Below are 56273 nucleotides of genomic sequence, written 5' to 3'. Positions count from 1 at the left end.
GCGCCCGCCCCTGCCTCCGTCACCCCCAAGGAATCCCGCACGGGCGCCGGACCAAAACACACAGACCGGGCACTCCGGGGGGCAGCGCCTGCGCCGGCGTCAGTCGGCTCGCGGGTGGGTGGCCGTGACGGCCAGGCAGGCCAGGATCCAGGTGCCGCGGTCGTCGCGGCGCAGGTCGACCCTGCTGGAGAGGGCGTGGACGAGGGTGAGGCCGCGGCCGTGCTCGTCCGGATCGTCCGTCGCGGAGGGCTCGCGGGGCGGGGCGGGGTCACCGTGATCACCCACCGCGATACGCAGCGTGCCCGGACCGAGGGTCAGACACAGCGACATCTCGCTCCGCCCGTGCAGCGCCGCGTTCGCGGCGAGCTCGCCGACGATCAGGACGGCCGCGTCCCGCTCATCGTCCGACAGGTGCCAGCGACCGAGCAGATCGGCGGCGATCCGGCGCAGGCAGCCGACCAGGGCCTCCTGCGCCGGGAGCGTGAACTGGGCCTTCGGGGAACGACGCGGGGTCCAGGCCCTCGGACCCGGGAGCATGACGTCGATCCACGGCACGAGGGGCGAAGGCCCGGGGAGGATCGAGGGGGCGATGTCGGGGGACATGACGGAAGCTTTCAGGCTTGCGGGCGGAGCCGGTGCCACGTCACGTGGCGGGTGACCGAGCCGCAGAGAGCGGGGAGGCCGCGGGTTTGCCTTGAGACCTGTCTACGCCCACCTGCACCCATTTACAATAGATTTTCCCAGAAAATCTCAGAAAATGCGATAAGCGATCAATCTGCATCGCATGTAACGAGGTAATGGCGCCGGCCGCCCGGGGCGCTCACTCCCCCGCCCCGGGCGCATCCAGGCGGGCCCAGAGCGGCCCGAGAGCATGTAGCGCCTCCTGGTACACCTGGTACGCCTCCTCCAGCACCGCGACCCGGTCGGCGCCCGGTTCATGGCGCCTGAGGACGGACGTACCGGCGCGCGGATCCTGTACGCCGTCGAGCAGCCCGACGGCGGAAGCCGCGAGCAGGGCCGCTCCCCGGGCGGCGCTCTCCTCGACATCCGTCACCACGACCGGCCGCTGGAGCGCATCGGCGAACATCTGGCTCCAGACGTCGCTGCGCGCCGCACCGCCGGTCAGCCGGGCCGGCCCGGTGAGGCGCAGCCTCGAACGGAGCGCGTCGACATGCCATCGGTGGTTGAGGACGACGCCTTCCATCAGGGCCCGCAGCAGATCACCCCGTTCATGCCAGCCGCGCATACCGAGGAACGTCCCGGAGGCGGGCTGCCGATGCGGGGACCCGTAGACGAACGGGTGGAACAACACCTCCGACCGGCCCGCCAGATGCGCCGCGGCTTCCTGGCCGATCAGGTCGTAGACGTCGTCACGGTGCCCGGCCGGTGCGCCCATGACCCGCAGGAACCATTCCAGGTTCGCCACGGATGCGGGCGAGGTGGACATGATCATCCACCATCCCTGGCGGACGAATCTGCGGACCTGCCACCGGAGATCGACGACGGGGCGGTCACTGATCACCTGATTGATGCTGAACGACCCGGCGACCAGGCAGAGTTCACCCGGGCCCGTGCCGCCGATGCCGAGCGCGGCCGCGTCGACGTCGTGTGCGCCGGTGACCACGGGCGTGCCGGCAGTGAGCCCGGTGGCCGCCGCGGCCGCGGGGGTGACCGTTCCGCACACCGCGTCGCAGGCCAGTACGGGCGGCAGCTTGGCAGCGAGCCCGCCGAGCCCGTAGAGGTCGAGCAGCTCCTGCGAGTAGCCGCCCTGACGCAGGTCGGTGAACGAAGCACTGGAGTCCGTGGGGTCGGTGGCCACCACACCCGTCAGATTCAGCCGCAGCCAGTCCTTGCAGGACAGCAGCCAGCGGGCACGCTCCAGCACGCCCGGCTCGTGACGCGCCAGCCAGGCCAGCAGGGCGGCCGGGGAACCCGCGAAGGGAACGGTGCCCGAGAGCGCGAGGGCACGCGCCCAGACCGGTGTTTCCCGCCATGCGGCCAGCATCGGATCGGCCCGGGTGTCCATCGCGACGATCGCGGCCCGCACCGGTCGTCCCCGCTCATCGACGGCGTAGAGGCCATCACCGTGCCCGGTCAGCCCCACCGAGGTGACGGCCCGCCGCCCCTCCGCGCCCGCCGCGGCGAGGCAGTTCCTGATGGCCCCGTGCGCGGTCCGCCACACGTCGTCCATGTCCCGCTCGACCCAGCGGGGCCGCGGGGTGCTCAGCGGCACCGTACCGATCCCGCGCGCCACCTGCCGGCCGGCCGCATCGAACAGCACCGCCTTCGTCGCGGTGTGTCCCGCATCGACGCCGAGCACCAGATCACGCGGCACCGCTCACACCCACCCCAGCTCACGGGCGTTGACCGCCGCCGCGCAACGGCCGGTCGCGGCCAGTTCGGCGACGGCCTCGGCGACGAGTCGCGCCGAGCGCACCGTCGTGGTCGTCGTGTCACCGGCGTAGTGGGTGGTGAGCGTGACGTTGTCCAGCCCGCGCCAGGGGCTGTCCGCCGGGAGGGGCTCCCGGTCGTGCACATCGAGCCCGGCGCCGGCGATGCGGTGGCTCACCAGGGCGTCGTACAGGGCGCCGGTGTCGACCAGCCGGCTGCGCGCGGTGTTGACGAAGTAGGCGGCCGGCTTCATCAGGGCGAACTGCCGCGCACCGATGAACCGCTCGGTCTCGGCCGTCAGCCGGGCGAAGACCTGCACGACATCGGACTCACGGAAGACCGTATCCAGACTGTCGGCGCGCACGACCGAGTGCCGCGCCAGCACATCGTCGGGCACATAGGGGTCGTAGGCGAGCAGACGCGAACCGACACCCCCCAGCCACGCGGCGAACGCCCGCCCCACATGCCCGAACCCGACCATCCCGACGGTGCTTTCACCGGTCTCGCGGCCGGGACCACTGACGTCCTTCCGCCACCCACCGGCCTTCACCGAGGCGTCCGCACGGACGATGTCCCGCGCCTCCGCGAGCATCAGACCGACGGCGAGCTCGGCCACGGCCGAGGCATTGCGGCCGAAGACCGGTACGACGGCCACGCCGCGGGCGGAGGCAGCGGCGACATCGACATTCTCCAGCCCCGTACGTGCCACGCACACGGCCCGCAGCTCCGGGGCGGCCCGGAGCACCACAGCGGGAACCGGGGCGAAGTGCACGGCCAGCACCTCGGCCCCACCCACCGCCGCCACGATCTCCTCGGGCACCGCCACGGCCTCGGGCCCCTCCCGCTCCATGACCTGCTGAGCCGCATGCTGCTCCGCCTTGGTCCCCGCCCAATCGACACTGCGGACAGGCCCGAAGCGCGCACCACAGCCCGCTGCCAGGGCATCGACGTAGTACTCGGCAGGGATGAAACGGTCACCGACAATCAGCACGCGCAATGAGCTCTCCGCTCGTCCTGGCGACCTCGCACCGGCCCCCGCGCCCCCACCCACCCGCGCCCGCCGCGATCGTGCCCCTCCCGCGATCGTCCCACCTTCCCGGACGGCACGCCCGGCGTCGGGCGACGGCCTGCTGCGCTGAACTGGGGCGAGATCCGGCGGCCGGGCACGGCGAGGAAAGCTCAGCTGCGCGGAGGAATTCTGGCGGGGCGGCCACGGCCCTGATCAGGGTGTTTTCCCTGATCAGCGACGGTGGGTGGCGGACGAGTCGGCCTGTACGCCGGGTTCTGTCGCCCCCGGTCCTTGCGGGCCGGGGGGAGACGGCCATCCATCTAGGGCTGTCGTTGCCGGCAGCCTCGTGCGGTCTACCCGCGGACTCGGGCGGGCAGCCCTCGGTCGTCCGCGCAGGGGCATCAGCCGATGCCCCCTCTTGACCTTGCTCCGGGTGGGGTTTACCTAGCCCTCCGAGTCACCTCGGAGGCTGGTGGTCTCTTACACCACCGTTTCACCCTTACCGGAGGCCGAAGCCTCCGGCGGTTTGCTTTCTGTGGCACTGTCCCGCGGGTCACCCCGGGTGGGCGTTACCCACCACCCTGCCCTGTGGAGCCCGGACGTTCCTCGGGAGGATCGTGAGATCCCCACGCGGCCGTCCGGCCGGCTCGTCCGCCGTGCCGACCATGCTACCCGTAGGGGGCACCCGTCCCTGCCAGGCCCGCTACCGGGGCCGTGGGCAGGGCCGTTGACGGGGAAGTTCGTGCTTGACCTTGTCGCAGCGGCAACGTTTCTACTGAGCGCATGAGAATCGGTGAGCTTGCAGGTCTGATCGGGATCAGCACCCGTGCCGTGCGCCACTACCACCATCTCGGGCTGCTGCCCGAGCCGGAGCGCCGGGCCAACGGGTACCGGGACTACGGGCTGCGGGACGCGGTCGCGCTGGCGCGGGTGCGCCGGCTGACGGAGCTGGGGCTCGGGCTGGACGAGGTGCGGGACGTCCTCGCCGACGACGCCGGGCGCGAGCTGCACGAGGTGCTGGACGAGCTCGACGCGGACCTGGCCCGCCAGGAGGAGGAGCTGCGGCTGCGGCGGGCCCGGCTGGCGGCCGTGCGCCGGCAGGCCGCGGAGCACGGGGGGCTGCCCGCCGAGGGGCCGGTGTCGGACGAACTGGCGGCGCTCTTCGCGGAGATGGCACGTACCTCGGCAGCGCGGCCGGGCCCGGAGCCCGCCATGGCGTCGAAGGAGCGGGAGGTGCTGGCGCTGCTCGAATCGATGGCGGGCGAGGAGGGGAACAAGCGGATGGTGGAGCTGCTCGGGGAGGCGACCGCGGCGCCGGGGGCGATGGAGCGGGCGTATGAGGTGTACGGGCTGCTCGATGCGCTGGTGGACGCCGGGACGGACGATCCGCGGGTGGAGGAGGCCGCGCGGGCGCTCGCCGGCTGCATTCCGGACTCGATGATCGCGGAGGTCAGCGGGGAGGACTGGGCACGGGCGGCCGGGCCGGGCGCGGAGGCGGACGACGGCTTCCTGGCGGCGTACTACGCGCACTTCGCGCCGGCGCAGGCCGGTGCCGTACGCCGGGCGCTCCAGCTGGTGGCGGAGCGTGCGCGATGAGCCGGGGCACCGCGCTGCGCCGACTGGCCGCCCATGAGGGGCGGTGGCTGACGAGCCTGGTGTGGTGGGTGGCCCGGCGGCGGATCGGGGTGGCGCCGGGTGAGCGGGCCCTGGGGTATGCCGGGGCGCAGGCGGCGATCGTCTACGGGCTGACGTTCGTCTGTGTGGTGGAGACGGTCGGGCTCGGGGTGCTGCTCGCCGGCAAGGCGGTGGTGCACGAGGTGATGCTGTTCGTCGATGTGTACACGGTGCTGACGGTGCTGGGGTTTCAGGCGGCGGCGGTCACCCGGCCGCATGTGCTGGGGGCGGCGGAGCTGCGGCTGCGGGACGGCGCGCGCCGGGAGATCCGGATACCGCTGGAGCGGATCGCCTCGGTGCGCTATGACCTCCGGTTCGTGAGGGAGCAGGAGAAGGACGGCGGCGGCGAGGTGGCCGAGCTGGCGGTGGCGGGGCAGACCTCGGTCACCGTCGAACTGTCCGAACCGGTGGTGGCCGTCCGGCTGTTGGGGCGGCGGGAGACGGTCCGTACGGTGCGGTTCCACGCCGATGAGGCACGGGCGGCGGTGACGGCGGTGCGGGAGGGGATGGCGGTACGGGGAGAGGTGGCGGCGCGGGAAGAGGCGACGGCGCGGGCCGGGGTGCTGGAGGCGGGCGGAGCGCCGGGGACGAGTGAGGCGTCGGGGGCGAGTGGGGCGTCGAAGGCGAGCGGGACACCTGAAGCCGGCGGGGCGCCCGAAGCCGCCGGGGCCCCCGTCAGGCGGGTGTGAAGCGGACCGGGTGGTGGCCCGGTTCGGCCTCGGTGAGGCGGACCGGGATGCGGTGGCCGAGGGGGAGGGCGGGGCCTTCGGGGGCGGTTTCGACGGTGCCGATGACGGCCGGGTCGTAGAGGTGGACGGTGCCGTGGGTGGGGTCCTGCTCCTGGATCTCGACGACCAGGGCCTCGAAGATCTCGCCGACCCGGTCGCGCAGCAGCGCCGCCTCGACGAGGTCGACACAGGCCCGCTCCACCTGGTTGGCGCGCTGGGTGCCCAGCTCCATCTCCCGCGGCAGCGCGGGCAGCGCCGTACGGACCCAGTCGGGCGGTGCGGCGCCCGCCGAGGCCGCCAGGCACAGCTCGGAGGTGTAGCGGTCGACCAGGCGCCGCAGCGGCGCGGTGGCGTGCGCGTACGGGGCGGCGACGGCGGCGTGCAGGGCGGCGGAGGCAGCGGGCGCGGTGCCGTCGAAGACGGTGTAGCCGGCGCCGCGCAGCAGGGCGGTGCACTCCTGGAGGAAGGCGGCGTGGGCGGCGCGGCGCGGGTCGAGGGTGCGGATCAGCGCCGCGTAGGAGGTGTGGTGGGGCCAGTCGACGCCGAGCGCACGGGCGGTCAGCCGGAGCCGGGCGACCGAGCCGTCAGGGGCGGTGGGCAGCGTACGGAGGATGCCGGTGCCGGAGGCCAGCATCAGTTCGGCCGCGGCCATGCCGGTGAGCAGGGAGATCTGCGCGTTCCAGGCGTAGGCCGGGAGGGGGGCGCGGTATTCGAGGGTGTAGCGGCCGTCGTGCTCGACGATCTCCTGCTCGGGGACGTTCAGGGATATCGCGCCCCGGGCGACCTCCCGCTCCTCCCGCAGCTGTCCGATCTCGCGCAGCAGGGCGAGGGGTTCCTCGGCCGTGTGGTCGTCGAGGATCCGCTGGACGCCCGCGTAGTCCAGTCTGGCCCGCGAGCGGATCAGCGCGCGGCGGACGGAGGCGCTGGTCAGGGCGCCGTCCGCGTCCAGGTCGAGCTGCCACAGGACAGCCGGGCGGTCCCGGTCGGGCAGCAGGCTGGCGGCGCCCTCGCTCAGCACGTACGGGTGCAGCGGGACCCGCTCATCAGGGAAGTAGAGGGTGGTCACACGGTGGTGTGCCTCGGCGTCCAGGGCCCCGCCCGGGGTCACGAAGGAGGCGGCGTCGGCGATGGCGTAGTGGACGCGGTAGCCGCCCCTGGCCTTCGATCCGCGCGGCGCGGGGCGGCGGGACAGGAACATCGCCTGGTCGAGGTCGAGGGTGCCGGGCGGGTCGAGGGTGAAGAGGGGGAGGTCGGTGGCGTCCTCCAGGGTGTGCTCGGTCGCCACGGCGCCGTCGGCGGCCGGGATCCGCGGGGCGCGGGCCGCGCTCTCCGCCTCGGCCTGTGCCGTGGGCGGGAAGTGGTCCGGGATCTCCAGCCTGCCGCGCAGCTCATGCAGCGCGACCCGCAGCGGGGCCTCGGCTGCGTCGGTCACATGCATATGGAGACGGGGCATGACACCGAGCGTATGGCGGGCGGCCGCTCCCGGCGCGCCGTGCGCGGGCCGCCCCGGGTGTGCGCCCCACGCGCCGGGCGCCCGGCGCGGTCCTCGCCCGCCCGCCGCAGGCCCTACGCTTTCCCGGGGCCGCACCCCCGCCCGTACCGCCGTGAAGGAGAACCACCGTGCTCGTGCTGTTGCCGCCGTCCGAAGGGAAGGCCCCCTCGGAGGCCGGGGCGCCGCTGGACACCGGGGCGCTGTCGCTGCCGGGGCTGACCGCGGCGCGCGAGACGGTGCTGGCGGAGCTCGTCGAGCTGTGCGCGGCGGACGAGACCAAGGCCCAGGAGGTGCTCGGGCTCAGCGACGGCCTCAAGGGCGAGATCGCCAAGAACGCGGGGCTGCGGACGGCGGGGACCCGGCCGGCCGGGGAGATCTACACCGGGGTGCTCTACGACGCGCTCGGTCTGGCGTCGCTGGACGCGGCGGCGCGGAAGCGGGCCGAGCGGTCGCTGCTGGTGTTCTCGGGGCTGTGGGGCGCGGTACGGATCGGGGACCGGATTCCGTCGTACCGCTGCTCGATGGGCGTGAAGCTGCCGGGCCTCGGTGCGCTGGGCGCGTACTGGCGGGCGCCGATGGCCGAGGTGCTGCCGGCGGCCGCCGGGGAGGGGCTGGTGCTCGACCTGCGGTCCGCGGCGTATGCCACGGCGTGGAAGCCCAAGGGCGAGGTGGCCGGGCGGACCGCGACGGTGCGGGTGCTCCAGTCGAAGCTCGTGGCCGGTGTGGAGAAGCGGACGGTGGTCAGCCACTTCAACAAGGCGACGAAGGGGCGGCTGGTACGGGATCTGCTGTCCGCGGGGCTCGATCCGGCGGACCCGGCGGAGCTGGTGGCGGCGCTGCGGGAGCTGGGTTACGCGGTGGAGGCGCAGGCCCCCGCGAAGGGCGGCAAGGCGTGGGCCGTGGATGTGATCGTCACGGAGCTGTAGAGGGGCGGGGAGCCCGCGCTCGTTGCAGCATGCGCAACGCTCGTTGCGGAGCGTGGACACCCGGGCGCACTATGAGCGACGTGACCAGCGCCGCCTCCTCCCCCGCGCCCGCCGCCCCCTCCGTTCTCGGGCTCGCCCCCGTCATCCCGGTCGTCGTGCTGCATGACGCCGCCGACGCCGTGCCGCTCGCCCGCGCCCTCGTCGCCGGCGGGCTGCCCGCGATCGAGGTGACGCTGCGGACACCCGCGGCGCTCGACGGGATCCGGGCCGTCGCCGAGGAGGTCCCCGAAGCGGTGATCGGCGCGGGCACCCTTCTCGCCCCGGGGCAGGTGGCGGCCGCCCTTGCGGCCGGCGCCCGGTTCCTGGTGAGCCCCGGCTGGTCGCCGCGGCTGCTGGGCGCGATGAAGGACTCCGGGGTGCCGTTCCTGCCGGGTGTCTCGACGGCCTCGGAGGTGGTGACGCTGCTGGACGAGGGCGTCACCGAGATGAAGTTCTTCCCGGCGGAGGCGGCGGGCGGCACGCCGTATCTGCACGCACTGGCCTCGCCCCTCCCCCAGGCCCGCTTCTGTCCGACCGGCGGGATCGGCCCGGAGTCGGCGCCGTCCTATCTGGCGCTGCCCAACGTCGGCTGCGTCGGCGGCACCTGGATGCTGCCGGCCGACGCGCTGGCCGCGAAGGACTGGGGCCGGGTGCGCCAACTCGCCCGGGAGGCGGCGGCGTTGGCGGCCTGACGGCGGTGCATACGGGCGCGGGCCCGGCGCCCCGGTCGTCCGGGGTGCCGGGCCCGTGCGCGTACGGCGGGTACCTGGCGGTCTGCGGGGACGCCCCGCTAGCGCAGATGGGAGGTGTCGTTCAGCAGCCGCACCGAGGCGTTGCCGTCGGAGAAGTACGCGACCGCGGAGAGCGATGCCGCGGAGAGTTCCATCCGGAACAGCGACTCCGGCGGGGCGCCCAGCGCCAGCCGGACCAGCGTCTTGACCGGTGTCACATGCGTGACCAGCAGCACCGTCTTGCCCGCGTACCGGGCCAGGAGCTTGTCCCGGGCGACGGCGACCCGGCGGGCGACCGACGCGAAGGACTCGCCGCCCCCGGTGGGCGCCACCCGCGCGGAGCCGAGCCAGGCGTCGAGGTCCTCGGGGAAGCGCTCGCGCACCTCGGCGAAGGTCAGCCCCTCCCAGGCCCCGAAGTCGGTCTCCCGCAGCCCCTCCTCGATACGGACCTCCAGGCCGAGCCGGGCCGCGACCGCCTCGGCGGTCTCCCGGCAGCGCCGCAGCGGGGAGCTGACAACGGCCTGGATCGAGCCCCGGGCGGCGAGCGCGGCGGCGGTCGCCTCGGCCTGCCGGCGTCCGGCGGCCGAGAGCTCGGGGTCGGTGCCGCCGCTGCCGGAGAACCGCTTCTCGGGCGTCAGCGCCGTCTCGCCGTGCCGCAGCAGGACGAAGGTCGCGGGCGGACCGAGGTCGGGGGCGCCCCAGCCGGCCGCCGGGGCACTCGGGGCCGCGTCCGCCGCCTCCGCCGATTCGGCGGCCTCGTCGGCGGCGCGGGCGGCGGCGCTGCGGGCGGGCGCGGCGGCGGTGGCCGTGGCGAGCGCCGCCTTGGAGTTGCCCGGCTCCCACTGCTTGCCTATCTTGCCGGCGTCCATCGCCTCGTTGGCGAGCCGGTCGGCGTGCTTGTTCTGGGCGCGGGGGATCCACTCGTACGTCACCCGGCCGGCCGGGAAGACCGACCTGGCCTCGGCGGCCAGCGGCTTCATGTCCGGGTGCTTGATCTGCCAGCGCCCGGACATCTGCTCGACGACGAGCTTGGAATCCATCCGCACCTGGACGCACGCCTGCGGATCGAGGGCGTGCGCCGCCCGCAGGCCGGCCACCAGCCCCTTGTACTCGGCGACGTTGTTGGTCGCGGTGCCGATGAACTCGGCGGCCTCGGCCAGCGCCTCGCCGGTCTCCGGGTCGAGGACGACCGCGCCGTAACCCGCCGGCCCCGGGTTGCCCCGGGAGCCGCCGTCCGCCTCGACGATCAGCGTGCGTGCCACGGCCTACAGACCCGAGTCAGGCGTGCGGACCAGGATGCGGGTGCAGTTCTCGCAGCGCACGACGGTGTCGGCGGCGGCCGCGCGCACGTCGTTGACCTCGGTGATGTTCAGCTCCAGCCGGCAGCCCTCGCAGCGGCGCTGGTAGAGGCGGGCCGCGCCGACGCCGCCCTCCTTGGCGCGGATCTTGTCGTAGAGCTTGAGCAGATCGGCCGGGATGTCGGCGACGGTCAGCTCGCGCTCCTTGGAGACCGTCGCGCGCTCGGTGTCGATCTCGGAGTGCGCCGCGTCCCGGCGCGTGGTGGCGTCGTCGACCTTGGCCTGGATGGCCCCGGCCCGGGCGGTGAGCTCGGTGACCCGCTCCTGGGCGGCCTCCCGGCGCTCCATGACCTCCAGGACGACGTCCTCCAGATCGGCCTGGCGCTTGGCCAGCGAGGTCAGTTCGCGCTGGAGGTTCTCCAGGTCCTTGGGGGAGGTGACGGCACCGGAGTCCAGGCGCTTCTGGTCGCGGGCGGCGCGCTGGCGCACCTGGTCCACGTCCTGCTCGGCCTTGGTCTGCTCGCGGCTGGTGTCGCTCTCCTCGGTCTGCGCGGCGACGAGCAGGTCGCGCTGCTGGATGAGGTCGGCCTCCAGGGTCTGAAGCTCGGCCAGCTCGGGGAGGTTGTTGCGCCGGTGGGCGAGCTGGGTGAGCCTCACGTCCAGGGCCTGGACGTCGAGGAGGCGGATCTGGTCGGCGGGCGCGGCGTTCAGCGTGGGGCTCCTGTGGTGTGCGTCGGGGTGACGAGTCGGGTGGACGCCGCGTGGGCGGTCCAGGGATCGGTGACCGTACGGGAGACATGCGTGCGCAGGCCCCAGTCGTGCCGGTCGGAGACCGCGTCGAGCTGGGCCGCGGCCTGCTCGCACCACGGCCATTCGGTGGCCCAGTGGGCGGCGTCGAGCAGCGCCAGCGGGCTCTTCTGGGTGGCCTCGGAGGCCGGGTGGTGACGCAGGTCGGCAGTGAGGAACGCATCCACACCGGCCGCCCGTACGTCATCGAAGAGGCTGTCGCCGGAGCCACCGGAGACGGCGAGGGTCCGGATCTCACGGTCCGGGTCGCCGGCCGCCCGGATGCCCTGCGCGGTGGCGGGCAGCCGCTCTGCGGCGTGGGCGGCGAGCTCGGCCAGCGTCATCGGATGCGGCAGCTCGCAGATCCGGCCCAGGCCCCGGCGGCCCGCCGGATCGCTCGGGTCCGCGACGAGGGGGCCGACGATGCGCAGGTCCAGGGCGCCGGCCAGGGCGTCGGAGACACCGGGGTCGGCGGTGTCGGCGTTGGTGTGCGCGACATGCAGGGCGATGTCGTGCTTGATGAGGGTGTGCACGACCTTGCCCTTGAAGGTGTCGGCCGCGACCGTCGTCGTACCGCGCAGATAGAGCGGGTGGTGGGTGACGAGGAGGTCGGCGCCGAGCGTCACCGCCTCGTCGACGATCTCCTGGACCGGGTCGAGGGCGAACAGCACACGGCGGACCTCCGCACCGGGATCTCCGCAGACCGTGCCGACGGCGTCCCACCCTTCGGCCCGCTCGGGGGGCCAGAGGGCGTCGAGCGCGGTGAGGACTTCAGACAGTACGGGCACGGATGGAAGGTTACCTCCCGGCTGTGACTTGGCGTCGGGTCCTCCACCCCTGTCCCTCCACCACCTTCCCCCTAGGGGAACTCGGGAACGCGCGACCCCGTGCCCGCCCGCACCGGCCCCGGGGCGGGAACCCGGAGCACAACCACGGCGCCCGGTACCGGCGAACCGGACAACTGCCACCCTTATGCGTGAAGTACCACAACTTGCGGCGTTCGGCCGGGAGTACGAAAACTAGCTTCGGTTGCCGACTGGAGGTGACCACTCGATGACGATCTGTGCCACTGAGGACACCATGGCGCCGGCCGGCCCGCTCGCCGGGCGCCTGACGATCGCCGCCGACGGCTCGTACGCCGCCCGGCTCGCCCGGCACGACGACGCCGCCGGAAGCTGGTTCCCGGAGCGCTGGACGCTGAGCGGCCCCGAGCCGTACGCCGTGCCGCTACAGGGCACCCAGCCCGAGGAGCCGGACAGCGCCCTGCTGCCGCTCACGGACGGCCGGGTGCTGATCCTGCGCCGGGTCGCCGACCGCTTCGCCGTCTCGCTGCTCTACCCGACGGGCCCCGGAACCGGCGAACTCCTGCTGGGCGCCGTGGCAGCCCCCCGGCTGACCCTGCTGCCGCCCGCCCCCGGCGGGACCCTCGCGCACGCCCTCGCGCCCGGGGCGGAGCACACCACGCTGTGGCTGGTGCACGGCGGGGCGAACGGGCCCGAGCCGGTCACCCGGATCCCGGGGCGCTGCACGGGCGGCGTATGGCTGGACCGCGGCGGTCGACTGCTGGCGCTGGACCGGGAGTTGGACGGCCGGACCAAGACCGTGGTGGTCGACCTGGAACGGGGCGGCGAAACCGGTCTGCTGCTACAGATCACCGAGGAGAGCAACGACCGGCTGTTGCTGGCCGATCCGGACAGCGGGCTGCTGCTCGTCCGCTCGGACGCCCCGGGGCACGACCGGCTGGGCTGGGGCGTACTGGGCAGCAGCCGGCCGGTGCGCTTCCCGGAGTGCCTGCGGCCCGCCAACGGGACGGCCACACCGTTCGCGGTCCAACCGGGGCAGATGCTGGCGCCGGAGACGTGCGCGGTGGCCTTCCGGATGGCCGGGCCGAACGGCACCTGGCTGGGCGTCTGGCGGCCCTCGGGACGGCAGTTGCGGCAGTACCCGGCACCCGAAGGCTGGCTGGCGGGGACCGGCCTGTGGACGGCGGACGGTGAACTGCGGCTGCCGTACGCGACGGAGGCGGAGCCGTGCGGGGTGGCGCGGATGGCTTTGGGGGTGGAGCCGGTGGAACGGGTGGCCGTGGGGTCGGTGGAGCGGGTCGGGCCGGTGGGGCCAGTGGGGTCGGAGCCGGTGCGGTCTGGGGGGACGGGGCGGCCCATGGGGCCCATGGGGCCGGTGCGGCAGGTGGCGCCGACGTGGATGGCGGGGCCGACGGGGGTGGCGCGGCCGGTGGCACCTGTGAGACCGGTGGCACCTGTGAGACCGGTGGCACCCGTGGCACCCGTGGCGCCCATGGCACCGCCGGTGGAACCGTCGCGCCCGGTGGGGCCCGTTGAACCGGAGGGGGCAGTGAGGCCGGAGGGAGCCATCGAACCGGACGAGGTGTCACCCTCCGTGAGCGGCACCCGGGACGGCGCCCCGAACAGCGCGGAGATTGTCCCGGATGCGGCGGATGCCGACAACCACTCCACAGCATCTGCACAACCTCAGGACATGGACGCGGAACCGGCACGCCTCCCCGGACATCCCCAAACATGCAGGCCAGTTCCCTTGCAAGAGGCACCTCTGGCGGCCCGGCAGACCCGGTGGAACGCGATTTCCGGCCCCGTTAGAATTTCGGGCGGGGGCTACGCAGCCGGTTGACCGGCCACCGGCAGTGCCGCTCGGGAGCAGCCGTGGCGGTCGTCGGGCGAGGTCCCGACGCGTACAGCTGTAAGCGAACTGACGGAGTGACTCTTTTCATGTCCGAAGCCCGAACCGACACGACCCAGGCGCGCCCGCAGGAGGCATCCGCCCAGGCCGCCGAGGCGGCAAGCTCCGGCAGGCACCGTGGCCCGGCCGCCGCGGAGGAGTCCGGCTCCACCCCTCATGGCCGGCACCGCCGGGACAAGCAGACGCAGGACGCGTAGCGCCGGTCCGGGGCGCCCGGACCGGCGGACCGCACCACGGCCGTGACCGCCGCACCGCTCGACAGCGGGCGGTGGCCACGGCCGTGGTGCGTACTCCGTCTTGTTCAGCCTTGCTCAGCCTGTTCAGCCGCGTTTGAGGCCCAGCACCTCGGCGGCCGCGAAGGTCTCGTCCGGCGGGCGCTGTGCGTAATACGGCGTCAGCAGATCATCGAGCTCCGCATAGCTGAAGACGTCCTTCGCGGTGTCGAACTTCGCGGCGATCCGCGGGCGTTCGGCGATGGCGACCATGCCGCCGTGGACGACCAGAAGCTGACCGTTGACCCGGGCCGCGGCCGGTGAGGCGAGATAGCCGACGAGCGGGGCGACATGTTCGGGCGCGAGCGGATCCAGGGCACCGTCCTCCGGCTCCTGGAAGCCGGCGAAGACATCCTCGGTCATACGGGTGCGGGCGCGCGGGCAGATCGCGTTGGCGGTCACACCGTATTTGCCGAGCGCCAGCGCCGTGGAGGTCGTCAGGCCGACGATGCCGCCCTTGGCCGCGGCGTAGTTGGGCTGGCCCGCCGAGCCCGCGAGGAACGCCTCGGAGGAGGTGTTGACGATCCGGCCGTGGACCGGGCCGCCGGCCGCCTTGGCGCGCTCGCGCCAGTGGGCCGCGGCGAAGTGGGTGGTGTTGAAGTGGCCCTTGAGGTGCACGCGGATCACCGCGTCCCACTCGTCCTCGGTCATCGAGAACACCATCCGGTCGCGCAGAATGCCCGCATTGTTGACCAGGATGTCGAGCTGCCCGTAGGTCTCGACCGCCAGCCGCACCAGTGCGCGGGCCTGGGCGTGGTCGGCGACATCGCCGAGGTGGGCGACGGCGGTGCCGCCCGCCGCGCGGATCTCGGCGACGACGTCCTCGGCGGGCGCCGAGGATGCCTCGCCGGAACCGTCGCGGCCGGGCTGCCCGTAGTCGTTGACCACGACCCGGGCGCCGAGACGGGCGAGTTCGAGGGCCTCGGCGCGGCCCAGACCGCGCCCGGCGCCGGTGACGATCGCGGTCAGGCCCTCCAGTGGCTGTGCCATTCCTGTCCTCTCCAGTGGTCGCGGCACGCGGTGCGGTGCGGTGCGCTGCGAGGGGTGAACGGTGGGCGTCAGAGCGCTATACAGGTGCGCAGCGCGGTGCCGGAACGCATCTGGTCGAGTGCGTCATTGATCTCGGCGAGCTGGACGCGATGGGTGATCAGGCCCTCCAGGTCGATCCGGCCGGCCCGCCACAGGGCGATGGCCCGCTCGTAGGAGCGCAGCACATCCGCGCCGCCGTACAGGGACGGCAGGATCCGCTTCTCGTCGAAGAACAGCTCGAACATATTGACCTGGAAGCTGTCGTCCATGGCGCCCGCGCCTACTACGCACAGGGTGCCGCCGCGCCGGGTCATCTCGTAGGCGGTGCGGGCGGTGGCGGACTTGCCGACCACCTCGAAGACGTAGTCGAAGCCCTCCCCCGCGGTGATCCGGGCCTTGGCGTCGGCGAACTCCTCCGGGGCGACGGCCTCGGTCGCGCCGAAGCGGAGCGCAGCCTCCCGGCGGGCCGGCACCGGGTCGACAGCGATGATCTGGGCCGCGCCGCTGGCCTTCGCCCCCTGGATGACGGAGATGCCGACGCCGCCGCAGCCGATCACCGCGACCGAGGAAGCGGCCTCCACCTTGGCCGTGTTGAGGGCGGCGCCGAGCCCGGTGGTGACACCGCAGCCGATCAGCGCGGCGATCTCGTACGGGACATCGTCCGGGATCGGGACCGCGCAGTTGGCGGCGACCACGACCTCCTCGGCAAAGGTGCCGGTGCCGGCGAAGCCGAAGACGTCCCCCCCGGGGCGCCGGAAGTTGGGCGTGCCGGCGTTCATGAATCCGGCCAGGCACAGATGGGTCTGGCCGCGCCGGCAAGACGGACAGCTGCCACAGGCGGGCAGCCAGCACATCAGGACGCGGTCCCCCCGGTCGAGTCCGGTGACGCCGTCGCCCACGTCGAGGATCTCGCCGGCGCCCTCGTGACCGGGGACGAAGGGCGCGGGCTGCGGCAGTACCCCGTTCATCGCCGAGAGGTCGGAGTGGCACAGCCCGGTCGCCCGGATGCGGATCTTGACCTTGCCGGGGCCAAAGCCCACCGCCTCGATGTCGTCGAGGACTTCGAGCTTGTCCTGCCCTGTCTCGTGCTGTACGGCTGCGCGCATGTCACGGCTCCTCTCGTACGGACGGCCGGTCCGGGCCCGGTCCGGACCGGCGGGGGCGTGCCTGACGGATCAGCTGTGCTCCACCACGGTGTCGGCCAGCACCGGGGCGTCGTCCCGGTCGGCCGCGGTGACCGACACCAGGACCCGGCCGGGCTCCCGCCACTGCTGGATGCGCAGTGTCTCCCCGGGGAAGACCACACCGGCGAAGCGGGTCGTGTAGGACCGCACCCGTGCGACCTCGCCGCCGAGCACCGTGTCGACGACGGCCTTGAGCGTGACCCCATAGGTGCACAGCCCGTGCAGAATCGGCCGGTCGAAGCCGGCGAGCTTGGCGAACTCGGGGTCGGCGTGCAGCGGATTCCAGTCGCCGGAGAGGCGGTAGAGCAGCGCCTGGTCCGGGCGGAGCGCGCGATCGGTGCTCAGATCGGGGGCGCGGTCGGGGAGTTCGAGGCGGGCGGAGGGGCCGCGCTCGCCGCCGAAGCCGCCCTCCCCGCGGACGAAGATCTGGGTGTCGCAGGTCCACAGGGGGCCCTCGTCGTCGGCCACTTCGGAGCGCAGCACGATGACGGCGGCCTTGCCCTTGTCGTACACGGCGGGGACGGTCGAGGTCTGCGTGGCCCGGCCGCTCACCGGGAGGGCGCGGTGCACGGTGACGGTCTGGCCGCCGTGCAAGACCGCGGCGAGGTCGACCTCGATGCCGGGTGCGGAGAGCCCGCCGGCGAGCGCCATCCCGCCGCCCGCGACGGTGGCGAAGCTGGGCAGGACGTGCAGCGCGCTCTCCAGGGTGTAGCGCAGTTCGTCCGGGTCGGTGGCGGGGTGCGGTTTCTCCGGAGTGGGCGCACCGGCGCCGATGCCGAGGTGGTAGAGCTGGACGTCCTTGTGGTCCCAGGCGAGTTCGGTGGTCCGCGGCTCGGCGGAGGTGGCCTTGGCGGCGTCGATGGGCATGGGGCTGATTGCTCCTTCACCACGAGGGGAAGACCCCGGCCCGGCCGTCCGCACCGTCGACCGTGCCGGGGTCGCATCTGGTCGGCACGGCCGCGCTCCGACAGCACACAGGGCACACTTCTAGAACGCGTTCTAGCCGATGGTTCTCATGTATAGCCGATCCGCCCGGCACCTGGAAGCCCTCTGACGGTTTGTCAGAAACGGGTCCCGCGGACGGCGGAGAGCCCGCCCCGGCCCCGGGCTTCCGCTCGCGGAGAGCCTCCCGGCATCGGGTTCCCGCCTGGCGCCGCGCGCCCCCCTCACGTCGGCCCACGCCGCCCGGACCGGGACGTACGACGTACCGACCCTCGCCTTCGACGCGCCGGCCCCCCATCTTCGACGCGCCGGTCCCCCACCTCCGATGCGCGAATCCCCACCTTCGATGCACGCAACCGTGACATTTGTCAGGGGAGTTCATCCACATTCGCCTCTAACGCGAGCCGGTCACGCTGCGTAACGTCGAAGACAAGCAGACGAGAGGCGGGGTGAGCATGGCAGGGACGACAAGGCCCGGCAGCACGGCGGAAAGGGCGCGCGGCGCCGCGGCGGTGGGATTCTCCGAGGTGACCCGGAGTTATGGCGCGGTGCGGGCCGTGGACGGGCTGAACCTGGAGATCGCGGCGGGCGGGACGGTGGCACTGCTGGGGCGCAACGGCGCGGGGAAGTCCACCACCCTCAACATGCTGCTGGGGCTGCTGCCGCCGAGCACGGGGACGGTCCGGCTGTTCGGCGGCACACCGGAGTCGGCGGTGCGCGCGGGCCAGGTGGGCGCCATGCTTCAGGACGGCAAGGCCATCCCGCGGGTCACCGTCCGCGAACTGATCACCTTCGTCGCCGCCACCTACCCCCACCCCATGGACGTCACCGAGGCCCTGGAGCTGGCGGGCCTCGACGGGTTCGGCGGGCGGCGGGTGGACCGGCTGTCCGGCGGGCAGGCCCAGCGGGTCCGCTTCGCGGTGGCGCTGGCCGGCAACCCCGAGCTGCTGGTGCTCGACGAGCCGACCGCGGCACTGGACGTGGAGGCGCGCCGCGCCTTCTGGCGCTCGATGCGGGCCTATGCCCGCCGCGGCCACACCGTCCTGTTCTCCACCCACTATCTGGAGGAGGCCGACGAGCACGCCGACCGGATCGTGGTGATCGACCGCGGCCGAGTGGTCGCCGACGGCAGCGGCGACGCGATAAAGCGGCGGGCCGGCGGCTCGCAGGTCTCCTTCGACCTCGCGGGTGCCGCCACCGGGCCGCTGTCCGGGCTGCCCGGCGTAAGCGCCGTGGAGGTGCGCGGCGACCGCGCGCGGCTGCGGACGGCGGACTCCGACGCCACGGTCCTGGCGCTGGCCGGGCTCGGGCTCGTCCGCGGACTACAGGTCACCCCCGCCAGCCTGGAGGACGCGTTCCTCGCGCTCACCTCCGCCGTAGCCACCCCCGACGCCCTGGCAGACACCGCCGGCGTCCGGCCCGTGAAGGAGAGCGCGTGATGCTCGACTACCTCCGTCTCGAAGTCCGCCGCACCCTCCGTGACCGGGGCTTCGTCATCTTCGGTATCGGGATGCCGGTGCTGATGTATGTGCTGATGACCAACATCGGCGTGGGTCCGGGCGGCGCCGACCCGGAGTGGAAGATCGCTTCGATGGTCGGCATGGCCGCGTACGGCGCGCTGGGTTCGGCGGTCGGCACGGGCACCGGTGTCGCCGAGGACAAGCAGCTGGGCTGGCTGCGCCAGTTGCGCATCACCCCGCTGAGCCCCCTCCGGGTGGTGGTGGGCCGCGGGCTGACCGGCTCGGTGACGGTGCTGCCGGCCCTCGCCGCCGTACTGCTGGTGGGCGCCCTGGTCAACGGCGTCCGGCTGCCGGCCTGGCAGTGGGCCGCGCTGGCCGGGCTGCTGTGGATCGGCACACTGCCCTTCACGCTGCTGGGTCTCGGCAACGGCTACCGCCTGTCCGCGCAGTCCACCGGCGTGGTCAACACGGGCTGTGTGCTGCTGCTGTCGATCATCGGCGGTCTGTGGTTCCCGACCGAGCTGTTCCCCGACTGGCTCCGCTCGCTGTCCGGGTGGACGCCCGGCAACCGCTTCGCGGAGCTCGGCCGGAGCGTCACCCACGGCAGCGCACCGGACCTGGCCTCAGTAGCGGTGCTGGCCTTCTGGCTGGCACTCTTCGGCGGATACGCGGTGTACGCGTACCGTCGGGCCGCACGCACGGTGTGACCGGCGATGGCGCAGACCTGGGAAGCGACAGTGCAGCACACGGAACAACGGACCGCGGGCGGGAAGAGCCCCGGCGGCGCGGACGGCACCAAGTCGTGCCGTCCCGGGCTGCGGGGCAGGAAGCCGGGCCAGGGGCCGGGCAAGTACGCCTTCCTGCCCTGGCTGCTGATGGGTCTGGGCGCCTTCTCCAACGTCATCCAGGGAAAGTCGGGCAACCCCTGGCTCGCCGGTCTCGGGCTGCTCGTCTTCAACTCCCTCTACATCAGCCTGATCTGGACCTCCTTCAACCCGCGGTTGCGGGACTCCCGCCGCCCCCTGTACGCCCTGGGGGCACTGACCGCCGTCACCTTCGCCGTCGCGATCGGGTTCGGCGGCAACTGGTTCCTGTTCTTCCCGCTGCTGTCGCTGGCCTCCGGCACGGTCCGTGCGCTGCGCGGCAAGAAGCTCGCGGCCTGGCTGATCGCGCTCAGCGGGGCGGCCGGCTATCTGACCGGCTGGCACGACGACGACCCGTGGGGCGCGTTCGGCATCGGCTACGGCACCTTCCTGTCCGGCATGGTGACGGCCACGGTCCTCAGCCTGTTCGACACCATCCAGGAGCTGAACACCACCCGTCAGGAACTGGCCCGCAGCGCCGTCGAGAAGGAGCGGCTGCGCTTCTCCCGCGATCTGCACGACCTGCTGGGGCACACCCTGTCCGTAGTGGTCGTCAAGGCCGAGGCGGTCCGCCGGCTCGCACCCCGCGATCTGGACGCGGCGCTCGCGCAGGCCACCGATATCGAGGCGGTCGGCCGGCAGGCGCTGACCGAGATCCGCGAGGCCGTCAGCGGCTACCGCGAGGGCAGTCTGACCACCGAGCTGGACCGGGCCCGCTCCGCGCTGGAGGCGGCCGGCATCGAGCCCGTCGTACGGCAGGCCGGGCCACCGCTGCCCCCACAGGCCGGCGCCCTGCTGGGCTGGGTGGTCCGCGAGGGCGTCACCAACACCATCCGGCACAGCGGCGCCACCCGCTGCGAGATCGCGGTCCACGCCGACGCGGAACGGGTCCGGCTGACGATCACGGACGACGGCCGCGGTCCCCTGAACCCCGGCGCTGCTGCGGCCCCCGGCCTGGCCTGGCTCCGCGACCGTGGCCCCGGCCGCGGCGGCGACGGGGAGAAGGGCGGCGGGGAGATGTATGGCGGCCGGGGTGCGGAAGGCGGCGCGGAGATGTATGGCGGCCAGGAGACGGACGGCGGCCGTACGACGGGCAACGGCTGGGAGGCGGGCAACGGCCGGGAGGCGGACAACGGCCGGGAGGCGTACGGGATATCCGGTACGGACGGCAGCGGTGGCGCGGCCCCGGCGGGCGGCATCGGTGACGACGGCGGTCCGGGGCTGCCCGGCCGGTCGGGGCCGGTGGGCGGCACCGGGCTGAAGGGGCTGACCGAGCGCCTGGCCGCGGCGGGCGGGACACTGCACAGTGGCGCGGACGGCCGGCACGGCTTCCGGGTCATGGCCGAGCTCCCGGTCGGCACGGGCGACGGGGCGGATACGGAGGAGTGGACCAGGTGATCAAGGTCCTGCTGGCGGAGGATCAGGGAATGATGCGGGGCGCGCTGGCGCTGCTGCTCGACCTGGAAGCGGATATGCAGGTCGTGGCGCAGGTCGCGGCGGGCGACCGGATCGTCGCCGCCGCCCTCGAAGCCCGCCCCGATATCGCCCTCCTGGACATCGAACTGCCCGGCCGCAGCGGTCTGGACGCCGCGGCAGAGCTGCGCGAACAGCTGCCGGCCTGCAAGGTGCTGATCGTGACGACCTTCGGCCGCCCCGGCTATCTGCGCCGCGCCATGGAGGCCGGAGCGTCCGGCTTCCTGGTGAAGGACGGCCCGGTCGAGGAACTCGCGGCGGCGATCCGCCGGGTGCTGGCCGGCGAGCGGGTCATCGACCCCGGCCTCGCCGCGGCGGCCCTGAGCGCCGGCCCCAATCCGCTGACCCAGCGGGAGCGCGATGTCCTCACCACCGCCGTGGACGGCGCCACGGTCGCCGACATCGCCGGCCGGCTCCACCTCTCCCAGGCCACCGTCCGCAACTACCTCTCCGCGGCCATCGGCAAGACCGGCACCCGCAACCGCATGGAAGCGGTGCGGGCGGCACGGCAGAACGGATGGTTGTAGGACACGTCCGACTCCGGCCCGTCCCGCCTGCGCCGAGCCCCGCCGCCAGGTCTCAGCCGTGAGCGGTGTCAGCCGTGCGCGGCGTCCGCCCGTCGCTGCGGCAGCGCGACGACCATCAGCAGAATGCTGCCGAGCAGGACCGCCGAGCCGACCTGGAAAGCCAGCCCGTAGCCGTCCGCCAGGGCCTTGGGTCCGTCGCCCGCCTCGATCCGGGCCGCGGCGAGCGTGGACAGCACCGACAGGCCCAGCGCGCCGCCCATTTGCCGGGAGGTGTTGATCAGGCCGGAGACCAGGCCCTGGTCGGCGGGGTCGGCCCCGGAGGTCGCGATGGAGGCGATCGGCGTCGCGGTCAGGCCCGCGCCCAGCGCCATCAGGATGCCGGGCCCGAGGATCGTGCCGAGGTAGGTGCCGTCGACATCCATCGTGCCCTGCCAGACCATGCCGGAAGCGGAGATCACCGCACCGGCGATGGCCAGCGGCTTGGCGCCCAGCCGGTTCATCAGCCGTGGCGCGATCGTGGAGCCCAGGACGATGGACAGCGAGTGCGGGATGAAGGAGAGCCCGGCCTCCAACGGCCGGTAGCCCAGCACGTTCTGCACATAGAGGGACAGGAAGTACCACATGGAGAACATCGCGGCGCCGGACAGCACCATCGCCCCGTTCGCCGACGAGACCGAGCGCAGCCGGAAGAGCCCCAGCGGCATCAACGGAGCCTTGGCGCGCGCCTCGACGACGAGGAACACCGCGACCACGACCAGCCCGGCGGCCAGCGGCAGCAGCGCGGACAGCGACCCCCAACCGTCCGTCTCGGTCTGCACGATCCCGTAGGCCACCAGCCCGAGCCCGCCCGTCACCAGCAGCGCGCCGGGCACATCCAGCCGTCGGCCCGCACCCTGCCGGCTCTCGGTGAGCCACAGCATCGCGCCGCCCAGCACCAGCGCCCCGATCGGCACATTGATCAGCAACACCCAGCGCCACGACAGGAATTCGGTGAGCGTCCCGCCCACCAGGCCGCCCACCGCGCCACCGCCCGCGCCGACCGCCGTCCAGGTGGCGATGGCGCGGGTACGGGCCGGGCCGGCCGGGAACGACGTGGTCAGAATGGTGAGGGTGGCCGGTGAGAGCACGGCCGCGCCGACGCCCTGGACCGTACGGGCCGCGATCAGCTGCCAGGGCTCCTGGGCCAGCCCGCCGCCGAGGCTCGCGACCGTGAACAGCGCCAGCCCCAGGACGAAGATCCGCTTACGGCCGAAGAGATCGGCGGCCCGGCCACCGAGCAGCATGAAGCCCGCGAAGGTGATGACGTAGGCGTTGACGATCCACTGGAGGCCGAGTTCGCTCAGGCCCAGACCGGTCCGCATGGCAGGCAGCGCCACATTCACGACGGACACGTCCAGGATGACCAGGAACTGCCCGGAGCAGACCAGCAGCATCACCAGCCAGCCCGGTGGGGCCGTCCTCCGGCGCGCGGTCTCGGGCAGCGTGGCGGAGGTGGCTATCGGCGGCATGCCAACCATGCTTGCATTCGTCGTATGAATCCCGCATCGGTATATCGGTGCATGAGCCACCTGACAGAAGACCTAGGCCGGAAGTAGCAGGGGGGCGGGGGCTGGGGGCGTTCGGGGTGAGGGTCTTTGGGGGTGGGGGCCTTACGGGGTGGGGGTGGCGGTCCCCTAGGGGGCGCGAGGGCCCCCACTGAGCCAACTACCCACCAGCCGGGGCGAGTTAACGCGGCGAGCGGACACACTGCCCGGGCCCCGGCCACCACCGCCGAGCAACGCACCAACCGGGTCCCGGCCACCACGCCGAGCGACGTACCACCCGGATCCCGGCAACCACATCGACCAGACGCACCACCCGGGCCCCGGCCACCACACCAACCGGACGCACCAACCAGACGCACCGCCCAGCCCCGCCCCCGCACCGACCCGCCCGGCTCCCCCGCCCCCTCACCTCCGTAGCAGTGTCACCACCGCGGCGCCGCCCAGGCCGATGTTGTGGGTCAGGCCCACCCGGGCGCCGGGGACCTGGCGTTCGCCTGCGGTGCCGCGGAGTTGCCAGACCAGTTCGGCGGCCTGGGCCAGGCCCGTCGCGCCCAGGGGATGCCCCTTGGAGATGAGGCCGCCGGACGGATTGACCACCCAGCGGCCGCCGTAGGTCGTGGCGCCGTCGGCGACCAGCTTCCCCGACTCCCCGTCCGCGCACATGCCCAGCGCCTCATAGGTCAGCAGCTCATTGACCGAGAAGCAGTCGTGCAGCTCGATGACGTCCACGTCCTCGATGCCGAGGCCGCCGGCCGCGTACACCTGCCGGGCCGCGGCCCGGGACATCGGTTTGCCGACGACATCGATGCAGGAGCCGGACGCGAAGCTCTCCTCGGTGTCCGTCGTCATGGCCTGCGCGACGATCTCCACCGCCCGGTCGGCCAGCCCGTGTTCCCGCACGAACCGCTCGGAGGCGATCACCGCCGCGGCCGCGCCGTCGGAGGTCGGCGAGCACTGCAACTTGGTCAGCGGCCGGTGGATGGTCTTCGCGGCGAGGATCTCCTCGACCGTGTAGACGTCCTGGAACTGGGCGTTCGGGTTGTGCGCCGAGTGGCGGTGGTTCTTGGCGCCGACGGCGGCGAGCTGTTCGGCGGTGGTGCCGTAGCGCTCCATGTGCTCACGGGCCGCGTTGCCGAAGATCTGGGCGGTGGGCGGGGTCATCTCGAAGCCGTGGGCGGCGGCCATCACTCCGTAGTGGCGGGCCACCGGCGAGGTGCTGAAGTCGCCGCTGTCCGCGCCGCCGCCCAGCGCGCCCCGCTTCATCTTCTCGAAGCCCAGGGCCAGGACACAGTCGTTGAGGCCGGACTCGACGAACTGGCGGGCCATCATCAGCGCGGTCGAGCCGGTCGCACAGTTGTTGTTGACGTTGTAGACGGGGATGCCGGTCAGCCCCAGTTCGTAGGCGGCGCGCTGGCCGGCCGTCGAGGCCTGGTAGCAGTAGCCCACCGGCAGCTGCTCCACCGCCTCGTAGCCGATCCCGGCGTCCGCGAGCGCCGTGCCGCCCGCCTCCTTCGCCATGTCCCAGTACTGCCACTCGCGGGTCTCGGGCTTCTCGAAGCGGGTCATCCCGACGCCGACGATGTACGCCTTGCCAGCCATGCGTGTCCTCCTGGAGGTGGCCGAGTCCGGGGAGCCGGTCAGTGGGGAGTCAGATCAGGGGGCGGGGCTCCGGGTCGCGGGGCAGGCCCAGCAGCCGCTCGGCGACGACATTGAGCTGCACCTGGGTGGTGCCGCCGGCGATGGTCAGACAGCGCGACATCAAGAAGCCGTGCAGCGCCCGTTCGCCGGCCCCTTCGCGCACCGCGCCGGCCGGGCCGAGCAGCTCCAGCGCCAGCTCGGCGACCTTCTGCTGGTGCGGGGTCTGCACCAGCTTGCGGATGCTGGCACCGGCGCCCGGCTCCAGCCCCGACACCTGCTGGAGCGTGGTGCGCAGCCCGATGCAGCCCAGCGCGTGCGCCTCGGCGGCCAGCGCGCCGACCCGCGCCCGCACCGAGCCGTCCAGTCCGGCGGCGCGGTCCAGGAGCGCTTCCAGACCGGTGTCGAAGGTCAACTGGTCCGCCATGTGGACGCGTTCGTTGTCCAGGGTGGTGCGGGCCACCTTCCAGCCGTTGTTCACCTCTCCGACCACCGCGTCGGCCGGCAGCAGCACCTCGTCGAAGTAGACCTCGTTGAAGAGCGAATCGCCGCTGATCTCCTTCAGCGGGCGGATGTCGATGCCCGGGGACTTCATGTCGACGAGGAAGAAGGTCAGCCCCTTGTGCTTGGGCGCGTCCGGGTCGGTGCGGGCCAGCAGGATGCCGTGGCTCGCCCACTGCGCGGCCGAGGTCCACACCTTCTGGCCGCTGATCCGCCAGCCGCCGTCCGCGGTCCGCTCCGCGCGGGTCCGCAGGGCGGCCAGATCCGAGCCCGCCTCGGGTTCGGAGAACAGCTGGCACCACAGCAGCTCGCCGCGCAGCGACGGCAGCAGATAGCGCTCCTGCTGCTCCGGGGTGCCGTGGGCGATCAGCGAGGGGACGACCCAGGTGGCGATGCCCAGATCACTGATCCGCACCCCGGCGGCCGCCAGCTCCTGCTGGATCGCGAGCTGTTGTACGGGGCCGGCGCCCAGTCCGTAGGGCGTGGGGAGGTGCGGGGCGGCATAGCCGGTGGGGGCCAGGGCGCGGCGCACGGCCGCGGGGTCGAGGCCGCGGACGCCGTCGACGACCGTCCGGGCCTCGGTCCGGAACTCCTCGGCCCCGGCGGGCAGTTCCAGGTGCAGCGGGCGCCGGGCGCCGTCGGCAGCGAGCCGGGCGGCCCGCAGCCGGTGGGTGTCGCCGCTGCCGAGCAGCTGGCGGGCGACGGTCGCCCGCCGCAGGTGGAGGTGGGCGTCGTGTTCCCAGGTGAAGCCGGTGCCGCCGAGGATCTGGATGCAGTCCTTGGCGCAGCTGACGGCGGCGTCCAGGGCGGTCGCGGTGGCCAGCGCCGCGACCAGTCCGCGGACCGCGGGCGGCTCGTGCAGGGCGCGGGCCGCGTCCCAGACCAGGGCGGCGGCCTGCTCGCAGCGTACGAGCATGTCGGCGCAGAGGTGTTTGACCGCCTGGAACTGGCCTATCGGGCGGCCGAACTGCTCGCGGACCGCGGCGTGTTCGGCGGCGGTGCGCAGGGCCCAGGAGGCCGTGCCACAGCTCTCGGCGGCCCACAGCACCCCGGCCAGGTCGCGGACCAGGTCGCCGTCCACGGTGAGCCGGCGCACGGCGGGCACCGCCACCCCGTGCGCGCTCACCTCGGCGGTCGGCCGGGTCGGGTCGGCGCTCTCCTGGACGCGTACGGTCAGCGCCCCGGCGTCGACCGCGAGCCAGACCGTCTCCCCGGCTCGTCGAACGCCGCCGCGCTCCGCTCCGTCCGCCCCGTCCGTCCTGTCCGTCCCGTCCGCCCCGTCCGAGGGGCCCGCCGTCTCCCCGCCGCCTTCCGCATGGACTTCCGCTTCCGCTCCCGCTGCGACCTCCGCGGCCAGCACGATGAGATCCGCGTCGGCGCCGGCCAGGACCGGAGGCGCGGCGCCCTCCAGGACGTAGCCGTCGGGGCTTTCGACGGCGGTGAGCGAGCCCGGGCCGAGTGCGACGGCGCCGATACGTGTGCCAGTGGCGAGGTCCCGTACGAGAGCGGGGGCGCCGCCGCGGTGCAGGAGGGCGGCGGCGAGGGTGGTGGGCAGATAGGGGCCGGGGAACGCGGCGCGGCCCAGTTCCTCCAGTACGACGGCGAGGTCGAGCAGTTCACCGCCCCCGCCGCCGTCGGCCTCGGGGAGATGCAGCCCGAGCAGGCCCTGAGCCGCGAGCCGGCCCCAGTACGCGGGCCGCCCGGGGCGCGCGGGCGCGGTGTCGAGCAGCTTGCGCAGCGCTTCGGGCGGCACGGCTCGCGCGGCCCAGCCGCCCGCCGCCTCGGCCAGGTCACGGTGTTCCGGTGTGATTCCGATGCCCATGCGGGGCAGACTAGAACACGTTTCATTCTGACGGAAGGTCAGTCAGGAGGTCGGCTGAGAGGGGGGTGGCGACCTGGGCGCCGGCAATCGGCGAGCAGTCGTGAGAGGGCGGCGAGCACCCGGCCGGTACAGGACGGCCGAGCCCCCGGCGGGGATTCCCCCTGGAGGAACGGTTCGGATGCGCACCGGAAACGGCCCGATGAATTCCGTCGCGAGAAGCCATTTCCCGACCCCTTCCTCCCACCCCTTCCTCCCGCCTCTTCCGCACACTCCCTTCCTCCCTCCCGCCCCTTCCCCCGGCCCACTCCCCCGCCCCCGAATTTGCCGCTTTCGGGCATCCCGGAAATGACCGACGGGAAATCAACGAGAACAGTCGGGGAACGGACCGGAACCCGGCGGGAACCGGCAGGAACAGCCGGGCCGCCCGATGCGGGAAACGGGTCGCCCGACGCGCAAAAAGCGAACCGCCGTTCCGATATCCGAATGTTCCGCACCGGGACACCCGCACTCCACCCGCGCCGGCCCGTACGGCACGATGAGCCCCTGACCGCACCACAGGAGGAAGCCCATGCCCGCTCCCACGGCTCCGACCGCTCCGCAGCCGGAGATACTCGCCGCTTTCGAGGCGGCGAAGGGCTTCATGCCCGTGGACGAGGGCCTCGCCCTGTATGCGGCGGCGGCCGAGGCGGCGGCCCTGGGGCTGCCGCTGGTGGAGGTGGGCACCTACTGCGGACGGTCCACGATCCTGCTCGCCGACGCCGCCCGCGGCGCCGGGGTGCTCGCCGTCACCGTCGACCACCACCGGGGCAGCGAGGAGCAGCAGCCGGGGTGGGAGTACCACGACGCGACCGTCGTCGACCCCGAGGTCGGCCGGATGGACACCCTGCCCACCTTCCGCCGCACCCTGCACGCCGCGGGCCTGGAGGAGCATGTGCTCGCCCTGGTGGGCCGGTCGCCGCAGGCCGCCGCCGTCTGGCAGGCCCCGGTGGGCCTGGTGTTCATCGACGGCGGGCACACCGACGAGCACGCCACCGCCGACTACGAGGGCTGGGCGCCGCATCTCGCGCCCGACGGGCTGCTGGTCATCCACGATGTCTTCGCGGACCCGGCGGACGGCGGCCAGGCCCCGTACCGCATCTACCGCAGGGCCCTGGAGTCCGGCGCGTTCACCGAGATCTCGGCCCACGGCTCGCTGCATGTACTGCAGCGCACCGGGGCGGGAATCTGAGCGGGCTACGATCGCGGACGTGTCGAACGGTAGTTCTCTCCCCTCGCACCGCCGCCTGCGCGGCACCCTTCTCGCCGTGCTGGCCGCCGTAGTGGTCGCCGGCCTGGGAGGCTGGCTGGCCTGGCGCTCGTCGGGCCACGACGGGCCCGGAGCCGGGCAGCCCGCACCGGGCGGCCCGGCGGAGAGCGCCTCCGGGGGCGCGACCGGGTCCGGCGGCAGTCCCACCCCCGGCAAGGGCTCCCGGGGCGGCAGCCCGCGCGACCGCCTCAAGGGCAAGGTCGTGGTGCTCGACCCCGGCCACAATCCGCACAACAGCGAGCACGGCCGGGAGATCGCCCGGCAGGTGGACATCGGCAACGACCGCAAGGAGTGCGACACCACCGGCACCGCCACCAACGACGGATACGCCGAGGCGTCCTTCACCCTGGACCTGGCCCGCCGAGCCCGCACGCTCCTCCAGGAGCAGGGCGCCAAGGTCGTCCTCACCCAGGACGGCGACCGCCCCTACGGCCCGTGTGTGGACGAGCGTGCGGAGATGGGCAACAAGGCGCATGCCGATGCCGCGCTGTCGCTCCACGCCGATGGTTCGGGCGCCGGCAACCGCGGCTTCCATGTCATCCTGCCCGCCCGGGTCACGGCCGGCCCGGCCGACACCGCCAAGATCACCGGACCCTCGCGGCAGTTGGGCGAGCGGCTGGCCGGCCGGTTCCGCGCGGTCACCGGAAGCGCGGCGTCCAATTACATCGGCGACGGCAGCGGGCTCGACACGCGCTCCGATCTCGGCGGCCTCAACCTCTCCACGGTGCCGAAGGTGTTCATCGAGTGCGGCAATATGCGCGACCCGAAGGACGCCGCGCAATTGACCGATGCGCACTGGCGGCAAAAGGCGGCCCGTGGGATCACCGAGGGCATTACGGACTTCTTGACGCACTGACCGGAGCGTCGAACCTGGCTCCGGAACCGATCCGATACCGGATCCGGGACGGCGTACCGATAGCGCGCGGAAACGAACACGACGGGCCGCCGGATTCGGCGACGGGTTCCCCTTTACGATGGGTGGCCACCGCCGTGCCTCGCACTGCGCGCACCGCGACAGCGACGACCGGACCCACGAAACCGACAAAGGACCCTTACGTGAACATCCGCTCCCTCACTCGAGGCGACGGCGTGGTGATCGGAGCAGCGGTGTTGCTGTTCATCGCCTCGTTCCTCTCTTCCACCGGCGGCCAGGGCTGCTCCGGACCGCTCGCCAAGTACTGCGAAGCCCAGAGCAGCAGCATTAACGCCTGGGACTCGGTGGCCGTTCTGATGAGCGTGTACCTGGCCGGGGTGATCGGCGCGGCGATCATCGTCGTCAGCCGTGCGCTGCCGCAGCAGCAGCTGCGCAAGGTCGCCGGTCTCGACCTCGCCCAGTTCGGTGTCGCCCTCACCGTCTTCGCGGCATGGACGGCGCTCTGGACCCTCATCGGCGCCCCCAGCGCCGGCGCGGGCCTGATCATCGGTCTGATCGCCGCCCTGATCCTGGCCGGTGGCGCCATCGCCACGCCGCTCCTGCCGCCGCTCAAGGTCGCCCTGATCGGCGCCCCGAAGCCGCAGCCCGCCGCCCCCTACGGGGCCGGCCCCAACCCGGGGTACGGCTACCCCGGCGCCCAGCAGCAGGCGAGCCAGGGCTACGGCTACCCGGGCACCCAGCAGCAGCCGCAGGGCGGCCAGCCGCACGGCCAGCAGGCGCCGGTGGACGCCACGGCGGGCGGCCCGGCGGGTGCCACGGCGGCGGCCGGCGCCCCGGCGGACTTCGCGCCGTTCTGGTTCGCGGTGCCCGTCGCGCGCCCGCTGTACGGCGAGGACGGCGCCCCGGCGCCGATCGCCGAACTGGCGCCCGGCACCTGGTACCTGGCGGTGGAGCAGCGCGGCGCGGCCCTGATCGCGCAGACCCAGGACGGCCGGCGCGGCGTCCTCCAGGACACCACCGGTATCCAGCGCGGCTGACACCGGACGCACAACGGTCCTTTCGCGGCCCCTCGCCCCTGCGGGCGGGGGGCCGTTGCGCTGCCGGCGGCCGGGCCGTACAGTTCCCCGACACTAATCTGACGCTGCGTCAGATATCTAGGGTCACCGTCCGCCGGAGAGGGGCGATCGGTATGCGACTCGGACTGGCACTGGGCTACTGGGGCCGCGGCCCGGACCCCCGGCACCTCGAACTCGCCCGCGCGGCCGAGCGGCTGGGCTATGACTCGGTGTGGACCGCGGAGGCCTGGGGGTCGGACGCCTTCACCGCGCTCACCTGGATCGCCGCCCACACCACCCGGATCAAACTGGGCACCGGGATCGCACAGATGGCGGCCCGTACGCCCACCGCCACGGCGATGCACGCCCTCACCCTCGACCATCTCTCCGGCGGCCGGGTGCTGCTGGGCCTGGGGCTGTCCGGGCCGCAGGTCGTCGAGGGGTGGTACGGCCGGCCGTTCCCCAGGAGCCCGCTGACCGCCACCCGCGAATACGTGGACGTGATCCGCCAAGTGCTGCGCCGGGAAGGGCCGGTGGAGTCGGACGGGGCCTTCCACCCGCATCCCTACCGCGGCGCGGACGGCACCGGCCTCGGCAAGCCGCTCAAGCCCATCACCCACCCGCTGCGGGCCGGCCTGCCCCTCCTGCTCGGCGCGGAGGGGCCCAAGAACATCGCCCAGACGACCCGGATCGCCGACGGCTGGCTGCCGCTGTACTGGTCGCCGGGCCGCACCGACGTCTACCGGGCGTCCCTGTCCGAGGCCCCGGACGGCTTTCTCATCGCCCCCATGGCCCGCGCCGTGGTCTGCGACGACATCGCCGAGGGGCTGCTCCCGGTCAAAGCGATGCTCGGCTTCTACATCGGCGGGATGGGGCACACGGCCAAAAACTTCCATGCCGATCTGATGGCCCGGATGGGCTTCGAGGAGGAGGCCCGCCGGGTGCAGCAGCTCTTCCTCGAAGGCCGCAGACAGGAGGCGGTGCAGGCCGTTCCGGACGCCTTCGCCGATGAGATCTCGCTGGTCGGCCCGCGCGAACGGATCGCGGAGCGGCTGGAGTTGTGGCGCTCCGGCCCGGTCACCGACCTGCTGGTCACCGCCCCCGACCCGGACACGCTACGGGTCCTGGCCGAGCTCAACTCCTGACGGCCGCAGGCGGCTCATTGGAACGAGGCCCACGCCAGCCACCGGTCGAGCAGTGCGCGCTCGCCCAGCACCTCGACCCGGCCGCTGTCGGCGGGCAGCCGGCGGTAGAGCACCCGGAGGAGGTCGGTGAGCGGGCCGCGCACCGCGACCGCGGCCTTCTCGTGCGCGCGGCGGTGGACGAGCCGCTCGCCGGTGAGGTCGAGGAGCCACTCCGCGTTCAGCTCGGGCGAGGTGTCGGTGGCGTGGAGGTGGAGGGTGCGGCCGGGTCCGAAGAGCTGCCCGCCGGGCTCCGCGAGGCGCGCCGTGAACAGTGGCAGGGCGCACAACTGAAGCCATTCCTCCAGGCAGTCGGCGGCGACCTCGGGCGGGACGTCGAAGGCGGCCCCCGCGGTGAGTGCGGCGTCGGCGCGGTGGATCACGGTCTCGTGGGTCATCCGGCGGGCCCAGAAGCCCGCCCGCTGTACTGGCGACCAGGTCCAGACCCCGGTATCGGGGCCGGCCTCACGCAGCGCCGCCACGGCCTGTTCCACCCCGGCCGCGAGCCAGGCGTCCAGCGCCGCCGCGTCGTCCCCCTCGGGCCCGTCCCCCTCGGGAATATCGGCCTCGTCGAGGTCCGTGGCGGACCGGGTGGCGACGAGGGTGCCGGCCCAGCGGTGGGCGCCGCCGACGTGCCGCGCGAGATCGGCCAGCGTCCAGTCCGGGCAGGTGGGCACGGTCGCGGACAGATCGGCGTCGCGCAGTATCTCCCGGAACTTCGTGGTCTCTTCCAGGAGATGGGCACAGTAGGCGTCGTGACTGAGTGAGCCTTGGAGAGTCATGCGGCGCACAGTAGCCACCGGTTCCCCGGTGCGGCCTCTTCTTTTTGCGGGCCGTAGGGGAGGTCCCGTACAGGGCCCCTACGGAACCTCCCTACGGCCCCGAGTCCCCGCCTACGCCTCCGCCTGCCGGCAGCAGTCCGGATCGAGCCCCGTCGGCAGCTGCTCGCCCCCGAAGACCGTGGTCGTGGCCTCGTCGCCGCCCAGGGCGGCCACCGCGAGCAGCAGCGAGCCGGCGGTCCAGGAGGTGCGCTCCTGTGGCCAGATCGCGTCGTCGTCGAAGACATAGCCGGTCCAGTACATGCCGTCCTCGGCGCGGAGGTGCTGCATCCACTTGAGGATCTGTACGGCCCGCTCGGACTCCCCCATCGCCCACAGAGCGAGCGCCAGTTCCGCGCTCTCGCCGCCGGTGACCCAGGGGTTGGGCAGCACACAGCGCACGCCCAGACCGGGCACGACGAACTGCTCCCAGTCCGCGTCGATGCGCTCACGGGCCTGTGCGCCGCGGACCGCGCCGCCGAGGATCGGGTAGTACCAGTCCATGGAGTAGCGGGACTTGTCCAGGAACCGCTCGGGGTGGCTGCGTATCGCATGGCCGAGGCGGCCGACGGCCAGCTCCCAGTCGGGCTGCGGCTCCTCGCGCTGTTCGGCGAGCGCCAGCGCACAGCGCAGCGCCTGGTAGATGGAGGACGAGCCGGTCAGCAGCGCGTCGTTGACGGACCTGCCGTCGTCCTCGCGCTTCCAGCCGATCTCGCCGCCGGGCTGCTGGAGCTCCAGGACGTACTCGGTCGCGGCATGCACCGCGGGCCACATGCGGTCGAGGAAGGTCTCGTCGCCGGTGGACAGGTAGTGGTGCCAGACGCCGACCGCGAGATAGGCACAGAAGTTGGTCTCCCGGCCGCGGTCGGTGGGTTCCTCGGCGTCGCCGTCGGCGTAGGCCGCGTACCAGGACCCGTCCGGGTTCTGGTGCCGCGCCAGCCAGTCGTACGCGGCCTCGGCGCGCTCGTGTTCGCCGGCCGCGTCCAGGGCCATGGCGGCCTCGGTGTGGTCCCACGGATCGAGGTGGTGGCCCCGGAACCAGGGAATCGCGCCGTCCGGCCGCTGGGTCGCCAGGATGCCGGCCACGGTGCGGGCGGCCTGCTCGGCGGTGAGCACCCCCGGCAGGACGAGCCGTTCGGTACGCCCGGGACTTGTCACTTGGCGGCCCCGGCGGAGCGCTTGGCGGAGGTCTTGGCGGCAGGCTTGGCACCGGACTTGGCGGGGGCCTTGGCACCGGACTTGGTGCCCGCCGCGGGCTTGCGGGCCTTGGCGGCGGTCCCGGCCGCCGGCTCGGTGGCCGGGGTGGCGGAGGCGGCGGACTCGCTCGCCTCCGCGGCGGCCGGCTCGGCGGTGGCCGCCTGGGGCAGATGCGGCTTGGTGGCGTAAACGACGAAGCTCTTGCCGATGACGGGGTTCAGGGCCCGCTCGGCGAGCCGGGTGGCCAGCGGCTTCTTCATGATGTCCCAGACCAGCAGCTTGTGGTACGCCTGCACCGGCAGCGCCTTGTCGTTGTCCACCCCGAAGGCGCACTTCAGCCACCAGTAGGGGCTGTGCAGCCCATGCGCGTGGTGCGTGCCGTACGGCTCCAGACCGGCCTCCCGCATCTTGCCCAGCAACTCGTCGCCGCGGTAGATGCGGATATGGCCGCCCTCGACCTCGTGGTAGGCGTCGCTGAGCGCCCAGCAGACCTTCTCGGGGCCGTAACGGGGGACGGTGACCGCGATCCGGCCGCCGGGGCGCAGCACCCGGACCATCTCGGCGAGCACGCCCTTGTCGTCCGGGATGTGCTCCATCACCTCGGAGATGATCACGACATCGAAACTGTCGTCGGGGAACGGCAGGTTCAGCGCATCGCCCTCCATGGCGGTGGCGGAGGCGCCCGCCGGGGCCTCACCCGCCTCCTCCATCGCGGCGAACCACTTGGCGACCTCGCGGATCTCCTCGCCGTTCTGGTCGAGGGCGACGACCTGCGCGCCGCGCCGGTAACACTCGAAGGCATGCCGGCCGGCGCCGCACCCCAGGTCAAGCACACGGTCGCCCGGAGCGAGCGGGAAACGGGAAAAGTCGACGGTCAGCACGGCGTTCAGCTTTCGTCCGGCGGTTGGTGGCGGTGGTGGCTGCGGAAGGAACTACGGGCCGGTCGGGCCACTAGACGTGCCCGGCGGCACTCGGCGCGGTCGCGGTGCCGGCGGCCCCGCCGGACGCCGCCCCGGGGAGGGTGCGGGCGCCGGCCCGGCCTCTTTGGAGGGCGATGGCCTCGCGGTAGCGCTCGGCGGTGCCGAGGGCGGCCTGCCGCCAGGTGAAGCGGGCCAGCACCCGCTCCCGTCCGGCCGCGCCGAGCCGGCGGCGCAGCGTCTCGTCGCCCAGCAGGCGGAGCAGTCCGCCCGCCAGCGCACCGGCGTCCCCCGGGGGCACCGCGAGGCAGGTCTCGCCGTCCGGGCCGGCGACCTCGGGGATGGCGCCGCCGGTGGTGGCCAGCAACGGCGTGCCGGTGGCCATCGCTTCGGCGGCGGGCAGCGAGAAGCCCTCGTAGAGGGAGGGGACACAGGCGATCTGGGCGCTGCGCACCAGGTCGACGAGTTCGGGGTCGCTGATGCCCTTGACGAACTCGATGGCGCCGGACAGGCCGAGCCGCTCGATGGCGGCGGCGACCGGCCCGTCGTCGGCGCGCTTGCCGACGACCACCAGATGCGCGTCGGGCTGTTCGGTGCGCACCTTGGCGAGCGCCTCGACGAGGTGGATCAGCCCCTTGAGGGGGACATCCGCGCTGGAGGTGGTGACGATCCGGCCGGGCACCTCGGGCACCGAGGCATCCGGCGAGAACAGATCGGTGTCGGCGCCGATATGCACCACATGGATCCGGTCGGCGGCCACCCGGAGGTCATCGACGATCTCCTGGCGGGAGGATCCGGAGACGGTCAGCACCGACGGCAGCCGCCGGGCCACCCGCTTCTGCATACGGGTGAAGCCGTACCAGCGGCGGACGGAGGCCCGGCGCTTCCAGCCGCCGGCGGCCGCCAGGTCCAGCCGGCGGTCGACGGTGATGGGGTGGTGGATGGTGGTGACCAGCGGGGCGCCGAGCGCGCCGGGGCCGCCGAGCAGGCCGTAGCCGAGGGTCTGGTTGTCGTGGACGACGTCGAACTGGCCTCGGCGGGCGGCGAGATGGCGCCGGGCCCGCAGCGAGAAGGTCAGCGGCTCGGGGAAACCACCGGTCCACATCGTGCCGACTTCCAGGGCGTCGATCCAGTCGCGGTACTCACCGCGCTTCGGCGTACGGAACGGGTCCGGCTGGCGGTAGAGGTCCAGGCTGGGCAGCTCGGTCAGGGTCACCCCGTCGTCGACGACGGGGTAGGGCTGGGCGCCGATGACCTCGACGGAGTGGCCGAGGCGGGCCAGTTCGCGCGAGAGGTGCCGTACGTAGACGCCCTGGCCGCCGCAGAACGGGTTCCCCTTATACGTGAGCATCGCGATCCGCAGGGGACGCTCGCCGTTCGTCGGGGCGGAGGCCGGGGTGGCCTCTGCGGGGCGAGGCGCGGCTGCCTGGACGGCCTCTGCGGTCACGCTCGGCCCCCTTCTCACTGGACTTTCGCCGGAGCGTAACCGCTGGCGGTAATCTAGAACAAGTTTCAGAACTTATTGGCTACTGATCAGTTCACCGAGCTTCGAATCTACCGGCCGAGAACGAAGCGAAAAGAGCCGCACCAGGTGATTCGCGCCACCACCCGCCCCCCTGCCATGCTGTGCCGAGCACACCACCGGCACTCGCCGCATCGCGGACGGAATGCCACGGAATGGGAAATATGACTACGGAATCCAAGGCGGCCAGACCGACCCTTCCCGCGAGTCCTCCCCTGACCGAGCGTCAGGAGGCCCGGCGCCGCCGCATCCTGCACACCAGCGCCAAGCTGGCGTCCCGTGGTGGCTTCGACGCCGTGCAGATGCGCGAGGTCGCCGAGTCCTCGGGCGTCGCGCTCGGCACCCTCTACCGCTACTTCCCCTCCAAGGTGCATCTGCTGGTCGCCACCATGCAGGACCAGCTCCAGCACATGCACGAGACGCTGCGCAAACGCCCGCCGTCGGAGCAGGACCCGGGCGCACGGGTGGCCCAGACCCTGATGCGGGCGTTCCGCGCGCTCCAGCGCGAGCCGCATCTCGCGGACGCGATGGTGCGCGCACTGACCTTCGCAGACCGCTCCGTCAGCCCCGAGGTGGACACCGTCTCCCGGCTGACCACCGCGATCATCCTCGATGCGATGGGCCTGGACGGCCCCGCCACCCCCGAGCAGCTCTCCGCGGTCCGCGTCATCGAGCACACCTGGCACTCGGCCCTGATCACCTGGCTCTCGGGCCGCGCCTCGATCGCCCAGGTGAAGATAGACATCGAGACGGTCTGCCGCCTGATCGAGGTCACGTCGGGGGACCGGCCGGGGGGCCGGGGGCGCTGAGGGCGGGCGCCTGGGGCCGTACCACCGGCACGTGGGGCCGTACCATCCTCGTCGGCCCGCGCGCGTTAACCCCGCCTCTGCCATGGGTAGTTGGCCCGCAAGGGGCCCACCGGCCCCCTACGGGACTCCGCCGCGCGCCCCCTACGGGCCCCCGGCCACGGGGCTCCCGCCCCGCGCCCCGGGCCGTCGTTCCCCGGCCGTGCGGCCGTCGCTCATTCCTCCGGCGGGAAGACCGCCTCGCCGCTGTCGGCCACGGTGAGGGTGATCGCTTCCACGGGACATCCCTCGGCCGCGGCCAGCACGCTCTCGGCGGCGTCCGTCTCCGGCGCCGCCGGATGCGACTGCCGCGCCGAGTCGAGGCGGAAGCCGTCCGGCGCCGCCGCGGCGCACATCCCCGACCCGATGCAGACGTTCCGGTCCACCACCACCTGCCAGCGGTCCCCCATCAGGCACCCGCCGGCAGATGGATCATCTTGTGCTCCAGGTATTCGCCGAAGCCCTCGGGCCCGAACTCCCGCCCGATGCCGGAGTTCTTGTAGCCGCCGAACGGGCCGAGCATGTCGATGCTGAAGGTGTTCACCGAGTACGTGCCGGTGCGCACCTGCCGGGCGATCTCGATGCCGTGGTCGACGTCGGCCGTCCACACCGAGCCGGAGAGCCCGTAGTCGGAGTCGTTGGCGATCCGTACCGCCTCCGCCTCGTCGTCGTACGGCAGCAGACAGATGACCGGGCCGAAGATCTCCTCACGGGCGATCCGCATGGAGTTGGCGACCTCACCGAAGAGGGTCGGCTCGACGTACCAGCCCGTGGCCTGCCCTTTGGGGCGGCCGCCGCCGGTCAGCACCTTGGCGCCCTCCTGCTGTCCGAGCGCGATGTAGTCCAGTGAGCGCTGCTGCTGACGGCGGGCGACCAGCGGGCCGACTTCGGTGGCCGGATCCAGCGGGTCGCCGACGGTGAGCGCCGAGGCCGCCGCGGTGAACCGCTCGGCGATCTCGTCATAGTGGCTGCGCGGGGCGAGGATCCGCGTCTGGGCCACACACGCCTGGCCGTTGATCATCCAGGCGAACGGCACGATGCCGGCCACCGCCGCGTCCAGATCCGCGTCCGGCAGGATCACGGCCGCGGACTTGCCGCCGAGTTCCAGCGTGACCCGGCTGAGGTGGCGAGCCGCGACCTCCATGACCCGCTTGCCGGCCGCCACCGAGCCGGTGAACGACACCTTGTCCACGCCGGGGTGCCCGACCAGGTACTCGCTCACCTCGCGGTCCGCCGGCAGGATCGACAGCACCCCCGCCGGCAGTCCGGCCTCCGTCGCGATCTCCGCGAGCAGATACGCGTCCAGCGGGGTCTCCGGTGACACCTTCAGCACCACCGAGCAGCCGGCCAGCAACGCCGGCGCGAGCTTGGCGGCGGCGGTGAACTGCGGGACATTCCACGGCACCACGGCCGCGACCACCCCGGCCGGTTCCCGCCGCACCAGCAGCGGCCCCAGCACCCCGCCCCGCCGCTCCTCGAACGGGAAGTCACGGGCCACCGTGAGCGCGGCGTCCCACACCAGCATCGCGGCCAGCGACTGCACCATGACGCCGGAGGTGAACGGGGTGCCGTTCTCCGCGCTGATGACCTTGGCGATCTCCTCACTGCGGGCCGCGAAGGCGTCCTTGATACGGGTCACCACCGCGATCCGGTCCGCCAACGGGGCGTTCGCCCACACCCCGGACGCGAAGGACGTACGGGCCGCGGCCACCGCACGGTCGACATCGGCCCGCGAGGCGTGCGGCACCCGGCCGATGACCTGTTCGGTGTGCGGCGAGACGACCTCGATCGTGTCCCGGCCGGCCGGATCGACCCACTCACCGCCTATGTAGAGCTTTCCGTGCTCGACGAGGTCGCTCATCGCTGCCGCCTCCTGCGGGTCGGCCGCCTGTTCCGGCGGTCCCTGCCGGTTCGATGTCGTTGCCGGTTCGATGTCGTTGCCGGTTCGCGCTTGTTGCCGGTTCGCTGTTGTTGCCGGTTCGCTGTTGTTGCCGAGGCCCCTAGGACGCGCCTCGGAGGTGCCTCGGCGTGATGGGTTTGCTGACGAGGCATCAGGCCACGTACACCCCAGGAACTGATACCAGTTCTAGTTGGAGGAGTCCACGGCGCCGACCGAATCCCAACTCACCCCACCCGAGGGGGCACTTCAAGCCGCTTTGAAACCAGTTCTAGTTATAGTGAGGCCGGGTACCGGGTGTATGCCGCACCGAGAGGGGACCGGGATGACCGCGCAGGTGACCGACCACAAGGGCGGGGTGTGGAGCATCCCCGTCCCCATCCCGGACAACCCGCTCGGCCACACTCTCGTCCACCTCCTGGAGACCGACCGCGGGCCGGTGCTGATCGACACCGGCTGGGACGACCCGGACTCCTGGGACACCCTCGTCGCCGGCGTCACCGCCTGCGGGTTCGCCCTCACCGACCTCCACGGCGTCCTGATCACCCACCACCACCCCGACCACCACGGTCTGTCCGCCAAGGTCCGGGAGGTCTCCGGCGCCTGGATCGCGATGCACGCCGCCGACACCGCGGTGGTCCGCCGCACCCGCGCGGCCGAACCGGGCCAGTGGCTCGACTACCTGCTCGCCAAACTCACGGCGGCGGGCGCACCGGACGACCATCTGGCGCCCCTGCGGAAGGCCCGCGCCACAGGGAACGGCCGGAAGCTGCCCGGCCGGCGGGCCGCGCTGCCGGACCGCGGCATCGACCCCGGCGAACTGCTCGACCTGCCGGGGCGCCGGGTACGCGCCATCTGGACGCCCGGCCACACCCCCGGCCATGTGTGCCTCCACCTGGAGGAGGAGCACCCCTCGGCGCGGACGCCCGGCTTCGGCCGGCTGTTCTCCGGCGACCACCTCCTGCCCGGCATCACCCCGCACATCGGCCTGTACGAGGCCCCGGACGAGGAGGGGAGCCCGCCCGGCCCGCACGGCATGGCGGGCTCCGGGGAGGACGCCGACCCCTTGGGCGACTACCTCGACTCCCTCGAGCGCGTCGGCCGGCTCGACCCCGCCGAGGTGCTGCCCGCCCATCAGCACGCGTTCACCGACGCCGGCGGCCGGGTGCGCACCCTCATCGCCCACCACGAAGAGCGGCTGGCCCAGCTCGGATCCCTGCTCCAGGAACCGCGCACCGTCTGGCAGCTCGCCGTGGCCATGGAGTGGAACCGCCCGTGGGAGCAGATCCCTTACGGATCCCGCAATATCGCCGTCTCGGAGGCCGAGGCCCATCTGCGCCGGCTGGTGAAGCAGGGGCGGGCGGAGTGGGTGCCGGGGTCGGATCCGGTGCGGTATCGGGCGGTGTGAGGGGGCGGGCCTTTCGTACCCGGCGCCGGTGCGCCCGGCCCGTGCCGCGCCCGTGCCCGGCGCGCGCGCCGCTCCCTCCGGCTCGTGCCGGATTTCGTCGGCTCGTACGGGCGAGCGAGCGCCCGCCCGGTGCCGGTTAAGGTGTGCGGGACAAATTCATCCGTACCCGATCGGGGGAAGCCGGTGGAAATCCGGCGCTGACCCGCAACCGTGAGGACGGCCCGTCCGTACCGCGCCGGCTGGCCCGGCAGGACGGCCGTACGAGCCGGAGCACCCGAGGGGGCACGACCAAGGCTCCCGCCACCGGAACCGTCCGCCACAGGGACGGCCGGTGCGCGGCACCGTCGAGGTATACGGAGCTGAGCCCGGTGCCACCGCGTCCGCGATCCAGGGGGATGGCCGCGCGGGCGGTCGGCCGAGCGCGGCTGCGTACATCTCCGCGACCCGACCCGAGAGGCACCGACCCGATGGCCCCCATGGCTTCCATGGCTCACCAGGCCCCCCTGACGCACCCCGTCGCCTTCCTGGCGCGCCGCGCCGCCACGGCGCTGGCGGCCGCGGCGGTGCTGGGCGCGGCCGCTGCCCCCGCCGCGTACGCCGACGACGCCGCCCCGTCCGCGTCCCCCAAGAAGCTGCCGGACGGCCTGTACGGCACCAAGGACCCGCAGTACGACGGGGTGTGGCGGCAGTCGCTCGCGCTGCTCGCGCAGGACACGGTGGGGGTGCGGCCGGCGGCGTCCGGCGTGCGCTGGCTGGTCGGGCAGCAGTGCGCCGACGGCGCGTTCACCGCTTTCCGTGCCGAGCCCGGCAAGCCCTGTGACGCCAAGACCATGCGGGACACCAACCAGACTGCGGCCGCGGTGCAGGCGCTGGCCGCGCTCGGCGGGCACGGTGACACCGTGCAAAAGGCCGTGGGCTGGCTGAAATCGGTGCAGAACGATGACGGCGGCTGGAGCTCGATGCCCGGTTCGGCCAGCGACGCCAACTCCACGTCCGTGGTCATCGGCGCGCTCGCGGCGGCGGGCGAGAAGCCGCGGTCCGTGACCTCCAAGAAGGGCGGCAAGACCCCGTACGACGGGCTGCTCACCTTCCAGCTGGGCTGCGACGCGAAGGAGGGCGAGCGCGGCGCGTTCACCTTCCAGCTCAAGGGCGCCGCCCCGAACGCCGACGCCACCGCGGCCGCCGCGACCGGAGCGCTCGGCAAGGGCTTCGTCGTGGCGCCCGCTGACCAGCGGGCAGACGCTCCGGTCAAGCCGCTGAACTGCAAGGACGGCGGGGACGCGAAGAAGAACGAGTCGGCGCGGGCCGCGGCGGGTGGCGATGCCTACCTCGTCGCGCAGCTCGACAAGAACGGGCAGCATCTGCTCTCCGCGATGCCGGGCGCCGAGAAGCAGCCCGATGTCGGCAACACCGCCGACGCGGTGGTGGCGCTGGCGGCGGGCGGGCACGGTGCCGCTGCCGCGAAGCCGCTGAAGTGGCTGGAGAAGAACGCCACGGACTGGGCCAAGCAGAACGGACCCGCCGCGTACGCCCAGCTGGTGCTGGCCGCGCACGCCACCGGTACCGACCCGCGTTCCTTCGGCGGCACCGACCTGGTGGCCGCGCTCAACGCCACCGGTCCCAAGCCGGCCGCCGCGGCGCAGAAGGACACCGGGGACGCCGACGGCGCCACGGACGGCGGCGGCATCAGCGTGTGGTGGGTCATCGGCGTCGGCCTCGCCTTCGGCGCCGGCATCGGGTTCCTGCTGAGCAGCCGTAAGAAGAACCAGCTCTGATGCGGCGGACCAGGATCGCCGGCGCCGTACTGCTGGCCGGTACGGTCACCGGCCTGGCCGCCGGGCCCGCGCAGGCGCAGGAGTACCGCTACTGGTCGTTCTGGGACGGCAAGGGCGGCTCCTGGGCGTACGCCACCGAGGGGCCGGCCACTCAGCGTCCGGCCGACGGCGCGGTCGCGGGCTTCCGCTTCACCCTCGGCGCCGACTCCGCCGGGGCCGGTAAGCCGCGCCCGGCCGCCGACTTCGATGCGATCTGCCGCGACACCCCCGCCAAGGACGGCCGCAAGCGGATCGGCATCGTGCTGGACTTCGGCACCGCGGCGGACGCGCCCGGCGGCGAGCGGCCGCCGGCGGCCAGGACGGAGTGTGCGCAGGTGGCCGAGGACGCCTCGGCGGGCGAGGCGCTGGCGGCGGTCGCCCGGCCGCTGCGTTACGACGCCAATGCCTTGCTCTGTGCGATCGCCGGGTATCCGAAGGCGGGATGCGCGGAGGCGGTGAACGGATCGAAGGACGGCCCGAAGGACGGCGCGACGGACGGGGCGAAGGACGGGGCGAAGGGGTCCGCGTCCTCCGCTGCTTCGTCCGCGGGAGCGGCGGAGGGCCGTGCCGACGGGAAGGACGGGGGCGGTGGGAGTGTCGACGGGGGGCCGTCCGCCGGACTGCTCGGCGGGGCCGCGGTCGTCGTCGCCCTGGGTGCGGCAGCGGTGTGGCAGGCACGCCGCCGACGCGGATGAGCGCCCCGCAGGCGACCCGTACCACCGCGCTGCACGCCGGCGCCTGGTGGCTGTGGGCGCTGGGCCTGGCCACCGCGGCCTCCCGCACCACCGATCCTCTGCTGCTGGGGCTGCTGGTGGGGGTGGCCGGATATGTCGTCGCGGCGCGTCGTACGGATGCGCCGTGGGCCCGCTCGTACGGCGCGTTCGTCAAGCTCGGGCTGGTCGTGATCGTCATCCGGCTGGTCTTCGCCTTCTTTCTCGGCTCGCCGATCCCCGGTACGCACACCCTCGTCACGCTGCCCGAAGTGCCGCTGCCGGACTGGGCGAAGGGCGTCCGGATCGGCGGCCGGGTCACCGCGGAGGGCATGGTCTTCGCCCTGTACGACGGACTGAAACTGGCCACTCTCCTCATCTGTGTGGGCGCCGCCAATGCGCTCGCCAACCCGGCCCGGCTCCTGAAGTCCCTGCCCGGTGCGCTCTATGAAGCGGGCGTCGCGGTCGTCGTGGCGATGACCTTCGCCCCGAACCTGGTCGCCGACGTCCAGCGGCTGCGCGCCGCCCGCCGGCTACGCGGGCGCCCCGACCGCGGGGTCAAGGCACTCCTCCAGGTCGGACTGCCGGTGCTGGAGGGCGCGCTGGAGCGCTCGGTGGCGCTGGCCGCGGCCATGGACGCACGCGGCTACGGCCGCAGCGCCCAAGTACCGCCCGCCGTACGCCACCTCACCTCCGTGCTCACCCTCGGCGGGCTGCTCGGGGTCTGCGCCGGAACCTATGGGCTGTTGGGGGACACCGGGAGCGGCTACGGGCTGCCGCTGCTGCTCGCCGGGCTGGCGGCGGCGCTCGCCGGGCTGTGGCTCGGGGGCCGCCGCTCGGTGCGCAGCCGCTACCGGCCCGAGCGGTGGGGCGCCCGCGCCTGGCTGGTCGCGGGCTCCGGCATGGCCGTCGCCGCCCTGATGATCTGGGCGAACGACTATGCACCGGCCGCGCTGCATCCGCCCGCCGTCCCGCTCACCACCCCCGTTCTCCCCCTCTGGCCGGCCGTTTCCGTTCTCGTGGGGCTGCTTCCCGCGTTCGTCGCCCCGCTCCCGTCGAGCGCGGACCGGGCCGGGTCCCGTGCTGCGTCCCGTGGGCGTCGCCGTGCCTCTGATGTCGATCCGTGTACGAAGGAGCCCACCCCGTGATCCGGTTCGAGCAGGTCTCGGTCACCTACGGCGATGCCGCGGCGCCCGCCGTCCAGGGCGTCGACCTGACCGTCCCCGAGGGCGAACTGTGTCTCCTGGTCGGCCCCTCCGGCGTCGGCAAGTCCACCGTCCTGAACGCCGTCTGCGGTCTCGTCCCGCACTTCACCGGCGGCACCCTGCACGGCCGGGTCACCGTCGACGGCCGGGACACCCGCACCCACAAACCGCGCGAACTGGCCGATGTCGTCGGCACCGTGGGCCAGGACCCACTGGCGCACTTCGTCACGGACACCGTCGAGGACGAACTCGCCTACGGCATGGAATCGCTCGGCCTCCCCCCTGAGGTGATGCGCCGCCGGGTCGAGGAGACCCTCGACCTGCTGGGCCTGGCCGAGCTGCGCGACCGCGCGATCACCACGCTCTCGGGCGGACAGCGGCAACGGGTGGCGATCGGTTCGGTCCTCACCACCCACCCCAAGGTCCTGGTCCTGGACGAGCCGACCTCCGCACTCGACCCCGCCGCCGCGGAAGAGGTGCTCTCCGTCCTCCAGCGGCTGGTCCATGACCTCGGCACCACGGTCCTGCTGGCCGAACACCGGCTGGAGCGCGTGGTCCAGTACGCCGACCAGGTCATCCTCCTTCCTTCCCCGGGCGCGCCCCCAGTCATGGGCACCCCCGCCGACATCATGGCCGTCTCCCCCGTCCACCCCCCGGTCGTGGCCCTCGGCCGCCTCGCCCACTGGTCCCCGCTCCCCCTCTCCGTACGCGACGCCCGCCGCAAGGCCGCCCCCCTGCGCGAGCAGCTGGCGGAGGTCCCGCCGCAGGCGCCCGCGAGGAACGCGGGGCCCGAGCCGGGAGCACCGGATGCTGCCGCGGAGGTCTCGGGGCTCGGTGTGCGCCGGGGTCGGACCGAGGCGCTGCACGGGGTGGATCTGACCGTGCGGGGTGGCGAGACGGTCGCCCTGATGGGACGTAACGGTGCGGGGAAGTCCACCCTGCTCACCACCCTCGTCGGGATGCATCAGCCGTCGTCCGGCACGGTGCGGGTCGGTGGCGCCGTCCCGCACCGCACCAGCCCCCGGGACCTCCTGCGACATGTCGGTCTGGTCCCGCAGGAACCTCGTGACCTCCTCTACGCCGATACCGTCGCCGCCGAGTGCACCGCGGCCGACCAGGACGCGGACGCCCCCGCCGGCAGCTGCCGGGCTCTGGTCGCCCGGCTGCTGCCGGATGTCCCGGACTCCGTTCACCCCCGTGATCTGTCCGAGGGCCAACGGCTCGCGCTGGCCCTCGCGGTCGTGCTGACCGCCCGTCCACCACTGCTCCTTCTCGACGAGCCCACCCGCGGCCTGGACTACGCCGCCAAGGCCCGGCTGATCGAGGTGCTGCGCACCCTGGCCGCCGAGGGCCACGCCATCGTCCTGGCCACCCATGACGTGGAACTCGCCGCCGAACTGGCGCACCGCGTGGTCATCCTCGCCGACGGCGAGATCGTCGCCGACGGTCCCACCGACGAGGTCGTGGTCTCCTCTCCTTCCTTCGCGCCGCAGGTCGCCAAGGTCCTCGCCCCGCTGCCCTGGCTGACGGTTCCCCAGGTGGCCCGCGCCCTGGAGGCCCTCGCATGACCGTGCCTGCACCCCGCCGGGAGGGCGCCGGGCCCGGCTCCGGTCCCAGCCTCGGCTCCGATTCTGCTTCCGGCCCCGGCCGCCCCGGGCCCGGCTCCGGCCGCCCCAACCCCGGCCGCCAGGCCCGTGCCGTGCGGCTAGGTCCCCGCTCCATCGCCGCGCTGGCCCTGATCTCGGCCATCGGCGTGATGGCCTTCGGCTGGCCGCTGCTCGCCGACTCCGCCTCCGGGCTCGCCCATTCCAAGGACGCGCCCTGGCTGTTCGCCGCGCTGCTGCCGATGCTGCTTGCCGTTGTCGTGGCAACCATCGCCGACACCGGCCTGGACGCCAAGGCCATCGCCATGCTCGGCGTCCTGGCCGCGGCCGGGGCCGCCATGCGCCCGCTGGGCGCGGGGACCGCCGGCATCGAGCCGATGTTCTTCCTGATGGTGCTGTCGGGTCGGGTGCTCGGGCCCGGGTTCGGGTTCGTACTGGGTTCGGTGGCGATGTTCGCGTCCGCGCTGCTGACCGGCGGTGTCGGGCCCTGGATGCCGTTCCAGATGCTGACGATGGGGTGGGTGTCGATGGGCGCCGGCCTGCTGCCGGGGCCCGACCGGCTGCGCGGCCGCGGTGAACTCGCCCTGCTCGCCACCTACGGAGCCGTCTCCGCCGTCCTCTACGGCCTGATCATGAACCTCCAGGGCTGGCCCTATATCGCCGGCCTGACCTCAGGGGTCTCCTTCGTCCCCGGCGACCCGCTCGATCAGAATCTGGCCCGCTATCTCGCCTACTGCCTTGCCACCTCCCTCGGTTGGGACCTCCCCCGGGCCCTGGTCACCGTGATCCTCACCTGCACGCTCGGGGGCACCGTCCTCCGGGCGCTGCGCCGCGCCACCCGCCGCGCGGCCTTCGACGTCCCTTCCTCCTTCACTCCCGATCTGCCCCGAGAGGCCACGTCCCGGTGAGGTGACCCCGGGTGCCGTCGCCCCGCGTGCGGTGACCCCGGCTTCTGCCTCCCTTCTGCTCCTGGGTGTGCCCCTCCCTGCCTGGGGCGGTGATCGTCAGTCGTCTCGCTGCACGCCCCCGGCATCCTCCGGAGCCGTATCAGCGGGCGACCGGCAGTGTGCGGGCGATGGACGGTTGCGAGCGCAGGAATGACCTGTAGTGGTCGGCGTCGGCGCCCTGGTCCACGACCGTGGCCCTGGCGCCCTGACCGGCCAACTGCCGGGCACAGCTGCGGGTGTTGGCTATGGGGACGTCCCGGTCGCCGGTGGCGGAGTAGAGGGTTATCCGCACGTCCCGGCCCGGCTTCCAGTCGCAGGTGCGGTCGTTGGCGCGGAGCACGTCCAGCAGAGCGCCGGAGGGGTGCCGGAGCTTTTGGTACCAGGTGTCCGTCAGCAGATCTTCGAGGCGTTCGGGCAGCTTGCCCGCGATCTCTTCCGCCGGATGCTCGCTGTCGAAGAGCTCCTCGACCCGGTCGGCGTAGGGGGCGCGGAACACTTCGGCGGGGTCGTCGTAGAGCGGGTGCAGACGGTTCTGGGCGGTGAGGAAGAAGGAGAGGTAGAAGACGGCGGACCGGGGGTCGATGCGGCCGTCGAACATGCCGGGGAGTTCCTCGCCGACGAGGTCGAACGGCCCGCCGACCGGAGCGAGCATGCCGAGGCGGAAGCGGCGATCGGCGCCGCGGTTCAGCTCACGGCCCAGTGCCATGGCCACCTGTCCGCCCTGGGAGAAGCCGGTGAGGGACACCTTGCGGTCGAGGGTGACCCAATGTTCCCGTGCGGCCGTGTGGGCTGCCCGGAGCATGTCGAGGGAGGCCGCGGCGGAGGACCGGGCGTCCATGTACGGATGGCTTCCGGGACCGGTGCCGAGGCCGAGGTAGTCGGGGGCGATGGCGGCGCGGCCGGCCGAGGCGTACAGCACCGAGACCGCCCGGTCCGGGCCGTCCGTCATCGAGGGGGCGTAGCCGCGGTAGGCGAGGGTGCCGTGGGTGTGGATGACGGGCGGGAGCGGCCGCGAGCCGCCACCCGTGGGGAGGGCGAGCAGGCCGGAGGCGGCGGTGGGGCGGCCGTCGGGGGTGATCGTGCGGTAGGTCAGACGGTAGGCGGCGACGCCATGCCGGGCGGAGCCGGTCTCCAGGCCCTGTTTCTGTGCCTGGGAGATGACCTCGGCCCGTGTCTGCCGGCCGAGGGGCTTGAGCGAGAGGAGCGTCCCGCGTGCCTGGCCGGTGTGCGCGGCGGTGACTGCGTGGACTGTCTGTCCGGGCTGTCCGGGCTCCGCCGACTGCGTCATGAATGCCGACGGCGCCGCGAGGGCCGGGGCCGTGGTGAGCGCCACCAGCACGAGGGCGGCGACGGCGGCCAGGCCACGTGAGACGCGTCGTGGCCCCCGCGAGGCCCCCGGCCCGGCCGGCCCACCGGATGCGGCCGACTCACCGGAGGCACCCCCTGCACCGGCCGCTGCCGGAGGTAATGGCGAGGAGGTGAGAGAGGAAGAGGAGCGCTGCCGCGGTGATCTGTTCGTCATGTCGTCGACGCTACGGAGATCGCGCGCCTCGCAGAATGCGGCTTTCCGCACAACTCAGCTGCGGTTTTCCTCAGGTTGGGGAGAGGGCGCCGGAACACCCCCGTCCCCTTCGCGTAACCGCCGTCGATGGCCGCCGGCTCGCCGCCACAACCGCCACAACCGCCACAACCGCCACAACCGCTACAACCGCTGAATGATCGTCCCCGTCGCCAGTGCCCCGCCCGCGCACATGGTGATCAGGGCGAATTCCTTGTCCCTGCGTTCGAGTTCGTGGAGTGCGGTGGTCAGGAGCCGGGCGCCGGTGGCTCCGACCGGGTGGCCGAGGGCGATGGCGCCGCCGTTCACATTCACCTTCTCCAGGTCCTGCTCGAAGACCTGCGCCCAGGAGAGCACGACAGAGGCGAAGGCCTCATTGATCTCGACCAGGTCGATGTCCTTGAGGGACATACCGGCCTTGCCGAGCACCGCGCGGGTGGCGTCGATGGGACCGTCCAGATGGAAGTGCGGATCGGCGCCGACCAGTGCCTGAGCCACGATGCGGGCCCGTGGTTTGAGTTTGAGGGCGCGCGCCATGCGCTTGGAGGCCCACATCAGTGCGGCGGCGCCGTCGGAGATCTGTGAGGAGTTGCCCGCCGTGTGGACGGCGGTCGGCATCACGGGCTTGAGGCCGCCGAGCGCCTCCATGCTGGTGTCGCGCAGTCCCTCGTCGTGGTCGACCAGCCGCCACATGCCCTGCCCCGTGGCCTGTTCGTCCTCCGTGGTGGGCACCTGGACGGCGAAGGTCTCCCGTTTGAAGCGCTCCTCGGCCCAGGCTGCGGCCGCCCGCTCCTGCGAGATGAGGCCGAGCGAGTCGACGTTCTCGCGGGTCAGCCCCCGGTTGCGGGCGATGCGTTCGGCCGCTTCGAACTGGTTGGGCAGGTCGACGTTCCACTCGTCGGGCCAGGGCTTGCCGGGGCCGTGCTTGGAGCCGCTGCCCAGCGGCACCCGGGACATCGCCTCGACGCCGCAGCCGATGCCGATGTCGATGACCCCGGCCGCAATCATGTTGGCGACCATGTGGTTGGCCTGTTGCGAGGATCCGCACTGACAGTCCACGGTGGTGGCAGCTGTCTCGTACGGGAGGCCCATCGTCAGCCAGGCGTTGCGGGCCGGGTTCATGGACTGCTCGCCGGCGTGGGTGACGGTGCCGCCCACGATCTGTTCGACGCAGTCCGGCTGGATGCCTGTACGGGCGAGGAGTTCGCGGTAGGTCTCCCCCAGGAGGTAGGCGGGATGGAGGTTGGCGAGCGCGCCGCCGCGCTTACCGATGGGGGTGCGTACTGCTTCGACGATGACGGGTTCCGCGGCCATGACTGACTCGTCCTCTCCTCGCGTCCGCGGATGGCCCGGCACCCACGGAAGAAGAACTAGTACCCGTTCTAGTTCTACAAACAGTCTTATGAGACGGCCCCCGGGGCGCAAGGGGCGTGCAAGCCCCTTGTCCACAACCGGAGTCGCCGCACCCCTTGCCACTTGCAGAACGGGTCATTACCTTCACCGCGACCCATATCTGATGAACCGTCAGACGCCGGATGGACCAGGAGTCGCCGATGCCATGTCCCGCGCTGCCCGATGGGTTCGACTTCACCGACCCCGACGTCTACCAGTCCCGTGTTCCGCTCCCCGAGTTCGCCCAGCTGCGGCGCACCGCGCCCGTGTGGTGGAACGCCCAGCCGCACGGCATCGCCGGCTTCGGTGACGACGGGTATTGGGTCGTCACCCGTCACCAGGACGTCAAGGAGGTGTCCACCAAGCCGGAGATCTTCTCCGCGAGCCTCAACACCTCGATCATCCGGTTCAACGCGGCCATGACCCGTGACCAGATAGACGTACAGAAACTCATCATGCTGAACATGGACCCGCCCGAGCACACCAGGGTCCGGCAGATCGTGCAGCGCGGCTTCACCCCGCGCTCAATACGGGCACTGGAGGACGCGCTGCGCCACCGGGCGGCGCAGATCGTCGCCGAGGCGCGCCGGAACGGCTCCGGGGACTTCGTCACCGATATCGCCTGCGAACTCCCCCTCCAGGCCATCGCGGAGCTCATCGGCATCCCCCAGGACGACCGGGCGCGCATCTTCGACTGGTCGAACAAGATGGTCGCGTACGACGATCCCGAACTGGCCATCACCGAAGAGGTCGGCCTGAACGCGGCCACGGAGCTGATCTCGTACGCGATGAATCTCGCCGCGGTGCGCAAGGAATGCCCGGCCAAGGACATCGTGAGCCAACTGGTGGCCGCGGAGGACGAAGGGAACCTCGGCTCCGACGAGTTCGGCTTCTTCGTGCTGCTGCTGGCGGTGGCCGGCAACGAGACCACCCGTAACGCGATCACCCACGGGATGCATGCCTTCCTCACCCACCCCGACCAGTGGGAGCTCTACAAGCGCGAGCGCCCCGAGACGGCCGCCGAGGAGATCGTGCGATGGGCGACCCCGGTGGTCTCCTTCCAGCGCACCGCCACCCAGGACACCGAGCTGGGCGGCGCGAAGATCAAGAAGGGTCAGCGGGTGGGGATCTTCTACTCCTCCGCCAACAACGACCCGGAGGTGTTCGACCGCCCCGAGGTCTTCGACATCACCCGGGACCCCAACCCCCATCTGGGTTTTGGAGGCGGTGGCCCGCACTTCTGCCTCGGCAAGTCGCTCGCGGTCCTGGAGATCAACCTGATCTTCGGCGCCCTCGCGGACGCCATGCCCGGCATCTCCCTGGCGGGCGACCCGCGCCGGCTCCGCTCGGCCTGGCTCAACGGCGTCAAGGAACTCCAGGTTCACTACGGTTGACGGCCGCGCCGCTGCCCAGGAGTCGGCAGCGGAGACGGAACGGCATACGGGCGGGACGCTCACCCCGATCGCGTCGGGTGGGCGTCCCGCCGGTGCGTGGACCCATGGGCGACCGTGGTGCTCCCGCCCTGCCCGTAGTACCCGCTGACCGCCAGCCGGTGCGCGGGAAGCCGTGCCAGAGAAAGCCGGACCAGCGGTATGTCCGAAACCAGTTCCTCCCTCAACCTTGCCAGCCGTCATGGGCAGACTTACATTCAACTCGCCAGTAACAACTCGGCGGTTCGCCCTCCGGCGCGCGCTCGCTCCGCACCGCCCGCGCCCGAGCCGCACGCTCCCCCCGCGCTCACCCCGGCTCGTCCGCGCGTCTTCCGCACCACGCGCAACCCTGCGCTCACGCATCCCCCACGCGTTTCGACAAGTGCGCTCCACCGCTCTCCGAAGGGGACATACCACCATGAAGGACGCACACGGCAGACCTGTCACGGGACGCATCAGCTGGCGGAAGTTCGCCGTGCTGTCCGTCCCGGCGCTCGCCGGCACCGCCGCCCTGGGCATCGCCCTGGCCAATGGGGCACTGGCGGCGTCGTTCGCCGTCTCGGGACAGCAGTTCAAGGTCTCCGCGGACAGCCTCAAGGGCGACGGCTTCGCCCAGTACGGCAGTGTGGACACGAACGCCAGGGGAGATCTCCTGCCGGTCGCCGTCACCGCCATCAAGACCGCCCGGCTGGACCATCTGTGCCAGTCGGTCGTCACCCACCTGCCTGTCGTCGGCGATATCTCGCTCAACCTCAGCGCCGGTACGGGCAGTACGCCCGTCGAGGCCACCGATCTGTTCGTGGACGCCACCCAGCTCTCCGGCAACGCGTCCTTCCACCGGATCGAGATCGGCCGGGACGCCTCCACCCTCGACAAGGGGCCGGACGGCGCTCAGGGCATGCAGGACCTCTTCGCCCAGCAGGCGGATGACGTCAGCATCAGCAAGCTGCGGCAGACCGCCTGGGCCACCAACGCGGGGACCTTCAAGCTGTCCGGTCTGAGTATGAAGATCTCCAAGGGCAAGAAGGAATGCTTCTGACCTGGCGGCGCTGGCGGCGGGGGCGGCCCTTCTGGGGCGGTCTGGCGGCCGTCATCGCCGGCGCCGAGATCTGCGCCATCCCCCTGGCACCGCTGAAGATCATGCTGCAACAGGGGATCGCCGGCATCCCGTCGGTCCTGATGGGGCTGGTGATGATCGTGATGGGGCTCTCGGCGTGGTTCGCGCCGTATTACCGGGGCCTCGCGGGCGTGCTCACCGTGCTGTGCGCGGCGGCCGCGCTGGTGATGTCCAACCTCGGCGGCTTTCTGATCGGCACCGTCATCGGGATCCTCGGCGGCTCGATGATCTTCGCCTGGCAGCCGGTCGCCCCGACGGAGCCCGAAACCCCCGGGGCCCCCGGAACCACGCCCGCGCCCTGCGACCACTAGATGATTGAGTCCGATGTTTGTGCTGGCCGCGACCATGGCGAAGGGCGTCCGTTGGCCTGAGTGTGACTTCTGACCTGGACGCCCTTCTGGCGGCACTGTACGTGTTCATCGACGACCATGTGGCCCCTTGTCGCCGGATCGGGCGACCCCCGAAACTGACAGACGCCGAACTGCTGTGCCTGGCTGTCGCACAGGTCCTGCTGGGCTTTCCCTCAGCCCGGCACTGGATCCGCTTCGCCCATGCCCGGCTGGGACACCTCTTCCGCTACCTTCCCCAGCAATCCGCCTACAACAAGCGGCTCAACGCCGCCGGCCCACTCATCTCGCAGGTGATCGAAGCCCTGGCCAGTCAGGTGCCGACCTGGCACGACGACCTGCGGCTGATCGACTCCACCCCACTGCCCTGTGCAGCCTCCCGCGAGACCGTCAAACGCTCCGACCTGGCCGGACACGCCGGCTACGGCTACTGCCGCAGCCACTCCCGCTTCTTCTGGGGATTGCGGCTCTACCTGCTGACCACGGCCGAGGGCATGCCGGTGTCCTGGTGCCTGGCCCACCCGAAACTCGGCGAACGGGAGGTGATGACCGCGCTCCTGGAACGCGACCATCACCTCATCCGCACCGGGCAGGTGATCCTCGCCGACAAAGGCTTCGCCGGAAGGGAGTTCAAGGCATTCCTCACCGAGCGACTGGGGGTCCACCTGGTGCGGCCGGACCGCAAAGGCGAACCTGTCCGACACGGTCGCCTGGCCCGTGTCCGTCAATGGATCGAGTCCGTTTTCGACACACCCAAAGGCCAGCTCAGCCTGGAACAGCACGGAGCCAGGACACCTGCTGGAGTCTTCGCCCGCACCGGCCAACGACTCCTCGCCCTCGCCACAGCCATCTGGCACAACTGGACCACCGGCGCCAAGACCAAACGATCACTCATCGCCTACGACTCCCAATAGAGATGTCAAGCGGCAAGCGTGACGGGTGGTGTGGATTGGTAGCACCGTCCGTCACGCAGCAGGGCCCACAGGACGTTGACCCTTCGGCGGGCCAGAGCGAGCACTGCCTGCACGTGCCGTTTGCCCTCAGCACGCTTGCGGTCGTAGAAGCGGCGGGACTCTTCGCAGCACCGGATGCTGATCAGCGCGGACGTGTAGAAGACCCGTTGCAGCCCGCGGTGGTAGCGGGCCGGGCGCTTCAGGTTGCCGCTGATACGCCCGGAATCTCGGGGTGCCGGAGCCAGGCCCGCGAACCCCGCCAGGCGGTCCGAGGTGCCGAACCGGGCCATGTCGCCGCTGGTGGCGGCCAGGAACTCAGCGCCGAGCAACGGGCCGATCCCGGGCAGACTGGCAATCACCTCGGCCTGGTCGTGGCTGCGAAACCGTCCCTCGATGAGCTTGTCGATCTCGTCAACCTTCTCGTTGAGGGCGATCACCTCCTTTGCCAGGCCGTGCACCATCTGCGCGGCCATCTTCTCGCCGGGCAGTGCGGTGTGCTGCCGTTCGGCGGCCTCGACCGCGGCAGCGGCGAGGTCGGCTGCGCTGCGGACCTTGCGATTGCGCAGCCAGGTCTCCAGCCGCTTGACGCCGATCCGGCGCAGGGCCGCCGGGGTCTGGTAACCGGTCAGCAGGACCAGTGGCCCGCGGTTGGTCATGTCCAGTGCCCGTTCCAGGTCAGGGCAGATGCCCAGGAGTTGTTCACGCAGTCGGTTGACGGTGCGGGTGCGGTCGGCGACCAGGTCGGTCCGGCGGGCGGTGAGGATCTTCAGCTCGGCGATGGCTTCCGCGTCGGGCCGTACCGGCTCCAGGTCGCGGCGCATGCGGGCCTGGTCGGCGATGATCGCCGCGTCCCGGGCGTCGGTCTTTCCCTGGCCGCGGTAGCCGGCCGTCGCCCGGTTGACGGCCAGGCCAGGCAGGTAGAACACAGGCTGGCCGTGGTTGGCCAGGAGGCCCAGCAGCAGGACGGCGCCGCCGTGTGTGACATCCACAGCCCAGGTCGTCTCATGGCCAAGGTCCAAGACTTCGGCAATCAGGGCGAGCAGTTCAGGCTCGTCGTTGGCCACCCGCCGTGACAGCAGGTGCTTGCCCTCCAGATCGATCACCACGCAGTGGTGGTGCGTCTTGCCGATGTCCACCCCGGCCCATACACGGCCCATTACCCCTCCGGCGCTCGTGCTCGTCGTGTCCGCAGACGACCTCGCCGGCAGGTCCTTACACAGCGATCTGTTCGCAAATCCCAATCAGCGGCCGAGTCGTCGCGGGGTGCGAGGCGGCCAGTCGTAGGAAGCCACGGTCGGCAGACCACTGAAAGCCACACCTCGCACCCCTCGGATGACCCAACCCTACGAATGGCTGGACCAAACCATGAACAACGTAAGGACCACTGAGAACATCGGACTCATTCATCTAGGGCATCCGCAACCCCCGCCCGCCGTACACCGTCCGCCCGTACGCGTACCCCCACGCCCTCGTCCGCGTACGGGGCGGACCGCTGCCCGTATCTCTCCTCCGGCACCTCACCCCTCAGAAGGAGAACCACGATGGCGATGACGCACCCCACCCGCCGTACGCCCCGTCAGCGCGCCTTACGCACCGCCGGAACCGGAATCGTCGCGGCGCTCGGCCTGGCACTCGCCGTCACGAGCCCCGCGACCGCCCAGCCGGCCGGAACACCGGCCGCCGCCGCGCCGTCTACGACCGTGAGCCCCGCCGGTCACGGCTTCACGGCCACGCTCAGCGGCAAGGCCACCTTCAAGGCCGGTTCGGTGACCGTCACCTGTAAGACCTCGGTCTCCAGTGGGCAGGTCCCGGCGGCGCCCGGTAACCAGAACCCGGCCGGGCCGGTGAGCAGTTCCACCACCCCGGCGACCTACGGCTCCTGCACGACGAGCATGCCGGGCGTCGCCGCGACCGTCACCACGACCGGCACCTGGGGCGTGGCCATGCAGTACGGGACGCCGGTGACCGCCGGACTGACCATCCCGGCCGGCGGGTTCGTGCTCAAGACCAGCGGGCTGGCGTCCTGCACGGTGACGGCGGCTCCCACCTCGGCGACAACGGTGAACGGCAGCTGGACCAATGGCGCGCCGTCCACCCTCACCTTCACCAACGCGTCGGTGCCGGTGAAGGTGGTGGGCGGTTTCGGCTGTCCGACCAGCGCGACCAGCTCGACGTTCAACGCCGCCTATACGGTGAGCGACACCACCGATCCCGCCTCCCAGATCACCGTCACCGGCTGAGCACCCCGCTGGGCCACGGGTGACGGCCGTTCCCCGAGCGGGCGTCACCCTCTCAGCGTGTGCTCATCCCGACGGCCGCCATGACCGCCAGCGCCGCCACGGCCACCGTGCCGGCCAGGAACCCGGTGATCAGCCGGCGCCGCAGGGCCCGGTAGACGCCTTGGTATTCGGTCCGCAAAGCGGTGCTGCGGGTCGCGATGCGCTCCAGGTAGGCCCGGGACGTCTCGCGCTGGTCCTGGCAGTAGCGCAGCTCCACTTCCCGCCGCTGGGTGTCGGTGAGCCAGGGCAGGCCGGCGCAGAATGCCTCCGCGCGGGTACGTGCCCGGTCTTTCTCCGCCTCCCAGAGGAGAAAACCCTCGATCTCGTTGACGGCCTGGTCCAGCTGCATTTCCGCGGCCCTCCGCATTCCTCCACCGCTCCCCGTTCCGGCGGCCTTCCGCATGTCTGCGCCCATCCGCGTTCCCTCGCTCATGTGCGTGCCCCGATTTCGGTGGCGGCGGCGTCCTCGGCGTCCGCCAAGGCGGCGATCTCGTGCGCGATCTCCGGGTGGTGCAGATCGAATGCCGGGGATTCGGAGCGAATACGCGGCAGGGTACGGAAGTTGTGCCGCGGCGGCGGGCAGGACGTCGCCCACTCCAGCGAACGGCCATAGCCCCAGGGGTCGTCGACCTCGATCTTCTCGCCGTACTTCGCCGTCTTCCAGACGTTGTACAGGAACGGCAGGATCGACAGGCCCAGCAGGAAGGAGAAAATGGTGGAGACGGTGTTCAGGGCGGTGAATCCATCGGCCGCGAGATAGTCGGGGATACGGCGCACCATGCCTTCCGCGCCGAGCCAGTGCTGGACGAGGAAGGTGCCGTGGAATCCCACGAACAGCGTCCAGAAGGTGATTTTA

50 protein-coding genes, 1 other RNA gene and 1 riboswitch are annotated in these 56273 nt (G+C 72.4%); of the genes, 26 read left to right on the top strand and 25 right to left on the bottom strand.

Annotated elements, in window-relative coordinates:
• Positions 1-99: 99 nt before the first annotated feature.
• From AC3EUV_RS19160 to rnpB, 4 genes are all read right to left on the bottom strand, one after another.
• On the bottom strand, positions 100-603 hold the full coding sequence (locus tag AC3EUV_RS19160) for an ATP-binding protein (RefSeq protein ID WP_432145997.1): 504 nt from the start codon (positions 601-603) through the stop codon (positions 100-102).
• A gap of 217 nt (positions 604-820) precedes the next feature.
• A complete protein-coding gene (locus AC3EUV_RS19155; protein ID WP_435603424.1) occupies positions 821-2335 on the bottom strand; it encodes an FGGY-family carbohydrate kinase in 1515 nt (504 codons plus the stop codon).
• A gap of 3 nt (positions 2336-2338) precedes the next feature.
• Positions 2339-3382, bottom strand: coding sequence for an NAD(P)-dependent oxidoreductase (locus AC3EUV_RS19150; protein ID WP_432146034.1), 1044 nt, complete (start codon positions 3380-3382; stop codon positions 2339-2341).
• Between the two features lie 266 nt (positions 3383-3648).
• An RNA gene (gene rnpB, locus AC3EUV_RS19145) (RNase P RNA component class A) lies at positions 3649-4050 on the bottom strand.
• A 133-nt stretch (positions 4051-4183) separates the two neighbouring features.
• Here rnpB and AC3EUV_RS19140 point away from each other — a divergent pair.
• Both AC3EUV_RS19140 and AC3EUV_RS19135 read left to right on the top strand, forming a co-directional pair.
• Positions 4184-4996, top strand: coding sequence for a MerR family transcriptional regulator (locus AC3EUV_RS19140; protein ID WP_432145995.1), 813 nt, complete (start codon positions 4184-4186; stop codon positions 4994-4996).
• Entirely contained in the window at positions 4993-5763 is a 771-nt protein-coding gene (locus AC3EUV_RS19135; protein WP_435603423.1) for a hypothetical protein, read from the top strand. Before AC3EUV_RS19140 ends, AC3EUV_RS19135 begins: the two co-directional genes overlap by 4 nt.
• Here AC3EUV_RS19135 and AC3EUV_RS19130 read toward each other — a convergent pair.
• On the bottom strand, positions 5750-7255 hold the full coding sequence (locus AC3EUV_RS19130) for an RNB domain-containing ribonuclease (protein ID WP_432145993.1): 1506 nt from the start codon (positions 7253-7255) through the stop codon (positions 5750-5752). The genes AC3EUV_RS19135 and AC3EUV_RS19130 overlap by 14 nt on opposite strands.
• A 167-nt stretch (positions 7256-7422) precedes the next feature.
• Here AC3EUV_RS19130 and yaaA point away from each other — a divergent pair, with 167 nt between their 5' ends.
• Both yaaA and eda read left to right on the top strand, forming a co-directional pair.
• Positions 7423-8220 carry a peroxide stress protein YaaA gene (gene yaaA, locus AC3EUV_RS19125; protein ID WP_432145992.1) on the top strand — a complete coding sequence of 266 codons (798 nt, stop codon included), beginning with the start codon at positions 7423-7425 and terminating at the stop codon, positions 8218-8220.
• A gap of 71 nt (positions 8221-8291) precedes the next feature.
• Positions 8292-8951: a bifunctional 4-hydroxy-2-oxoglutarate aldolase/2-dehydro-3-deoxy-phosphogluconate aldolase gene (eda, locus tag AC3EUV_RS19120; protein ID WP_435603422.1), complete on the top strand. Its 660-nt coding sequence runs from the start codon at positions 8292-8294 to the stop codon at positions 8949-8951.
• A 98-nt stretch (positions 8952-9049) separates the two neighbouring features.
• On the opposite strand, the gene AC3EUV_RS19115 is transcribed toward eda, so the two are convergent.
• The 3 genes from AC3EUV_RS19115 to AC3EUV_RS19105 are packed head-to-tail and all read right to left on the bottom strand — an operon-like array spanning position 9050 to position 11862.
• A complete protein-coding gene (locus tag AC3EUV_RS19115) occupies positions 9050-10252 on the bottom strand; it encodes a bifunctional RNase H/acid phosphatase (RefSeq protein WP_432145990.1) in 1203 nt (400 codons plus the stop codon).
• Positions 10253-10255: 3 nt separating this feature from the next.
• Positions 10256-10999 (bottom strand): zinc ribbon domain-containing protein, encoded by a 744-nt coding sequence (locus AC3EUV_RS19110; RefSeq protein ID WP_432146033.1) that lies wholly within the window; start codon positions 10997-10999, stop codon positions 10256-10258.
• Positions 10996-11862 (bottom strand): Nif3-like dinuclear metal center hexameric protein, encoded by an 867-nt coding sequence (locus tag AC3EUV_RS19105; protein WP_435603421.1) that lies wholly within the window; start codon positions 11860-11862, stop codon positions 10996-10998. Before AC3EUV_RS19105 ends, AC3EUV_RS19110 begins: the two co-directional genes overlap by 4 nt.
• A gap of 265 nt (positions 11863-12127) precedes the next feature.
• Between AC3EUV_RS19105 and AC3EUV_RS19100 the strand changes: the two genes are divergently transcribed.
• Entirely contained in the window at positions 12128-13720 is a 1593-nt protein-coding gene (locus AC3EUV_RS19100; protein ID WP_435603420.1) for a hypothetical protein, read from the top strand.
• A gap of 98 nt (positions 13721-13818) precedes the next feature.
• Entirely contained in the window at positions 13819-13986 is a 168-nt protein-coding gene (locus AC3EUV_RS19095) for a hypothetical protein (protein ID WP_167539201.1), read from the top strand.
• Positions 13987-14109: 123 nt separating this feature from the next.
• Here the strand turns inward: AC3EUV_RS19095 and AC3EUV_RS19090 are convergent, their stop codons facing one another.
• The 3 genes from AC3EUV_RS19090 to AC3EUV_RS19080 form a co-directional block, all read right to left on the bottom strand.
• Positions 14110-15051 (bottom strand): 3-oxoacyl-ACP reductase, encoded by a 942-nt coding sequence (locus AC3EUV_RS19090; RefSeq protein ID WP_042154185.1) that lies wholly within the window; start codon positions 15049-15051, stop codon positions 14110-14112.
• A 68-nt stretch (positions 15052-15119) separates the two neighbouring features.
• On the bottom strand, positions 15120-16196 hold the full coding sequence (locus AC3EUV_RS19085) for a Zn-dependent alcohol dehydrogenase (protein WP_432145986.1): 1077 nt from the start codon (positions 16194-16196) through the stop codon (positions 15120-15122).
• Positions 16197-16265: 69 nt separating this feature from the next.
• Positions 16266-17141, bottom strand: a complete 876-nt coding sequence (locus AC3EUV_RS19080; RefSeq protein ID WP_432145985.1) for a MaoC/PaaZ C-terminal domain-containing protein — start codon at positions 17139-17141, stop codon at positions 16266-16268.
• A 530-nt stretch (positions 17142-17671) separates the two neighbouring features.
• Here AC3EUV_RS19080 and AC3EUV_RS19075 point away from each other — a divergent pair.
• From AC3EUV_RS19075 to AC3EUV_RS19060, 4 genes are read left to right on the top strand one after another with little or no spacing between them, the layout of a single operon-like run.
• Positions 17672-18655: an ABC transporter ATP-binding protein gene (locus AC3EUV_RS19075; RefSeq protein ID WP_435603419.1), complete on the top strand. Its 984-nt coding sequence runs from the start codon at positions 17672-17674 to the stop codon at positions 18653-18655.
• On the top strand, positions 18655-19383 hold the full coding sequence (locus tag AC3EUV_RS19070) for an ABC transporter permease (RefSeq protein WP_432145983.1): 729 nt from the start codon (positions 18655-18657) through the stop codon (positions 19381-19383). Before AC3EUV_RS19075 ends, AC3EUV_RS19070 begins: the two co-directional genes overlap by 1 nt.
• A 6-nt stretch (positions 19384-19389) precedes the next feature.
• The gene (locus AC3EUV_RS19065) at positions 19390-20937 is read left to right on the top strand and encodes a sensor histidine kinase (RefSeq protein WP_435603418.1); all 1548 of its coding nucleotides are present in this window, start codon (positions 19390-19392) and stop codon (positions 20935-20937) included.
• On the top strand, positions 20934-21539 hold the full coding sequence (locus tag AC3EUV_RS19060; protein WP_435603417.1) for a response regulator: 606 nt from the start codon (positions 20934-20936) through the stop codon (positions 21537-21539). Before AC3EUV_RS19065 ends, AC3EUV_RS19060 begins: the two co-directional genes overlap by 4 nt.
• A gap of 68 nt (positions 21540-21607) precedes the next feature.
• Here AC3EUV_RS19060 and AC3EUV_RS19055 read toward each other — a convergent pair whose 3' ends face one another.
• The 3 genes from AC3EUV_RS19055 to AC3EUV_RS19045 all read right to left on the bottom strand — a co-directional run bounded on the left by AC3EUV_RS19055 (position 21608) and on the right by AC3EUV_RS19045 (position 27041).
• Positions 21608-23056 carry an MFS transporter gene (locus tag AC3EUV_RS19055; protein WP_432145980.1) on the bottom strand — a complete coding sequence of 483 codons (1449 nt, stop codon included), beginning with the start codon at positions 23054-23056 and terminating at the stop codon, positions 21608-21610.
• A gap of 432 nt (positions 23057-23488) precedes the next feature.
• Complete coding sequence (locus AC3EUV_RS19050) at positions 23489-24682, bottom strand: lipid-transfer protein (protein ID WP_432146754.1); 1194 nt, start codon at positions 24680-24682, stop codon at positions 23489-23491.
• A 49-nt stretch (positions 24683-24731) separates the two neighbouring features.
• A complete protein-coding gene (locus AC3EUV_RS19045; RefSeq protein WP_435603416.1) occupies positions 24732-27041 on the bottom strand; it encodes an acyl-CoA dehydrogenase family protein in 2310 nt (769 codons plus the stop codon).
• A gap of 568 nt (positions 27042-27609) precedes the next feature.
• Between AC3EUV_RS19045 and AC3EUV_RS19040 the strand changes: the two genes are divergently transcribed.
• The 4 genes from AC3EUV_RS19040 to AC3EUV_RS19025 all read left to right on the top strand — a co-directional run bounded on the left by AC3EUV_RS19040 (position 27610) and on the right by AC3EUV_RS19025 (position 31421).
• Complete coding sequence (locus AC3EUV_RS19040) at positions 27610-28269, top strand: class I SAM-dependent methyltransferase (protein ID WP_432146752.1); 660 nt, start codon at positions 27610-27612, stop codon at positions 28267-28269.
• 19 nt (positions 28270-28288) lie between these two features.
• Positions 28289-29203 (top strand): N-acetylmuramoyl-L-alanine amidase, encoded by a 915-nt coding sequence (locus AC3EUV_RS19035; protein WP_432146751.1) that lies wholly within the window; start codon positions 28289-28291, stop codon positions 29201-29203.
• Positions 29204-29403: 200 nt separating this feature from the next.
• A complete protein-coding gene (locus tag AC3EUV_RS19030) occupies positions 29404-30258 on the top strand; it encodes a DUF5336 domain-containing protein (protein WP_432146750.1) in 855 nt (284 codons plus the stop codon).
• Positions 30259-30410: 152 nt separating this feature from the next.
• Positions 30411-31421: an LLM class F420-dependent oxidoreductase gene (locus tag AC3EUV_RS19025; RefSeq protein WP_432146749.1), complete on the top strand. Its 1011-nt coding sequence runs from the start codon at positions 30411-30413 to the stop codon at positions 31419-31421.
• Between the two features lie 14 nt (positions 31422-31435).
• Here the strand turns inward: AC3EUV_RS19025 and AC3EUV_RS19020 are convergent, their stop codons facing one another.
• From AC3EUV_RS19020 to AC3EUV_RS19005, 4 genes are all read right to left on the bottom strand, one after another.
• Positions 31436-32239 carry a maleylpyruvate isomerase family mycothiol-dependent enzyme gene (locus tag AC3EUV_RS19020; RefSeq protein WP_435603415.1) on the bottom strand — a complete coding sequence of 268 codons (804 nt, stop codon included), beginning with the start codon at positions 32237-32239 and terminating at the stop codon, positions 31436-31438.
• A 111-nt stretch (positions 32240-32350) separates the two neighbouring features.
• A complete protein-coding gene (locus AC3EUV_RS19015; RefSeq protein ID WP_435603414.1) occupies positions 32351-33433 on the bottom strand; it encodes a prenyltransferase/squalene oxidase repeat-containing protein in 1083 nt (360 codons plus the stop codon).
• On the bottom strand, positions 33430-34353 hold the full coding sequence (locus AC3EUV_RS19010) for a class I SAM-dependent methyltransferase (RefSeq protein ID WP_432146746.1): 924 nt from the start codon (positions 34351-34353) through the stop codon (positions 33430-33432). The genes AC3EUV_RS19015 and AC3EUV_RS19010 overlap by 4 nt, the downstream gene beginning before the upstream one ends.
• A 70-nt stretch (positions 34354-34423) precedes the next feature.
• Positions 34424-35836: a glycosyltransferase family 4 protein gene (locus AC3EUV_RS19005; RefSeq protein WP_435603413.1), complete on the bottom strand. Its 1413-nt coding sequence runs from the start codon at positions 35834-35836 to the stop codon at positions 34424-34426.
• A 239-nt stretch (positions 35837-36075) separates the two neighbouring features.
• Here AC3EUV_RS19005 and AC3EUV_RS19000 point away from each other — a divergent pair, with 239 nt between their 5' ends.
• Positions 36076-36720, top strand: a complete 645-nt coding sequence (locus AC3EUV_RS19000) for a TetR family transcriptional regulator (protein ID WP_435603412.1) — start codon at positions 36076-36078, stop codon at positions 36718-36720.
• 212 nt (positions 36721-36932) lie between these two features.
• Here the strand turns inward: AC3EUV_RS19000 and AC3EUV_RS18995 are convergent, their stop codons facing one another.
• Complete coding sequence (locus AC3EUV_RS18995) at positions 36933-37166, bottom strand: ferredoxin (protein ID WP_168478885.1); 234 nt, start codon at positions 37164-37166, stop codon at positions 36933-36935.
• Entirely contained in the window at positions 37166-38617 is a 1452-nt protein-coding gene (locus AC3EUV_RS18990) for an aldehyde dehydrogenase (protein WP_435603411.1), read from the bottom strand. Before AC3EUV_RS18990 ends, AC3EUV_RS18995 begins: the two co-directional genes overlap by 1 nt.
• A 361-nt stretch (positions 38618-38978) precedes the next feature.
• Here AC3EUV_RS18990 and AC3EUV_RS18985 point away from each other — a divergent pair, with 361 nt between their 5' ends.
• The 6 genes from AC3EUV_RS18985 (at position 38979) to AC3EUV_RS18960 (ending at position 46302) form a co-directional block, all read left to right on the top strand.
• A complete protein-coding gene (locus tag AC3EUV_RS18985; RefSeq protein WP_435603410.1) occupies positions 38979-40061 on the top strand; it encodes a Strvi_7410 family MBL fold metallo-hydrolase in 1083 nt (360 codons plus the stop codon).
• 122 nt (positions 40062-40183) lie between these two features.
• Positions 40184-40305, top strand: a riboswitch (cobalamin riboswitch).
• Positions 40306-40528: 223 nt separating this feature from the next.
• Complete coding sequence (locus AC3EUV_RS18980; protein ID WP_435603409.1) at positions 40529-41836, top strand: SCO2321 family membrane protein; 1308 nt, start codon at positions 40529-40531, stop codon at positions 41834-41836.
• A complete protein-coding gene (locus AC3EUV_RS18975) occupies positions 41836-42570 on the top strand; it encodes an SCO2322 family protein (protein WP_432146740.1) in 735 nt (244 codons plus the stop codon). Before AC3EUV_RS18980 ends, AC3EUV_RS18975 begins: the two co-directional genes overlap by 1 nt.
• The gene (locus tag AC3EUV_RS18970) at positions 42567-43733 is read left to right on the top strand and encodes a CbiQ family ECF transporter T component (protein WP_432146739.1); all 1167 of its coding nucleotides are present in this window, start codon (positions 42567-42569) and stop codon (positions 43731-43733) included. The genes AC3EUV_RS18975 and AC3EUV_RS18970 overlap by 4 nt, the downstream gene beginning before the upstream one ends.
• Complete coding sequence (locus tag AC3EUV_RS18965; protein ID WP_432146738.1) at positions 43730-45358, top strand: ABC transporter ATP-binding protein; 1629 nt, start codon at positions 43730-43732, stop codon at positions 45356-45358. Before AC3EUV_RS18970 ends, AC3EUV_RS18965 begins: the two co-directional genes overlap by 4 nt.
• Positions 45355-46302: an ECF transporter S component gene (locus tag AC3EUV_RS18960; RefSeq protein WP_432146737.1), complete on the top strand. Its 948-nt coding sequence runs from the start codon at positions 45355-45357 to the stop codon at positions 46300-46302. Before AC3EUV_RS18965 ends, AC3EUV_RS18960 begins: the two co-directional genes overlap by 4 nt.
• Before the next feature lie 139 nt (positions 46303-46441).
• Here AC3EUV_RS18960 and AC3EUV_RS18955 read toward each other — a convergent pair whose 3' ends face one another.
• On the bottom strand, positions 46442-47680 hold the full coding sequence (locus tag AC3EUV_RS18955) for an alpha/beta hydrolase family protein (RefSeq protein WP_435603408.1): 1239 nt from the start codon (positions 47678-47680) through the stop codon (positions 46442-46444).
• A gap of 363 nt (positions 47681-48043) precedes the next feature.
• Entirely contained in the window at positions 48044-49213 is a 1170-nt protein-coding gene (locus AC3EUV_RS18950; protein ID WP_387238800.1) for a steroid 3-ketoacyl-CoA thiolase, read from the bottom strand.
• 239 nt (positions 49214-49452) lie between these two features.
• On the opposite strand from AC3EUV_RS18950, the gene AC3EUV_RS18945 reads away from it, so the two are divergent.
• From AC3EUV_RS18945 to AC3EUV_RS18930, 4 genes are all read left to right on the top strand, one after another.
• Complete coding sequence (locus AC3EUV_RS18945) at positions 49453-50685, top strand: cytochrome P450 (protein WP_435603407.1); 1233 nt, start codon at positions 49453-49455, stop codon at positions 50683-50685.
• Between the two features lie 454 nt (positions 50686-51139).
• Positions 51140-51760 (top strand): DUF6230 family protein, encoded by a 621-nt coding sequence (locus AC3EUV_RS18940; RefSeq protein WP_432146734.1) that lies wholly within the window; start codon positions 51140-51142, stop codon positions 51758-51760.
• A complete protein-coding gene (locus AC3EUV_RS18935) occupies positions 51751-52149 on the top strand; it encodes a DUF6114 domain-containing protein (protein ID WP_435603406.1) in 399 nt (132 codons plus the stop codon). Before AC3EUV_RS18940 ends, AC3EUV_RS18935 begins: the two co-directional genes overlap by 10 nt.
• 62 nt (positions 52150-52211) lie before the next feature.
• Positions 52212-53099 carry an IS982 family transposase gene (locus AC3EUV_RS18930; RefSeq protein WP_435603405.1) on the top strand — a complete coding sequence of 296 codons (888 nt, stop codon included), beginning with the start codon at positions 52212-52214 and terminating at the stop codon, positions 53097-53099.
• 5 nt (positions 53100-53104) lie between these two features.
• On the opposite strand, the gene AC3EUV_RS18925 is transcribed toward AC3EUV_RS18930, so the two are convergent.
• Positions 53105-54295, bottom strand: a complete 1191-nt coding sequence (locus AC3EUV_RS18925) for an IS110 family RNA-guided transposase (protein ID WP_432147152.1) — start codon at positions 54293-54295, stop codon at positions 53105-53107.
• Positions 54296-54679: 384 nt separating this feature from the next.
• On the opposite strand from AC3EUV_RS18925, the gene AC3EUV_RS18920 reads away from it, so the two are divergent.
• Positions 54680-55378 carry a hypothetical protein gene (locus AC3EUV_RS18920; protein ID WP_435603404.1) on the top strand — a complete coding sequence of 233 codons (699 nt, stop codon included), beginning with the start codon at positions 54680-54682 and terminating at the stop codon, positions 55376-55378.
• A gap of 52 nt (positions 55379-55430) precedes the next feature.
• On the opposite strand, the gene AC3EUV_RS18915 is transcribed toward AC3EUV_RS18920, so the two are convergent.
• Positions 55431-55766 carry a hypothetical protein gene (locus AC3EUV_RS18915; RefSeq protein WP_435603403.1) on the bottom strand — a complete coding sequence of 112 codons (336 nt, stop codon included), beginning with the start codon at positions 55764-55766 and terminating at the stop codon, positions 55431-55433.
• 80 nt (positions 55767-55846) lie between these two features.
• A partial coding sequence (locus AC3EUV_RS18910) for a cbb3-type cytochrome c oxidase subunit I (RefSeq protein WP_435603402.1) occupies positions 55847-56273 on the bottom strand: 427 nt, incomplete at its 5' end.

The organism is Streptomyces sp. bgisy130 (assembly GCF_057708345.1).
This window is presented reverse-complemented; position numbering and strand designations above follow the sequence as displayed.

Bases quoted from the DNA above. Each gene is read 5' to 3' on its own strand.
- AC3EUV_RS19160 (WP_432145997.1), bottom strand. From the start codon at position 603: ATGTCCCCCGACATCGCCCCCTCGATCCTCCCCGGGCCTTCGCCCCTC.
- AC3EUV_RS19140 (WP_432145995.1), top strand. From the start codon at position 4,184: ATGAGAATCGGTGAGCTTGCAGGTCTGATCGGGATCAGCACCCGTGCC.
- AC3EUV_RS19135 (WP_435603423.1), top strand. From the start codon at position 4,993: ATGAGCCGGGGCACCGCGCTGCGCCGACTGGCCGCCCATGAGGGGCGG.
- AC3EUV_RS19130 (WP_432145993.1), bottom strand. From the start codon at position 7,255: ATGCCCCGTCTCCATATGCATGTGACCGACGCAGCCGAGGCCCCGCTG.
- eda (WP_435603422.1), top strand. From the start codon at position 8,292: ATGAGCGACGTGACCAGCGCCGCCTCCTCCCCCGCGCCCGCCGCCCCC.
- AC3EUV_RS19100 (WP_435603420.1), top strand. From the start codon at position 12,128: ATGACGATCTGTGCCACTGAGGACACCATGGCGCCGGCCGGCCCGCTC.
- AC3EUV_RS19095 (WP_167539201.1), top strand. From the start codon at position 13,819: ATGTCCGAAGCCCGAACCGACACGACCCAGGCGCGCCCGCAGGAGGCA.
- AC3EUV_RS19090 (WP_042154185.1), bottom strand. From the start codon at position 15,051: ATGGCACAGCCACTGGAGGGCCTGACCGCGATCGTCACCGGCGCCGGG.
- AC3EUV_RS19085 (WP_432145986.1), bottom strand. From the start codon at position 16,196: ATGCGCGCAGCCGTACAGCACGAGACAGGGCAGGACAAGCTCGAAGTC.
- AC3EUV_RS19080 (WP_432145985.1), bottom strand. From the start codon at position 17,141: ATGCCCATCGACGCCGCCAAGGCCACCTCCGCCGAGCCGCGGACCACC.
- AC3EUV_RS19075 (WP_435603419.1), top strand. From the start codon at position 17,672: ATGGCAGGGACGACAAGGCCCGGCAGCACGGCGGAAAGGGCGCGCGGC.
- AC3EUV_RS19070 (WP_432145983.1), top strand. From the start codon at position 18,655: ATGCTCGACTACCTCCGTCTCGAAGTCCGCCGCACCCTCCGTGACCGG.
- AC3EUV_RS19065 (WP_435603418.1), top strand. From the start codon at position 19,390: ATGGCGCAGACCTGGGAAGCGACAGTGCAGCACACGGAACAACGGACC.
- AC3EUV_RS19055 (WP_432145980.1), bottom strand. From the start codon at position 23,056: ATGGTTGGCATGCCGCCGATAGCCACCTCCGCCACGCTGCCCGAGACC.
- AC3EUV_RS19050 (WP_432146754.1), bottom strand. From the start codon at position 24,682: ATGGCTGGCAAGGCGTACATCGTCGGCGTCGGGATGACCCGCTTCGAG.
- AC3EUV_RS19045 (WP_435603416.1), bottom strand. From the start codon at position 27,041: ATGGGCATCGGAATCACACCGGAACACCGTGACCTGGCCGAGGCGGCG.
- AC3EUV_RS19040 (WP_432146752.1), top strand. From the start codon at position 27,610: ATGCCCGCTCCCACGGCTCCGACCGCTCCGCAGCCGGAGATACTCGCC.
- AC3EUV_RS19025 (WP_432146749.1), top strand. From the start codon at position 30,411: ATGCGACTCGGACTGGCACTGGGCTACTGGGGCCGCGGCCCGGACCCC.
- AC3EUV_RS19020 (WP_435603415.1), bottom strand. From the start codon at position 32,239: ATGACTCTCCAAGGCTCACTCAGTCACGACGCCTACTGTGCCCATCTC.
- AC3EUV_RS19000 (WP_435603412.1), top strand. From the start codon at position 36,076: ATGACTACGGAATCCAAGGCGGCCAGACCGACCCTTCCCGCGAGTCCT.
- AC3EUV_RS18995 (WP_168478885.1), bottom strand. From the start codon at position 37,166: ATGGGGGACCGCTGGCAGGTGGTGGTGGACCGGAACGTCTGCATCGGG.
- AC3EUV_RS18990 (WP_435603411.1), bottom strand. From the start codon at position 38,617: ATGAGCGACCTCGTCGAGCACGGAAAGCTCTACATAGGCGGTGAGTGG.
- AC3EUV_RS18985 (WP_435603410.1), top strand. From the start codon at position 38,979: ATGACCGCGCAGGTGACCGACCACAAGGGCGGGGTGTGGAGCATCCCC.
- AC3EUV_RS18980 (WP_435603409.1), top strand. From the start codon at position 40,529: ATGGCCCCCATGGCTTCCATGGCTCACCAGGCCCCCCTGACGCACCCC.
- AC3EUV_RS18975 (WP_432146740.1), top strand. From the start codon at position 41,836: ATGCGGCGGACCAGGATCGCCGGCGCCGTACTGCTGGCCGGTACGGTC.
- AC3EUV_RS18970 (WP_432146739.1), top strand. From the start codon at position 42,567: ATGAGCGCCCCGCAGGCGACCCGTACCACCGCGCTGCACGCCGGCGCC.
- AC3EUV_RS18960 (WP_432146737.1), top strand. From the start codon at position 45,355: ATGACCGTGCCTGCACCCCGCCGGGAGGGCGCCGGGCCCGGCTCCGGT.
- AC3EUV_RS18950 (WP_387238800.1), bottom strand. From the start codon at position 49,213: ATGGCCGCGGAACCCGTCATCGTCGAAGCAGTACGCACCCCCATCGGT.
- AC3EUV_RS18945 (WP_435603407.1), top strand. From the start codon at position 49,453: ATGCCATGTCCCGCGCTGCCCGATGGGTTCGACTTCACCGACCCCGAC.
- AC3EUV_RS18940 (WP_432146734.1), top strand. From the start codon at position 51,140: ATGAAGGACGCACACGGCAGACCTGTCACGGGACGCATCAGCTGGCGG.
- AC3EUV_RS18935 (WP_435603406.1), top strand. From the start codon at position 51,751: ATGCTTCTGACCTGGCGGCGCTGGCGGCGGGGGCGGCCCTTCTGGGGC.
- AC3EUV_RS18925 (WP_432147152.1), bottom strand. From the start codon at position 54,295: ATGGGCCGTGTATGGGCCGGGGTGGACATCGGCAAGACGCACCACCAC.
- AC3EUV_RS18920 (WP_435603404.1), top strand. From the start codon at position 54,680: ATGGCGATGACGCACCCCACCCGCCGTACGCCCCGTCAGCGCGCCTTA.
- AC3EUV_RS18915 (WP_435603403.1), bottom strand. From the start codon at position 55,766: ATGCAGCTGGACCAGGCCGTCAACGAGATCGAGGGTTTTCTCCTCTGG.